Annotated in this window: 53 protein-coding genes (1 of these 53 cut by a window edge); 35 read left to right on the top strand and 18 right to left on the bottom strand. The window is 72.5% G+C overall.

The genetic code is table 11. The annotated features are described in order from the left end of the window. On the top strand, positions 1-404 hold the 3' portion of the coding sequence (locus ACIDOF_RS35820) for a heat shock protein transcriptional repressor HspR (protein ID WP_409010427.1). The gene continues 40 nt to the left of window position 1, outside the view; only the last 404 of its 444 coding nucleotides appear in the window; its start codon lies beyond the left edge, outside the window; its stop codon occupies positions 402-404. Positions 405-652: 248 nt separating this feature from the next. Here ACIDOF_RS35820 and ACIDOF_RS35815 read toward each other — a convergent pair whose 3' ends face one another. Beyond that, positions 653-1,636: a helix-turn-helix transcriptional regulator gene (locus ACIDOF_RS35815; protein ID WP_409010426.1), complete on the bottom strand. Its 984-nt coding sequence runs from the start codon at positions 1,634-1,636 to the stop codon at positions 653-655. A 129-nt stretch (positions 1,637-1,765) separates the two neighbouring features. Here ACIDOF_RS35815 and ACIDOF_RS35810 point away from each other — a divergent pair, with 129 nt between their 5' ends. Together ACIDOF_RS35810 and ACIDOF_RS35805 are read left to right on the top strand one after the other, a co-directional pair. Beyond that, on the top strand, positions 1,766-1,969 hold the full coding sequence (locus tag ACIDOF_RS35810) for a hypothetical protein (RefSeq protein ID WP_409010425.1): 204 nt from the start codon (positions 1,766-1,768) through the stop codon (positions 1,967-1,969). A 3-nt stretch (positions 1,970-1,972) separates the two neighbouring features. Then, the gene (locus ACIDOF_RS35805) at positions 1,973-2,293 is read left to right on the top strand and encodes a (2Fe-2S)-binding protein (protein ID WP_409010424.1); all 321 of its coding nucleotides are present in this window, start codon (positions 1,973-1,975) and stop codon (positions 2,291-2,293) included. Between the two features lie 250 nt (positions 2,294-2,543). Here ACIDOF_RS35805 and ACIDOF_RS35800 read toward each other — a convergent pair whose 3' ends face one another. Further along, positions 2,544-2,963 (bottom strand): pyridoxamine 5'-phosphate oxidase family protein, encoded by a 420-nt coding sequence (locus tag ACIDOF_RS35800; protein ID WP_409010423.1) that lies wholly within the window; start codon positions 2,961-2,963, stop codon positions 2,544-2,546. A 110-nt stretch (positions 2,964-3,073) separates the two neighbouring features. Between ACIDOF_RS35800 and clpB the strand changes: the two genes are divergently transcribed. Further along, positions 3,074-5,665, top strand: a complete 2,592-nt coding sequence (gene clpB / locus ACIDOF_RS35795) for an ATP-dependent chaperone ClpB (RefSeq protein ID WP_409010422.1) — start codon at positions 3,074-3,076, stop codon at positions 5,663-5,665. Between the two features lie 169 nt (positions 5,666-5,834). Further along, positions 5,835-6,383 (top strand): YbjN domain-containing protein, encoded by a 549-nt coding sequence (locus tag ACIDOF_RS35790; RefSeq protein WP_409010421.1) that lies wholly within the window; start codon positions 5,835-5,837, stop codon positions 6,381-6,383. Positions 6,384-6,392: 9 nt separating this feature from the next. Here ACIDOF_RS35790 and ACIDOF_RS35785 read toward each other — a convergent pair whose 3' ends face one another. Further along, positions 6,393-7,451, bottom strand: coding sequence for a hypothetical protein (locus ACIDOF_RS35785; RefSeq protein WP_409010437.1), 1,059 nt, complete (start codon positions 7,449-7,451; stop codon positions 6,393-6,395). 233 nt (positions 7,452-7,684) lie between these two features. After that, complete coding sequence (locus ACIDOF_RS35780; protein ID WP_409010420.1) at positions 7,685-8,866, bottom strand: pyridoxal phosphate-dependent aminotransferase; 1,182 nt, start codon at positions 8,864-8,866, stop codon at positions 7,685-7,687. Positions 8,867-9,012: 146 nt separating this feature from the next. Here ACIDOF_RS35780 and ACIDOF_RS35775 point away from each other — a divergent pair, with 146 nt between their 5' ends. The 19 genes from ACIDOF_RS35775 to ACIDOF_RS35685 all read left to right on the top strand — a co-directional run bounded on the left by ACIDOF_RS35775 (position 9,013) and on the right by ACIDOF_RS35685 (position 28,726). Next, on the top strand, positions 9,013-9,255 hold the full coding sequence (locus ACIDOF_RS35775; protein ID WP_409010419.1) for a hypothetical protein: 243 nt from the start codon (positions 9,013-9,015) through the stop codon (positions 9,253-9,255). Between the two features lie 381 nt (positions 9,256-9,636). Further along, on the top strand, positions 9,637-10,167 hold the full coding sequence (locus ACIDOF_RS35770) for a DUF2617 family protein (RefSeq protein ID WP_409010418.1): 531 nt from the start codon (positions 9,637-9,639) through the stop codon (positions 10,165-10,167). A gap of 377 nt (positions 10,168-10,544) precedes the next feature. After that, positions 10,545-12,158 carry a polyamine aminopropyltransferase gene (locus ACIDOF_RS35765; protein WP_409010417.1) on the top strand — a complete coding sequence of 538 codons (1,614 nt, stop codon included), beginning with the start codon at positions 10,545-10,547 and terminating at the stop codon, positions 12,156-12,158. A gap of 84 nt (positions 12,159-12,242) precedes the next feature. Then, complete coding sequence (locus tag ACIDOF_RS35760; protein WP_409010416.1) at positions 12,243-13,139, top strand: SRPBCC domain-containing protein; 897 nt, start codon at positions 12,243-12,245, stop codon at positions 13,137-13,139. A gap of 32 nt (positions 13,140-13,171) precedes the next feature. Beyond that, complete coding sequence (locus ACIDOF_RS35755) at positions 13,172-13,966, top strand: aldose 1-epimerase (protein WP_409010415.1); 795 nt, start codon at positions 13,172-13,174, stop codon at positions 13,964-13,966. 158 nt (positions 13,967-14,124) lie between these two features. Further along, entirely contained in the window at positions 14,125-14,673 is a 549-nt protein-coding gene (gene pyrE, locus ACIDOF_RS35750; protein ID WP_409010414.1) for an orotate phosphoribosyltransferase, read from the top strand. Positions 14,674-14,852: 179 nt separating this feature from the next. Next, positions 14,853-15,875, top strand: a complete 1,023-nt coding sequence (gene fbaA / locus ACIDOF_RS35745) for a class II fructose-bisphosphate aldolase (RefSeq protein ID WP_409010413.1) — start codon at positions 14,853-14,855, stop codon at positions 15,873-15,875. Between the two features lie 155 nt (positions 15,876-16,030). Beyond that, positions 16,031-16,444, top strand: coding sequence for a DUF3151 domain-containing protein (locus ACIDOF_RS35740; RefSeq protein WP_409010412.1), 414 nt, complete (start codon positions 16,031-16,033; stop codon positions 16,442-16,444). 159 nt (positions 16,445-16,603) lie between these two features. Next, positions 16,604-17,449, top strand: coding sequence for a tryptophan 2,3-dioxygenase family protein (locus tag ACIDOF_RS35735; protein WP_409010411.1), 846 nt, complete (start codon positions 16,604-16,606; stop codon positions 17,447-17,449). Continuing rightward, the gene (gene kynU, locus ACIDOF_RS35730) at positions 17,442-18,764 is read left to right on the top strand and encodes a kynureninase (protein ID WP_409010410.1); all 1,323 of its coding nucleotides are present in this window, start codon (positions 17,442-17,444) and stop codon (positions 18,762-18,764) included. Before ACIDOF_RS35735 ends, kynU begins: the two co-directional genes overlap by 8 nt. Positions 18,765-18,919: 155 nt before the next feature. After that, positions 18,920-19,777, top strand: coding sequence for an alpha/beta hydrolase family protein (locus ACIDOF_RS35725; protein WP_409010409.1), 858 nt, complete (start codon positions 18,920-18,922; stop codon positions 19,775-19,777). Positions 19,778-20,078: 301 nt separating this feature from the next. Continuing rightward, a complete protein-coding gene (locus ACIDOF_RS35720) occupies positions 20,079-21,029 on the top strand; it encodes an alpha/beta hydrolase (RefSeq protein WP_409010408.1) in 951 nt (316 codons plus the stop codon). Continuing rightward, entirely contained in the window at positions 21,022-22,431 is a 1,410-nt protein-coding gene (locus ACIDOF_RS35715) for an acyltransferase family protein (RefSeq protein ID WP_409010407.1), read from the top strand. The genes ACIDOF_RS35720 and ACIDOF_RS35715 overlap by 8 nt, the downstream gene beginning before the upstream one ends. After that, a complete protein-coding gene (locus tag ACIDOF_RS35710) occupies positions 22,419-23,714 on the top strand; it encodes a sensor histidine kinase (RefSeq protein WP_409010406.1) in 1,296 nt (431 codons plus the stop codon). Before ACIDOF_RS35715 ends, ACIDOF_RS35710 begins: the two co-directional genes overlap by 13 nt. 10 nt (positions 23,715-23,724) lie before the next feature. After that, the gene (locus ACIDOF_RS35705; RefSeq protein WP_409010405.1) at positions 23,725-24,411 is read left to right on the top strand and encodes a response regulator; all 687 of its coding nucleotides are present in this window, start codon (positions 23,725-23,727) and stop codon (positions 24,409-24,411) included. A 184-nt stretch (positions 24,412-24,595) separates the two neighbouring features. Continuing rightward, a complete protein-coding gene (locus ACIDOF_RS35700) occupies positions 24,596-25,798 on the top strand; it encodes a cytochrome P450 (RefSeq protein ID WP_409010404.1) in 1,203 nt (400 codons plus the stop codon). Positions 25,799-25,941: 143 nt separating this feature from the next. Next, positions 25,942-26,547 carry a Uma2 family endonuclease gene (locus ACIDOF_RS35695; protein ID WP_409010403.1) on the top strand — a complete coding sequence of 202 codons (606 nt, stop codon included), beginning with the start codon at positions 25,942-25,944 and terminating at the stop codon, positions 26,545-26,547. A 164-nt stretch (positions 26,548-26,711) separates the two neighbouring features. Next, complete coding sequence (locus tag ACIDOF_RS35690; RefSeq protein WP_409010402.1) at positions 26,712-28,034, top strand: sensor histidine kinase; 1,323 nt, start codon at positions 26,712-26,714, stop codon at positions 28,032-28,034. Further along, on the top strand, positions 28,031-28,726 hold the full coding sequence (locus ACIDOF_RS35685) for a response regulator (RefSeq protein WP_409010401.1): 696 nt from the start codon (positions 28,031-28,033) through the stop codon (positions 28,724-28,726). The genes ACIDOF_RS35690 and ACIDOF_RS35685 overlap by 4 nt, the downstream gene beginning before the upstream one ends. A gap of 287 nt (positions 28,727-29,013) precedes the next feature. Here ACIDOF_RS35685 and ACIDOF_RS35680 read toward each other — a convergent pair whose 3' ends face one another. Continuing rightward, complete coding sequence (locus ACIDOF_RS35680; RefSeq protein WP_409010400.1) at positions 29,014-30,681, bottom strand: ABC transporter permease; 1,668 nt, start codon at positions 30,679-30,681, stop codon at positions 29,014-29,016. After that, entirely contained in the window at positions 30,678-31,691 is a 1,014-nt protein-coding gene (locus ACIDOF_RS35675) for an ATP-binding cassette domain-containing protein (RefSeq protein ID WP_409010399.1), read from the bottom strand. Before ACIDOF_RS35675 ends, ACIDOF_RS35680 begins: the two co-directional genes overlap by 4 nt. A 102-nt stretch (positions 31,692-31,793) precedes the next feature. Here ACIDOF_RS35675 and ACIDOF_RS35670 point away from each other — a divergent pair, with 102 nt between their 5' ends. Beyond that, positions 31,794-32,318, top strand: a complete 525-nt coding sequence (locus tag ACIDOF_RS35670; RefSeq protein ID WP_409010398.1) for a GbsR/MarR family transcriptional regulator — start codon at positions 31,794-31,796, stop codon at positions 32,316-32,318. Between the two features lie 37 nt (positions 32,319-32,355). Here ACIDOF_RS35670 and ACIDOF_RS35665 read toward each other — a convergent pair whose 3' ends face one another. After that, the gene (locus tag ACIDOF_RS35665; protein WP_409010397.1) at positions 32,356-33,354 is read right to left on the bottom strand and encodes a diacylglycerol kinase family protein; all 999 of its coding nucleotides are present in this window, start codon (positions 33,352-33,354) and stop codon (positions 32,356-32,358) included. Positions 33,355-33,560: 206 nt separating this feature from the next. On the opposite strand from ACIDOF_RS35665, the gene ACIDOF_RS35660 reads away from it, so the two are divergent. Then, positions 33,561-34,844: an adenylosuccinate synthase gene (locus ACIDOF_RS35660; RefSeq protein ID WP_409010396.1), complete on the top strand. Its 1,284-nt coding sequence runs from the start codon at positions 33,561-33,563 to the stop codon at positions 34,842-34,844. Between the two features lie 125 nt (positions 34,845-34,969). After that, the gene (locus ACIDOF_RS35655; protein WP_409010395.1) at positions 34,970-35,557 is read left to right on the top strand and encodes a Uma2 family endonuclease; all 588 of its coding nucleotides are present in this window, start codon (positions 34,970-34,972) and stop codon (positions 35,555-35,557) included. On the opposite strand, the gene ACIDOF_RS35650 is transcribed toward ACIDOF_RS35655, so the two are convergent. The 5 genes from ACIDOF_RS35650 to ACIDOF_RS35630 all read right to left on the bottom strand — a co-directional run bounded on the left by ACIDOF_RS35650 (position 35,554) and on the right by ACIDOF_RS35630 (position 40,797). Then, positions 35,554-35,865 (bottom strand): hypothetical protein, encoded by a 312-nt coding sequence (locus ACIDOF_RS35650; protein ID WP_409010394.1) that lies wholly within the window; start codon positions 35,863-35,865, stop codon positions 35,554-35,556. The two genes, ACIDOF_RS35655 and ACIDOF_RS35650, sit on opposite strands and share 4 nt — an antisense overlap. A gap of 34 nt (positions 35,866-35,899) precedes the next feature. Next, entirely contained in the window at positions 35,900-37,423 is a 1,524-nt protein-coding gene (locus ACIDOF_RS35645) for a PstS family phosphate ABC transporter substrate-binding protein (protein ID WP_409010393.1), read from the bottom strand. A 177-nt stretch (positions 37,424-37,600) separates the two neighbouring features. Beyond that, positions 37,601-39,505, bottom strand: coding sequence for a protein kinase domain-containing protein (locus ACIDOF_RS35640; RefSeq protein ID WP_409010392.1), 1,905 nt, complete (start codon positions 39,503-39,505; stop codon positions 37,601-37,603). Between the two features lie 219 nt (positions 39,506-39,724). Continuing rightward, positions 39,725-40,174: a MarR family winged helix-turn-helix transcriptional regulator gene (locus tag ACIDOF_RS35635; protein WP_409010391.1), complete on the bottom strand. Its 450-nt coding sequence runs from the start codon at positions 40,172-40,174 to the stop codon at positions 39,725-39,727. Further along, complete coding sequence (locus tag ACIDOF_RS35630) at positions 40,171-40,797, bottom strand: type 1 glutamine amidotransferase family protein (protein WP_409010390.1); 627 nt, start codon at positions 40,795-40,797, stop codon at positions 40,171-40,173. Before ACIDOF_RS35630 ends, ACIDOF_RS35635 begins: the two co-directional genes overlap by 4 nt. 156 nt (positions 40,798-40,953) lie before the next feature. Between ACIDOF_RS35630 and ACIDOF_RS35625 the strand changes: the two genes are divergently transcribed. Then, the gene (locus ACIDOF_RS35625; RefSeq protein WP_409010389.1) at positions 40,954-42,324 is read left to right on the top strand and encodes an aspartate aminotransferase family protein; all 1,371 of its coding nucleotides are present in this window, start codon (positions 40,954-40,956) and stop codon (positions 42,322-42,324) included. A gap of 89 nt (positions 42,325-42,413) precedes the next feature. On the opposite strand, the gene ACIDOF_RS35620 is transcribed toward ACIDOF_RS35625, so the two are convergent. From ACIDOF_RS35620 to ACIDOF_RS35600, 5 genes are all read right to left on the bottom strand, one after another. Next, on the bottom strand, positions 42,414-43,064 hold the full coding sequence (locus ACIDOF_RS35620) for a hypothetical protein (protein ID WP_409010388.1): 651 nt from the start codon (positions 43,062-43,064) through the stop codon (positions 42,414-42,416). 116 nt (positions 43,065-43,180) lie between these two features. Further along, entirely contained in the window at positions 43,181-45,640 is a 2,460-nt protein-coding gene (locus tag ACIDOF_RS35615) for a glycosyltransferase (RefSeq protein WP_409010387.1), read from the bottom strand. After that, positions 45,637-46,299 carry a GntR family transcriptional regulator gene (locus ACIDOF_RS35610; protein ID WP_409010386.1) on the bottom strand — a complete coding sequence of 221 codons (663 nt, stop codon included), beginning with the start codon at positions 46,297-46,299 and terminating at the stop codon, positions 45,637-45,639. Before ACIDOF_RS35610 ends, ACIDOF_RS35615 begins: the two co-directional genes overlap by 4 nt. Before the next feature lie 106 nt (positions 46,300-46,405). Then, positions 46,406-46,771 (bottom strand): ArsR/SmtB family transcription factor, encoded by a 366-nt coding sequence (locus ACIDOF_RS35605; RefSeq protein ID WP_409010385.1) that lies wholly within the window; start codon positions 46,769-46,771, stop codon positions 46,406-46,408. A gap of 435 nt (positions 46,772-47,206) precedes the next feature. Further along, on the bottom strand, positions 47,207-47,983 hold the full coding sequence (locus tag ACIDOF_RS35600) for an SLATT domain-containing protein (protein WP_409010384.1): 777 nt from the start codon (positions 47,981-47,983) through the stop codon (positions 47,207-47,209). 302 nt (positions 47,984-48,285) lie between these two features. On the opposite strand from ACIDOF_RS35600, the gene ACIDOF_RS35595 reads away from it, so the two are divergent. The 7 genes from ACIDOF_RS35595 (at position 48,286) to ACIDOF_RS35565 (ending at position 55,225) form a co-directional block, all read left to right on the top strand. Next, the gene (locus ACIDOF_RS35595) at positions 48,286-48,633 is read left to right on the top strand and encodes a YbaB/EbfC family nucleoid-associated protein (RefSeq protein ID WP_409010383.1); all 348 of its coding nucleotides are present in this window, start codon (positions 48,286-48,288) and stop codon (positions 48,631-48,633) included. A 125-nt stretch (positions 48,634-48,758) separates the two neighbouring features. Next, positions 48,759-49,358, top strand: a complete 600-nt coding sequence (gene recR / locus ACIDOF_RS35590) for a recombination mediator RecR (RefSeq protein ID WP_409010382.1) — start codon at positions 48,759-48,761, stop codon at positions 49,356-49,358. Then, complete coding sequence (locus ACIDOF_RS35585) at positions 49,351-50,097, top strand: DUF5063 domain-containing protein (RefSeq protein WP_409010381.1); 747 nt, start codon at positions 49,351-49,353, stop codon at positions 50,095-50,097. Before recR ends, ACIDOF_RS35585 begins: the two co-directional genes overlap by 8 nt. Before the next feature lie 284 nt (positions 50,098-50,381). Beyond that, the gene (locus tag ACIDOF_RS35580; protein WP_409010380.1) at positions 50,382-51,668 is read left to right on the top strand and encodes an aspartate kinase; all 1,287 of its coding nucleotides are present in this window, start codon (positions 50,382-50,384) and stop codon (positions 51,666-51,668) included. Continuing rightward, the gene (locus tag ACIDOF_RS35575) at positions 51,668-52,747 is read left to right on the top strand and encodes an aspartate-semialdehyde dehydrogenase (RefSeq protein WP_409010379.1); all 1,080 of its coding nucleotides are present in this window, start codon (positions 51,668-51,670) and stop codon (positions 52,745-52,747) included. Before ACIDOF_RS35580 ends, ACIDOF_RS35575 begins: the two co-directional genes overlap by 1 nt. Positions 52,748-53,219: 472 nt before the next feature. Continuing rightward, positions 53,220-53,834: a SigE family RNA polymerase sigma factor gene (locus ACIDOF_RS35570; RefSeq protein ID WP_409010436.1), complete on the top strand. Its 615-nt coding sequence runs from the start codon at positions 53,220-53,222 to the stop codon at positions 53,832-53,834. Next, a complete protein-coding gene (locus ACIDOF_RS35565; RefSeq protein ID WP_409010378.1) occupies positions 53,831-55,225 on the top strand; it encodes a hypothetical protein in 1,395 nt (464 codons plus the stop codon). The genes ACIDOF_RS35570 and ACIDOF_RS35565 overlap by 4 nt, the downstream gene beginning before the upstream one ends. A 154-nt stretch (positions 55,226-55,379) precedes the next feature. Here the strand turns inward: ACIDOF_RS35565 and ACIDOF_RS35560 are convergent, their stop codons facing one another. Continuing rightward, on the bottom strand, positions 55,380-56,285 hold the full coding sequence (locus tag ACIDOF_RS35560; RefSeq protein WP_409010377.1) for an SURF1 family protein: 906 nt from the start codon (positions 56,283-56,285) through the stop codon (positions 55,380-55,382). Between the last annotated feature and the right edge of the window lie 365 nt (positions 56,286-56,650).

Here is a 56,650-nt window from a genome sequence, read left to right as displayed (position 1 = left end):
AGACGCCGGTGTACGTCATCTCGGTGGCGGCCCAGCTCTCCGGACTCCACCCGCAGACCCTGCGGCAGTACGACCGTCTCGGCCTGGTCTCCCCGGACCGCACGGCCGGGCGCGGCCGCCGCTACTCCGCCCGCGACATCGAACTGCTGCGCACCGTCCAGCAGTTGTCGCAGGAGGAGGGCATCAACCTCGCCGGGATCAAGCGCATCATCGAGCTGGAGAACCAGGTCGCGGCGCTGCAGTCCCGGGTCGCCGAGCTGTCGGCGGCGGTCGAGGGCGCGGCGGCGGCGATGCAGCAGCGCGAGGCCCAGGTGCACGCGTCGTACCGCCGGGACCTGGTGCCGTACCAGGAGGCGCACCCGACCAGTGCCCTGGTGGTGTGGCGGCCCAAGCGCCCCGAGTAGTACGCCGGTTCGGCAACGCAGCAGGCCCGCTCCCTTGTGGGGGAGCGGGCCTGCTGCGTTGGGGGGTGTGGGGTGGGGTCGGGTCAATGGGGGGTGTGTGCGTGGACGCGCCCCGGCCGGAGGGGACCCGGCCGGGACACTGAGGTTCGCCCTTCAACCATGCGGTACGAGCGCGGCGCCGGGAAGCCTCAGCTTGTTGCGGGGGCAGGGAGTTGAGGGGCCCCAAAAGGGGCGTTAGGGGTGCGGGGTCATGCCGGTTCCTCGTCCAGAAGGCCCGACTTGGCGATGAGATAGCCGAGTTGGGCCCGGCTGCCGCTGCCGAGGGTCGCGGCCAGCTTGGCGATGTGGGCGCGGCAGGTGCGGACGTTCATGCCGAGCCGGCGGGCGATCGCCTCGTCGACGTACCCCTCGACGAGCAGCCGGGCGATGGACCGCTGCACGCCGGTGACGCCGTCGGTCTTGTGGTCGTACGGCACTTCCTCGTTGATCGGCACGGCCAGCTGCCAGAACTGGTCGAAGACGCCGACCAGGTACTCCACGAGCCCGGGGTGGCGCAGCTCCAGGGCGATGCGGCGGTCGCTGCGGGCGGGGATGAAGGCGACCTCGCGGTCGACGATGATCAGCCGGTCGATGATCTCCTCGAGCGTCCGCACCTCCACCTCGGGGCCGACCTGTTCGAGGTAGTGCAGGGTCAACTCGGTGTGGCGCGCGGTGTGTTGGTACAGCGTGCGCATCTGGATGCCGCGGTTCAGGAGGGGTTGTACGCGGTCCAGGGCGTCGGTGAGCTCCTTGGGGGAGCGGCCGCCGCCGGGCTGGACGGTGAGGAGTTCCTTGGTGCAGTCGGCGACCACCCGGTCCAGGGTCGCGTTGATCAGGCTGAGGCCTTCGAGCACGGTGATGGCATGCGTCGTGGGCGGGTCCATCGCGCTGATGGCCATGAATGGCTCAAAAGCGTCGGCCAGGGCCACCGTCAACCGCCGGCGTTCCTGTATCTCTCGCTCGACGGGTTGCAGCAACTGCGCGAGGGCCGCGGAAGGGGGCACCGGACGCAGCCAGGAGGCGTCGTCGGGGTCGGGGTGCAGCAGCGCCAGATCGATCAGACACGGGGCCGCGTCCAGCTCTGACCGGGCTATTCGGCCCGTGCGCAGGGCACTCGCGTACAGCCGCGACCCCGCCTCGCACAGTTCTGTGTGCGAATGAGGGTGGTCCGTTCGGTCCGCTTCTTTCCCCATATGTACACCCCCAGGCTCCTGCATATCAGGAACATGATGCCTGGCCGCGGTGGTGCTGTGGGCGGGGTCTGGTCCATCGTCGTTGCTGCGGGGGCAGGAAGCGACATCTTCAAGTGAGGTTGCTCGGTAATGGCCAAGAGACTCATACGCACAGTGGTTGCTGTTGCCTTCATCGCCGCCGCGGCGGTCGGGGTTCTGGCGTCGGCCGAGGACACCGGCGCGTCGGCGTCCACGGCCGGGTCTGTGATCGCCGCCGACCCGGGGTGGGGCCTCCAGTCCGCCAACGACCCTGGCTGGGGCCTCCAGTCCGCCAACGACCCTGGTTGGGGCTGACGCATGACCGTCCCTGAAGACACCCGCTTCCGCCGCGAGATGGCATCGGCCTATCGCTCCGGGTGGCACTTCATCGACCTCGTCACGGCCCTTCCGGGTCCCGGCGATTCGTTGATGGTCACTCTCTTCGGCGAGCCGATCCTGGTGGTGCGGGACGACGAGGACGACGACGTGCGCGCCTTCCGGTGCCTGCGCAAGCCCCGAGGGGCCCCGCAGCCGGTGCGGTGCGCGATCCGGTACGGAATGATCTTCGTCAACCTCGACCAGCGCGATCACGAGCTCGTCGAACCGGAATCCATCCCCGCCACCCCCCGCAGTGCCTGACGCGATTCCCCCGTCGTCAAAGATCGCCCAGGCGCTTCCCCCCGCAGCGGCGTCACCGTGAACCTGGATCACGGTGGCGCCGCTGTGTGTTGTGTACGCGGGGGGCTTCTGTGGTCCGTCCCGTGCCGTCGGCGCAGGCGCGGGCGCAGGCGCGGGTGCAGGCGCGGGCGCCGGTCGGTGCGCGTCGGCATGCGGCTGCCGCGCCGTCGTGGTTGCTCGCGCAGTTCCCCGCGCCCCTTTCGGGGCGCCGTCAGTTCCCTTGCAGCGCTCTGCTGCCCAGCGCCTTCGTCAGCGTGATCTCGATCAGCACCCGGTTCGGGTTGGGTGAGGGCGTCCGCCCGTACCGCTCCGCGTAGCGGCGTTCCGCGTCGGATATCGCCTCGGGCTCCGTGCGGACGTGGGCGCGGCCTTCGAGCGTGGCCCAGAGACGGCCCGCGTACTGGCAGACCGAGACCGGGGCGCCGTCCGCGCCGGCCGCCAGGATGTTGCCGACCTTCTTGCTGGACTTGCTGCTGATGACCCGCGCGACCCCCGCCTCCGGGTCGTACGTGACGCCCACCGGGACGGAGTGCGGAGTGCCGTCGGGGCGCAGAGTCGTCAAGGTGCACACGTGCCGTTCGCGCCAGAAGCTGAGATAGGCGGGGCCGGGGGTACGGGGATCTATGGCCATGGGCCGAAATCTAGCCGCAGCCCAGCCTTGAGTGGAATAGACTCAACTTTATGCACGTTGACCCAGTCAGTGTGCTGGAGTGGTTGTGACACCGAGGAGGTAGCGCGCACGTGGACGCCGAGCTGACGAACCGGAGCCGGGAAGCGATCAATGCGGCGACGAGCCGGGCCGTGTCCGAGGGACACCCGGATCTGACGCCCGCGCATCTGCTGCTCGCCCTGCTCGAGGGCCGGGACAACGAGAACATCACCGACCTGCTCGCGGCCGTGGACGCCGACCAGGCCGCCGTGCGCTCGGGGGCCGAACGCGTCCTCGCCGGGCTGCCCAGCGTGACCGGGTCCACCGTGGCGCCGCCGCAGCCCAACCGGGACATGCTCGCCGTGATCGCGGACGCCGCGCAGCGCGCCAAGGACCTCGGCGACGACTACCTCTCGACCGAGCATCTGCTCATCGGCCTCGCCGCGAAGGGCGGCCAGGCCGCGGACGTACTGAAGGAACAAGGTGCGAGTGACAAGAAGCTGCTGTCCGCGTTCGGCGAGGCTCGGGGAGGCCGCCGCGTGACCACCCCCGACCCCGAGGGTCAGTACAAGGCCCTGGAGAAGTTCGGCACCGACTTCACCGCCGCCGCCCGCGAGGGCAAGCTCGACCCGGTCATCGGCCGGGACCAGGAGATCCGCCGCGTCGTGCAGGTCCTGTCGCGGCGTACGAAGAACAACCCGGTGCTCATCGGCGAGCCCGGCGTCGGCAAGACCGCCGTCGTCGAGGGCCTCGCCCAGCGCATCGTGAAGGGCGACGTGCCCGAGTCGCTGCGCGACAAGCGCCTCGTCTCCCTGGACCTCGGCGCGATGGTGGCCGGCGCCAAGTACCGCGGCGAGTTCGAGGAGCGCCTGAAGACCGTCCTCTCCGAGATCAAGGAGAGCGACGGCCAGATCATCACGTTCATCGACGAGCTGCACACCGTGGTCGGCGCGGGCGCCGGCGGTGACTCCGCGATGGACGCGGGCAACATGCTCAAGCCGATGCTCGCGCGCGGCGAACTGCGCATGGTCGGCGCCACCACCCTGGACGAGTACCGCGAGCGGATCGAGAAGGACCCCGCCCTGGAGCGCCGCTTCCAGCAGGTCCTGGTCGCCGAGCCGTCCGTCGAGGACACCATCGCGATCCTGCGCGGACTCAAGGGCCGGTACGAGGCCCACCACAAGGTGCAGATCGCGGACAGCGCGCTCGTCGCCGCCGCCTCCCTCTCCGACCGGTACATCACGTCCCGCTTCCTGCCCGACAAGGCCATCGACCTGGTCGACGAGGCCGCGTCCCGGCTCCGGATGGAGATCGACTCCTCCCCGGTCGAGATCGACGAACTCCAGCGCGCCGTCGACCGGTTGCGGATGGAGGAGCTGGCGATCGGCAAGGAGACCGACGCCGCGAGCAAGGAGCGCCTCGACAAGCTGCGCCGCGACCTCGCCGACAAGGAGGAGGAGCTGCGCGGCCTGACCGCACGCTGGGAGAAGGAGAAGACCTCCCTCAACCGCGTCGGCGAACTCAAGGAGAAGCTCGACGAGCTGCGCGGCCAGGCCGAACGCGCCCAGCGCGACGGCGACTTCGACACCGCCTCCAAGCTGCTCTACGGCGAGATCCCGGCCGTGGAGCGGGAGTTGGAGGAGGCCAGCGAGGCCGAGGCCGAGCAGGAGGCCGCGAAGGACACGATGGTGAAGGAGGAGGTCGGCCCGGACGACATCGCGGACGTGGTCGGCTCCTGGACCGGCATCCCCGCCGGGCGCCTCCTGGAGGGCGAGACGCAGAAGCTCCTTCGCATGGAGGACGAGCTCGGCAAGCGCCTCATCGGCCAGACCGAGGCCGTACGCGCGGTCTCCGACGCCGTGCGCCGCACCCGCGCGGGCATCGCCGACCCGGACCGCCCCACCGGCTCGTTCCTGTTCCTCGGCCCGACCGGCGTGGGCAAGACCGAACTCGCCAAGGCCCTCGCCGACTTCCTCTTCGACGACGAGCGGGCCATGGTCCGCATCGACATGTCGGAGTACGGCGAGAAGCACTCCGTGGCCCGCCTGGTCGGCGCCCCGCCCGGCTACGTCGGGTACGAGGAGGGCGGCCAGCTCACCGAGGCCGTGCGTCGGCGCCCGTACAGCGTGGTGCTGCTCGACGAGGTGGAGAAGGCGCACCCGGAGGTCTTCGACATCCTCCTCCAGGTCCTCGACGACGGCCGCCTCACCGACGGCCAGGGCCGGACGGTGGACTTCCGCAACACCATCCTGATCCTGACGTCCAACCTCGGCAGCCAGTACCTCGTCGAGCCCCTCACGTCCGAGGAGGAGAAGAAGCAGCAGGTCCTGGAGGTCGTCCGGGCCTCCTTCAAGCCGGAGTTCCTCAACCGGCTCGACGACCTGGTGGTGTTCTCCGCCCTGGACAAGGCCGAGCTCGGCCGGATCGCCCAGCTGCAGATCGACCGCCTCGCGAAGCGCCTCGCCGAGCGCCGGCTCAACCTGGAGGTCACGCCCGAGGCCCTGGCCTGGCTGGCGGACGAGGGCAACGACCCGGCGTACGGTGCCCGCCCGCTGCGCCGCCTCGTGCAGACCGCGATCGGCGACCGGCTCGCCCGGGAGATCCTCGCCGGCGAGGTCAGGGACGGCGACACGGTCCGCGTGGACCGGGTCGGGGACGAGCTGCTCGTGGGGCCCGCGCAGTAAGGGCCCGTGCAGTAAGGGCCCGCGCAGCAACGGGCTCGGTGCAGGCGGCTCGGAGTAAGGGGCGCGGACCCCGAAGTTCGGCTCGTGGCGGATCGCCGCCGCCAGGGGTTGCGGCGACCGCCCTTCGATGGTGGAGGATGGGCGGAATCCGTACGAAGGGAAATACACGGTGAGCATCGACCCGTCCTCGATTCCGAACTTCGGGGGCCAGCCGGAACCGCAGGCCGCAGGACCGGCGGGCCCCGTCGTCCCCGATCAGGACCTGGTGAAGCAGCTCCTGGACCAGATGGAGCTCAAGCACGTCGTCGACGACGAGGGCGACCTCGCGGCGCCGTGGGAGAACTTCCGCACGTACTTCATGTTCCGCGGCGAGGGCGACCAGCAGGTCTTCTCGGTGCGGACGTTCTACGACCGGCCGCACCCGGTCGAGTCCAAGGCGCAGATCCTCGACGCCGTGGACGACTGGAACCGCCGCACCCTGTGGCCCAAGGTCTACACCCACACCCACGAGGAGGAGGGCGGCCCGACCACCGTCCGCATCGTGGGCGAGGCGCAGATGCTGATCGGCACCGGCGTCAGCCTGGAGCACTTCGTGTCCTCGACGGTCAGCTGGGTGCGGGCCGCGATCGAGTTCGAGCGCTGGCTGGTCGACCACCTCGGCCTGGTCGAGGACGTCGACTCGGCGGAGAAGCCGGAGGACGGCGACCAGTCCGAGTAGTCCTCGGCGTCACAACGGCATACGGGCCAGCGTCACCAGATACGTCCCGTACGCCAGGGAGAGCCCGGCCAGGGCCGCCACCACCAGCGTGGCGTGCACCGGCCGGGCTCTCGCCGTACGGGCCAGGGCCCCGGCCAGCGGCAGCAGCAGCGGGAACGCCGGCAGCAGGAACCGCGGCTTCGACTCGAAGAACCCGGAGCCGCCGACCGCGATCAGGAGCAGCACCCCGCTGTGCACGAGCAGCGGCAGCGGCGCCCGCTCCGTGACGAGCAGCGCGTACAGGAGCACCGCCGCGCCGACGACGAACAGCGTCACCGCGAACACCAGCCGGTCCCCGTCGAGCAGCAGATGCCGGACGAACGCCAGGTTGCCCGCGCCGAAGTCGAAGCGCGAGCCCCAGCCGTCCTGCACCGCGAAGTACCCGCCGAGCAGATCGCCCCGGCGCGCCCCCACCCACAGCACGTACGAGACCCAGCCGAGCGGCGCGAGCGCGAGCCCCGCCCAGACCGCTCCCGACGCCTTCCCGCGCCGCCGCCACAGCTCGCAGGCCGCGGCCGCGCCCACCGCTGCCGCCACCGCGAAGCCGTTCGGCCGGGACAGTCCGGCGAGCGCGGCGAGCGAACCGGCCCACAGCCAGCGGCCGGTGAGGACCGCGTACAGGGACCAGGCGGCGAAGGCGGTGAGGACCGGCTCCGTGTACGCCATCGACAGCACCACCGAGTGCGGCAGCAGCCCCCACAGCAGCACCAGGAACGCGGCCGTCGTCCGGCCGTGCAGCCGCAGCCCGATCGCGTGGATCCCGCACGCGGCGACCGCGGCGGCGGCCCAGGACACCAGCAGGCCCGCGGCGCCGCCGGTCAGCGGGAACACCTCGGTCAGCGCCCGCACCAGCCCCGGGTAGAGCGGGAAGAACGCCAGGTCGCTCTGGACGACGTCGGGCCCGAAGTGCAGCGTGCGGCCGTACCCGTGCGCGGCGATGCCCGTGTACCACTGCGAGTCCCAGGAGCGGCCGAGCAGGTGGAACAGGTCCTGGTCGGTGCGGCGCGCCACCACGGCCACGGCGACCATGGCGGCGAGGCGGGCGCAGGCGAACAGGGCGAGCGCGCCGACGACGGCGGGCAGCCGCTCCAGGAACCGGCCCCGGGTGCGGGCGAGCGGCACGGCGGCGACGGACGGCACGGCAGAGGCAAGACGCGGCTGACTCACAACCGGAACCCTGCGTGCCGGTACGCGACTCCGCGAGCGGGGAGCGCCCGAGCGTGGGCGTGGCGGACCGCGACCGGCTCCCGGCCTGGCCCCTCCTACCAGCGCTGCAGCCGCGCCGCCGCCTCCCGGAGCACGCTCTCCTTCTTGCAGAACGCGAACCGCACCTGGCTGCGCCCCGCGTCCGGGTCGTCGTAGAAGACGGAGTTGGGGATGGCGACGACGCCGCAGCGCTCCGGCAGCGAGCGGCAGAACGCGAGGCCGTCCTTCTCGCCGAGCGCGGCGATGTCCGTGGTGATGAAGTACGTGCCCTGCGGGCGGAACACCTCGAAGCCCGTCTCCGCCAGCCCGTCGGCGAGGATGTCCCGCCGCCCGCGCAGGTCGTCCACGAACCCGGTGTAGTACGCGTCCGGCAGCCGCAGCGCCTCCGCGACCGCGTACTGGAACGGGCCCGCCGACACGTACGTCAGGAACTGCTTGGCCGTGCGGACCGCGGAGAGCAGCGGGGCGGACGCGGTGACCCAGCCGACCTTCCAGCCCGTGAACGAGAACGTCTTGCCGGACGAGGAGATCGAGACCGTGCGCTCGCGCATGCCCGGGAGGGAGATGAGGGGGATGTGCTCGCCGTCGAAGACCAGGTGCTCGTACACCTCGTCGGTGACGACGATCAGGTCCCTCTCGACGGCCAGTTCGGCGATGGCGGTGAGCTCGTCGCGGGTCAGGACCATGCCGGTCGGGTTGTGCGGGGAGTTGAGGAGGAGCAGGCGGGTGCGGTCGGTGACGGCGTCGCGCAGTGCGTCGAGGTCGGGCCGGAAGTCGGGGGCGCGGAGGGTGAGCGGGACCCGCTTGCCGCCGGCCATGGCGATGCTCGCGGCGTACGAGTCGTAGTACGGCTCGAAGGCGATGACCTCGTCGCCGGGTTCGAGGAGCGCCAGCATCGTGGCGGCGATGGCCTCGGTGGCGCCCGCGGTGACCAGCACCTCGGTGTCGGGGTCGAAGGCGAGCCCGTAGAAGCGCTGCTGGTGCTCGGCGATCGCGGTGCGCAGCTCGGGGATGCCGGGGCCCGGCGGGTACTGGTTGCCGCGGCCGTCGCGCAGCGCCCGCACCGCCGCCTCCCTGACCTCCTGCGGGCCGTCGGTGTCGGGGAAGCCCTGACCGAGGTTGATCGCGCCGGTCCGCACGGCGAGCGCGGACATCTCGGCGAAGATCGTCGTGCCGAACTCGGCCAGGCGGCGGTTGAGCAGCGGGCGGGGCGCGGGCGCAGAGGTCATGGCCGCCATCCTGCGCCGAACCTCTGGAGTTCCTCAACTCTGCTTTGACGATCCGCGGCACCGGGGATCTGCCCTGCACACAAGGACACGGAAGCGTCCGGCGCGCTTCGGGGGAACGATTCGCGCTTCGGGGGAACGAAAGGAGGGAGAGGATCATGACGGTCTTCTTCATCGTGGTGTTCGTTGCGGTGGTCATCGGGTTCGTGGTCGCGGGCAACAACTCGGGCCGGCGCGGCTCCGGTCGGCGGAACAACGGCGGCTGGTGGGCCGGCGGCGCGGGCGGCAGCACCGGCTCGTCGTGCAGCTCCGGCTCGTCCTGCGGCAGCTCCTCCTCGTGCGGAGGCGGCGGCGGTGGTGGCGGCGGCTGCGGCGGCGGTGGCGGCGGCGGGGGCTGCTGAGACCGGCACCCGGCACCCGGTGCCCGGTACCTGTTCCGGTGCCGGGTGCCCCGTACCGAGACCTCGGCGCCCGGCGCGGGCAACTGCCGCCGGGCGCCTTGTCGTTGGCACGCGCGGGCGCCCCCGCGGGCACGCCGTTCGCAGGCCTGGTCGAAGGCCAGAACAGTTGAACAGTGAGACCACCCGAGGGGATGGAAACCCTACGAAGTTGGGTAAAAACGCTGTGGGCGCGCTGCCGTTCATGATTCCCTCTTACTCATCCACGCAGCCCTCGGCCGACTCGTGGGCAGTAAGCCGGCGAACCCCTTCTCCGTGCGCCCCTCCGGTGCATCACGCAGGACGCCCCGGCTCGACATCCACGCATGCCCCGGAGCCCACCCCATGCTCACGACCCTGCAGACCTCCTACACCGACACGCGCGCCGACGACCTCGCCTGGGCCCTGGGCCGCGAACCGCTGCCCGCGCTCGCCGCGCTCGACCTGGAACTCCAGGACGTAAAAGTGCAGTTGAGGCTCCTGGGCGCCTCGCACCAAGTGATCCTCGAACAGGGCGACAACAGCTGCTCGGAGACCGTCGCCTGCATCGCCGGCAGCAGCACCCCGCTGCCCCTCGGCGTCGCGAAGCGCGTGGGCAACTGGGAGTACGAGTTCGCGGCCCGCGTCGAGACCATGTCCAGCGGCTGCTTCGCGGGCCGCGCCCAGGAGTTGCTCGCCCTGGTCTCCGACCACCCCAACGGCCTCGCGGGCGTCTTCCCCGGCAGCCCGCACGCCTTCACCGCACTCCTGGTCCGGCGCCAGGAGGGCCAGGTGCACTGGCGCACGTGGCACGCCTACCCGCAGGAGGGCCAACTCGTCGCCACCCGCACGCGCGTGGGGGCCCGCCTTCCGGCGCCGGAGCCGATCCCGGTCTGACACCCGGCCCGTCGAGCTGTGCTGCACCGCCCACCTGGCTCCGGTGGGCGGTGTTTTGTGCGTGCAGAGGCGGGGGCGGTGGGGTTTTTGGGCGTGCAGGGGCGGGGCGGTGGGGTTTTTGGGGCGTGCAGCGGCAGGGGCGGTGCTGGTTTCCGCGCGCCCCCGCCAACCCCCTTCCCCTCGCGCGCCGTTGGGGACGCCGTGCGCGCCCGGCCCGCGTGTGCGAAACCCCGGACGGTGTCCGCCCCTGCGCCCGCGCGCGCTACCGCACAACCGCCGATGCACCGGCGACGCACCGCCGTACGCCCGCCGGGTGCCGCGGTTTGCACACGTGTGGGTGACAGAGTGCGCACGGGCGGTGACGTAGCGTTCCCATCGTGATCGAGTCGCCGCTGTCCGTGCCGCCCGGAGCCCCGCCGTCCGCGGGCCCGAAGGACACGGCGGTGCTGCCCGTCTCCCCGCGCGCGGGGCGCCTCCTCGTCCTCGTCGCGGTCTTCGTCAGCGCCGCCTGCGGATTGGTGTACGAGCTCGAACTCGTCGCCCTCGCCTCGTACTTGATCGGCGACTCCGTCACCCAGGCGTCCGTCGTGCTCTCCGTGATGGTCTTCGCGATGGGCGTCGGCTCGCTGCTCGCCAAACGGCTGCGCTGCCGTGCCGCCGCCGCGTTCGGCGCCGTCGAGGCGGCCCTCGCCCTGGTCGGCGGCTGCAGCGCGATGGTGCTGTACGCGGGCTTCGTGTGGGGCGCGGGCACGCGCGTGCTGCTCGTCGCGTTCTGCCTCGCCATCGGCGTGCTCATCGGCGCCGAAGTACCGCTCCTGATGACCCTCATCCAGCGCATCCGCCGGCAGGACGCGGGCGGCGCCGTGGCCGACCTCTTCGCCGCGGACTACGTGGGCGCGCTGGTCGGCGGCCTCGCCTTCCCGTTCCTGCTGCTGCCGCTGCTCGGCCAGTTGACAGGCGCCCTCATCACCGGCGCCGTCAACGCCCTCGCCGGCGGCGCCCTCGTCCTGTGGCTGTTCCGGCGGGACCTGAGCGCCCGCACCCGCCGCCGCCTGCTCGCCGCCAACCTCGCCGTCCTTGTGCTGCTCGCCGCCCTCGCCGCGGGCGTCGGCGACTTCGAACGCGCCGCGCGGCGCACGATGTACGGGGCGGACGTCCGCGTGGCCCTCCAGAGCGACGTGCAGGAAATCGTCCTCACCGGCGGGACCGGCACGTCCGGGGCCCCGCTGAGCCTGTACCTCGACGGGCGGCTGCGGGCCGGCGGCCGCGACGCACCCCGGTACCAGGAGGCCCTGGTGCACCCCGCGATGCGCGGCCCGCACGCGCGCGTGCTGATCCTCGGCGGCGGGGACGGCCTCGCCGCCCGCGAGGTGCTGCGCCACCCCGGCGTGGAACGCGTCGACCTGGTGGAGGTCGACCCGGAACTCGTCCGCCTGGCCCGCACGGACCCCGGCCTCAGCGCCCTCAACGCGCGCGCGTACGACGACCCGAGGCTGCACGCCGTCCAGGGCGACGCCTTCCAGTGGCTCCGCGAGATCCGTACGGGCGGCGACTTCCGGCCGTACGACGTGGTGATCGCCGATCTGCCCGAGCCCGGCGCAACCGAGACCGCCAAGCTCCACTCGCAGGAGTTCTTCGGCCTCGCCGGGCGCGTCCTCGGCCCCGGCGGACGGCTCGCCGTGCGCGCGGGGGAGGCAGGCAGGCCGCGCGTGTTCTGGACGGTCGACGCGAGCGTGCGCGCCGCCGGCCTGCGCACCGCGCCGTACGCCGTCGGGACCGGCCGGGGAGGCGGACCGTCGGGGCGGGCGTTCCTGCTCGCCGCGCGCACCGAGCCCCGGCTCGGCCTCGACCCGCACCCCGCCCGCCGCTCCCTCACCCCGGCCCAGCTCGGCGCAGGCACCCGCGCCCTCGCGCGCACGCGCGTGCCGGGACTGCCCCCGTCCACCCTCGTGCACCCCAGATACGCGGAGACGGCGAGCCCGAGCGGCTGACGTGCCGAATGTGTGGATACGCGGGTGCGGGGCCGACGGGCGTGGGTAGGCTCGGCTGACATGGAGCATGAGGTGTTCGTTCCCGTGGAGACAGAGCCCCTGCGGCAGGCGCTCGGTGACGCGGCCCGCGTCGCCCGCGGCATCCAGGGGCTCCAGCGCGACGCCAACGAAGGGGCGGAGCCCGTGTCGGGCCGCCTCAAAGTGCGGATCGCGGGGCACACGATCACCTATCGCGGCACCCTCCGGATCACCGAGGACACCTCGTCCGCCACCCCGTCCTTCACGGTCACCGGCGAGGCGACGGAGGTACGCGGCGCGGGGGCGGTCGAACTCTCCCTCGCCGTAAGCCTGTTGAGCGTCGACGACGGCACCCGGCTGGTGTACTCCGGCACCGGCAAGGGCGACGGCCGGGTCGCGGAGCTGGAGCAGTCCGCGGTCGAGGCCGCCGTACGACGCCTCCTGAGCCGGTTCTCGGAGCGGCTGGCGGGGTCGGTGCGGGCGACGGACGCCGAGCCCGAGCACGCCTCCGAGTCCGAGCACGCCGCCGAGCCCGAACGGCCCGAGGCCGAGGCCGAGTCCAGGGCCGAGCCCGAGGCCGACGCCGAGGCCGAGCCGTCCGGCACCCCCGAGCCCCAGACCGCCGAGCAACCCCAGACCGCCCCCGAGGACATCGCCCCCTCCGAGGACCCCGCCCCCGCCGACGACATCGCCCCCGAGAACGCCGCCCTCGACCCCTTCCACCAGGACGCCGGGGACGAGTCGTTCATCGCGCCGCCCGCCGAGGCCGCACACGCGCGGCGCACGATGATCGGCCGCAGCGCGGAGGAGGTCGACCACGCACCGCCCCGCGGCCGGTACGCGCCCGTGCCCGCCCCGCAGGCCTCCACCGCGAGCGACACCCTGCGCTGGGCCGCGCCCGCCGCTGCCTTGGTCGTCGCCTCCGCGATCGTCGTGGGCCGGGCACTGCGGCGCCGCCGGTAGCGAGGACCAGGACAGGGCCTAGGGTCGGGTTCGTGAAGACTCAGGACACGACGACCCTCGTCGCGGGCGAAGCGGAACTGACGGTCGACAGCGGCAACGGCTGCCGCATCGCGAGCCTCCGCATCGGCGGCACGGAACTGCTCAGGCAGGGCGACCACTTCGGCTCGTTCCCCATGGCCCCGTGGTGCGGCCGCACCGAGAACGGCCGGTTCCGCAACGGCGGCCAGCTGCACCAGCTCCCCGTCAACAACCCCCCGCACGCCATCCACGGCACCGTCCGCGACCAGCCCTGGCGCCGGGCACGCGGCGGCGACGACCGCACGGCGGTGTTCACGTACGACCTGATCGAGCCGTGGCCGTACGGCGGGCGGCTCACGCAGGTCTTCGAGCTGGCGGAGAACGCGCTGACGGTGCGGATGGGCCTGGAGACGTACGGCGACTCGTACCCGGCGCAGCTCGGCTGGCACCCCTGGTTCCTGCGCAACCTCGGCGGCGAGGACGTGACGATCGACTTCGACGCGGCCTGGCAGGAGGAGCGCGGCGCCGACCACCTCCCCACCGGCAAGCGCATCGACCCGCAGCCCGGCCCCTGGGACGACTGCTTCGGCATGCCGGACGGCGTCAGCACCACGCTGACCTGGCCGGGCCGGCTGGAACTGAAGGTCACGAGCCCCGCGGAATGGGTCGTGATCTACGACGAGCAGCCCGAGGCGGTCTGCGTCGAGCCCCAGACCGGCCCGCCCAACGGCCTCAACACCCACCCCCGCCTGGTCACCCCGATCGAACCGCTGGAAGCGGAGATGCGCTGGGAGTGGCGAGTGCTCTAGCCGTGCCCCGAGGGGGCGCGGGGCTGTGACATCAGCGGCTCCGCCGCGGGGCGCGACCAGCCGCGACGGCGGGGATGCCGAAGGAAGGACCGGGGGTTCCGGGGGCGGAGCCCCCGCGGCGGTACGGGCACCCCCGCGCCCCACTTAAGCTGACAACCATGAGTGACGTACGCGGCGAGCTGCTGCAGCAGATCAAGGACAAGGCCGTGGTGCACGGCAAGGTGACGCTCTCCTCGGGCATCGAGGCCGACTACTACGTGGACCTGCGCCGCATCACCCTCGACGGCGAGGCCGCCCCCCTCGTCGGGCAGGTGCTGCTCGACCTCACCGCCGAGCTGGACTTCGACGCCGTCGGCGGCCTCACCATGGGCGCCGACCCGGTCGCCGCGTCGATGCTGCACGCCGCCGCCGCGCGCGGAAAGCGCCTGGACGCGTTCGTCGTCCGCAAGGCCGCCAAGGCGCACGGCCTGCAGCGCCGCGTCGAGGGCCCGGACATCAAGGGCCGCCGCGTCCTCGTCGTCGAGGACACCTCGACCACCGGCGGCTCCCCGCTGACCGCCGTCGAGGCCGTCCGCGAGGCCGGCGCCGAGGTCGTGGGCGTCGCGACGATCGTGGACCGCGCCACCGGCGCCGCCGAGAAGATCACCGAGGGCGCGGGCGTCCCGTACCTCTTCGCGTACTCCAAGGACGAGCTCGGCCTCGACTGAGCGCGTCACCGGGCGGGCGCCGGGGCGTGCGCCGGGACGTGTACCGGGCGGTCGGGTGGAGGTGTCCGGCGAGTCTGGTTTGATGGGGGCGACGATGACGTCGCCCCCTCAATGAACCTCCGTGAGGGGCCCTCCGGTCAGGGCCACACTTACACCCGCACATCACAAGGAGCGGCCAGATGCCCATCGCAACCCCCGAGGTCTACAACGAGATGCTCGACCGGGCGAAGGCAGGCAAGTTCGCCTACCCCGCCATCAACGTGACCTCCTCCCAGACCCTGCACGCCGCGCTGCGCGGTTTCGCGGAGGCCGAGAGCGACGGCATCATCCAGATCTCCACGGGCGGTGCGGAGTTCCTGGGCGGGCAGTACAACAAGGACATGGTCACCGGCGCCGTCGCGCTCGCCGAGTACGCGCACATCGTCGCCAAGAAGTACGACGTCACCGTCGCGCTGCACACCGACCACTGCCCGAAGGACAAGCTCGACGGGTACGTGCGCCCGCTGCTCGACATCTCCGCCGAGCGCGTCGCCAAGGGCGAGAACCCGCTGTTCCAGTCGCACATGTGGGACGGCTCCGCCGAGACCCTCGCCGACAACCTGGCCATCGGCCAGGAGCTCCTGGAGAAGGCCCGCGCCGCGAAGATCATCCTCGAGGTGGAGATCACGCCCACCGGCGGCGAGGAGGACGGCGTCACCCACGAGATCAACGACGAGCTGTACACGACCGTCGACGACGCGCTGCGCACCGCCGAGGCCCTCGGCCTGGGCGAGAAGGGCCGGTACCTCCTTGCCGCGTCCTTCGGCAACGTCCACGGCGTCTACAAGCCGGGCAACGTCGTCCTGCGCCCCGAGCTCCTCAAGGAGCTGCAGCAGGGCGTCGGCGAGAAGTACGGCAAGACCTCGCCGTTCGACTTCGTCTTCCACGGCGGCTCCGGCTCCACGGCCGAGGAGATCACCACGGCCCTGGAGAACGGCGTCGTGAAGATGAACCTCGACACCGACACCCAGTACGCCTTCACGCGTCCCGTCGCGGACCACATGTTCAAGAACTACGACGGCGTCCTGAAGGTCGACGGCGAGGTCGGCAACAAGAAGACGTACGACCCGCGCACGTGGGGCAAGCTCGCCGAGGCCGGCATGGCCAAGCGCGTCGGCGAGGCCTGCGTGGCGCTGCGCTCGGCCGGCACGAAGCTGAAGTAAGGCCGCAGCAGGCTGTTCCGAAGGGCCCGGCTCCCGCAGGGGAGGCGGGCCCTTCGCCGTACCGGAATCAAGGTTTTCCACAGGGCTCGCCGTACCGGGATCCGGGTTGTCCACAGGCTCGGCGCGGGGGTGGGCGGACAAGGCAGACTTGGGGCATGTCCATTCACGAGAACCTGCTCGGGGGCCCGCCCCCGACCCACCTGCCCGACGACCCCGAGCCCCGCGAACTCCTCGCTGGCGGTACGGCAGCCGCCGACGTGGCCGCCAAGTACCCGGCGTCCTCGCTGGCCTGGGCCCGTCTCGCCGACGAGGCCTTCGAGCGCGGCAGCACCGTCGAGTCGTACGCCTACGCGCGTACGGGATACCACCGCGGCCTCGACGCGCTCCGTCGCGCCGGCTGGAAGGGCCACGGCCCGGTGCCGTGGGAGCACGAGCCGAACCGCGGCTTCCTGCGCGCCCTGCACGCCCTCGCGCGCGCGGCCCAGGCGATCGGCGAGCAGGAGGAGTACGAGCGGTGCTCCACGTTCCTGCGGGAGTCCTCGGAGACCGCGGCCGAGACCCTGGGCTGACGCCGGGGCGCAGGCGCTCTGACCTGCCCGGTCGTCGTGACCGGGCAGGTCTTGCCGGACCGGGGCAGGATTGCGGAGGATGCCGGTGGGGACCGGGGCCCCCGTGCCGGCATCGGCAGGGGCGGACCGCTACCCGGAGCAGGCACCAAGGAGACAGCGATGTCCCACGAGGCGGAAACGACGGCCGGGGAGACCCCCGAGGCCCCGCATCTCGACTTCGCAGGCACCACGCCGTACGAGGACTACGTACAGGCGGACGTCCTCACCCATCTGCAGCACCCGCTCTCCGACGACCCCGGGGAGATGGTCTTCCTCGTCACGACGCAGGTCATGGAGCTGTGGTTCACCGTGATCGTGCACGAGTGGGAGACCGCCGCGGCGGCCCTGCGCCAGGACGACCTGGGCACCGCGGTGGCCGCGCTGAAGCGCAGCGTCCGTGAGCTGGAGGCGCTCAACGCCTCCTGGAAGCCGCTGGGACAGCTCACCCCGGCACAGTTCAACTCGTATCGAAGCGCGCTCGGCGACGGCTCCGGATTCCAGTCGGCGATGTACCGGCGGATGGAGTTCCTCCTCGCCGAGAAGTCCGCGTCCATGCTCGTCCCGCACCGCGGCGCCCCGCGCGTGCACGCCGAGCTGGAGAAGGCACTGCACGAACCGAGCCTGTACGACGAGGTCGTCCGGCTCCTCGCCCGCCGGGGGTACGACATCCCGGAGGCCGTCCTCGACCGCGACGTCGCGCAGCGGTACGAGCCGTCGCCCGACGTCGAGGCGGTGTGGACCGCCGTGTACGCGGGGGACCAGGACAGCGAACTGGTGCGCCTGGGCGAGGCGTTGACGGACGTCGGCGAGCTGGTGTGGCGCTGGCGCAACGACCACCTGGTGGCGACTCGCCGCGCGATGGGCTCCAAGGCCGGTACGGGCGGCTCCGCCGGAGTGGCCTGGCTGGAGAAGCGGGCCCGCAAGAACGTGTTCCCCGAGCTCTGGACGGCGCGCAGTCATGTCTGAGAACCCGAACCAGAACTTGAACCCGAACCAGGACCAGGACTTGAACCCGAACCAGGACCAGGACTTGAACCCGGCCTCGGCTCTGGCTCCGGAGCTCGAGGAGCGGGCCGCCGCCCTCGACTCCGCCGACGAACTGGGCAAGCTGCGCGAGCAGTTCGTCCTGGACGCCGGGTCCGATCCTGCGGCTGACGCCGCGGGGGTGTACCTCGACGGCAACTCGCTCGGCGCGCTGCCGCGTTCCGTGCCCGGCCGGGTCGCGGACGTCGTGGAGCGCGAGTGGGGGCAGCTCCGCATCCGCTCCTGGACCGAGTCCGGCTGGTGGACGGCGCCCGAGCGGATCGGCGACCGGATCGCGCCGATCGTGGGCGCGGCGGCCGGGCAGATCGTGGTCGGCGACTCCACAAGTGTCAACGTCTTCAAGGCGGTTGTGGGCGCCGTGCGGCTGACCGGAGGGCCGGAGGCGGGCCGGGACGAGATCCTGGTGGACGAGTCGACGTTCCCCACGGACGGGTACATCGCGGAGTCCGCCGCCCGCATGACCGGCTGCACGCTGCGCGCCATGGCCCCCGCGGCCATGCCGGGCGCGCTCGGTCCGCGTACGGCCGCCGTCCTCGTCAACCACGTCGACTACCGCACCGGGCGGCTGCACGACCTGCCCGGCATCACCGCCGCCGTGCGCGGCGCGGGCGCGATCGCCGTCTGGGACCTGTGCCACAGCGCGGGCGCGCTGCCCGTGGGCCTCGACGAGCACGGCGTGGACCTGGCGGTGGGCTGCACGTACAAGTTCCTCAACGGCGGCCCGGGTTCGCCCGCGTACCTGTACGTGGCCGAGCGCCACCAGGGCGCGTTCGACTCGCCGCTGCCCGGCTGGAACTCGCACGCCGAGCCGTTCGGCATGCGCCCCGCGTACGCGCCCGCGGACGGCGCGCTCCGCGGCCGCGTCGGCACGCCGGACATCCTGTCGATGCTGGCCCTGGAGGAGTCCCTGAAGGTGTGGGACGGCGTCTCGGTCGACGCGGTGCGGGAGAAGTCCCTGGCGCTCACGGACTTCTTCCTGGAGTGCGTCGCGGCGCACGTCCCGGCCGGCAGCGTCACCTCGGTCACCCCTGAGGAGCACGCCGAGCGCGGCAGCCAGGTCGCACTTCGGTGTGACGGCGCGGCCGCCGTGATGGACGAGCTGATCGCCCGCGGCGTCGTCGGCGACTTCCGCGCCCCGGACGTCCTCCGCTTCGGCTTCACCCCGCTGTACGTGGGCTTCGCCGAGGTCGAGCGGGCGGCCCGGGTTCTCGGGGAGGTGCTGCGCAGCCGGTCGTAGGGGACCTCGCGCTCCCTGTCCCGGCGAGGGCGGGCCAGGTGTTCCGGTGCGGGCGGGTCTGGGGAAGGATCGGCCCCGGACCCGCCCCTCACCGACCTCGCCTGCCCCACCCGCCGCACCTGCCCCACCTGCCCTCCCGGAAAGGCCCCACCTCCATGTCGGACGACGCCGAAGAAGAGTCGGCCTTCTCGCACCCCGCCGTCGCCCCCGACGCCACCGCGTCCTACGGCGAACACCCCGACCAGGTCGTCGACTTCTACGCCCCGCGCGGCGGCGACGGCCGGCGCGCGCCGCTCGTCGTCGTCCTGCACGGCGGCGCCTGGCGTGCCCCGTACGACCGGCAGCATGTGACGCCGTTCGCGGACTTCCTGGCCCGGCGCGGCTTCGCCGTCGCCAACGTCGAGTACCGGCGCGGAAGTCCCGTACCGCATCAGGGAGTCGAGGCTCCGGTGGCGGGCCGCTGGCCCGAGACGTTCGACGACGTGGCGGCCGCGGTGGACGCGCTCCCCGAGCTCGTGCCGCTGCACCTGCCGCAGGCCGACCTGCGGCGCACCGTCCTCACCGGGCACTCCGCGGGCGGGCACCTCGCGCTGTGGGCGGCCGCGCGGCACGTGCTGCCCGCCGACGCGCCGTGGCGCCTGCCGCGCCCCACCCCGCTGCGCGGCGTCGTCGCGCTCGCCCCGATCGTCGGCTTCCAGCGGGCCGCCGAGCTCGACGTGTGCGGCGGTGCGCCCGTCCAACTCCTGGGCGGCGACGGCAAGTTCGCCGACCGCATCCCGCTCGCCGACCCGGCCGCTCTGCTTCCCACCGGCATCGCGACGACGCTGGTGCAGGGCCGCACGGACACGACGGTCCCGTACGAACTGGCCGAGGAGTACGCGGACGCCGCCGCGAAGGCCGGCGAACTCGTCGGCTGCACGCTCCTGGAGGACGTCGGCCACTTCCCGCTGATCGACCCGGCGGCGGACGCGTGCGCGGTGGTGGCGGAGGAGATCGCCCAACTGGCGTTCTGAAGGCGGGGGTTGGGGGCGGGGTCCGGCTGCCGTAGGGGGCGCGGTTTCCGTCGTCCTGCGGGAGGTCCCGCAATCGCGCCCTACGGGGGGCCCGTAATCCGTCTTCCTGCGGGAGGTCCCGCAATCGCGCCCTACGAGAGGTCCCGTAATCCGTCGTCCTGCGGGGGCCGTAATCCGACTCATACCTGAGAGCTACGTGGTGGATGCCCCCGTGAGCGGGACGCAGTTCACAAGGGCGCAGGCCTAACTTCCTTGTCAGGCACCGCAATCGGGCGGGCCGCGGAACGGGAGGGGGCCGGTCGTGAGGAGCGGACGGTGGTGGCGGGCCTGGCTCGCCGCGTTGCTCACCGCGTGCGTGGTGGTGCCGCTCTCGGGAGCCGTACGACCGGGGATCCCCGCGCCCGCGCCCGCCCGCATCGAGGCGAAGACCCCGCTGCCCGTGCGGTACGCGGCGCATCGGGCGAACGCCGCCGAGGCCGCGCGCACGGCGCGGGCGGCGGGCGCCGAGCGGCGCGCGGCCGCCCTGCGCGCCCTGTCCGGCCACGCCTTCCTGGAGTTCGACGCCCGCGGCCCGGGCCGCACCGCCGAGGTCCTCGGCGACCTGCGCACCGCCGACCGCGTCGCGATCCTGGTCCCCGGCTCCGACACCGGCATCGACACGTACGCCCGCTTCCGCCGCGGCGCCCTCGCCCTGCGGGACGAGCTGGGCCCCGGCGCGGCGGTGATCGCCTGGCTCGGGTACGAGACGCCGGGCACCGTCAGCCCGGAGGCCCTCACGTCCGACCGCGCCCACACCGGCGCGGCCCGACTCCGCGCATTCCTCGACCGGTTGAGCGCTTACGGCCTGCGCGCCCGCACCCCTGTCACCCTGCTCTGCCACTCCTACGGCTCGGTGGTGTGCGCCCGCGCCGCCCACGGCCTCGGCCCGCACGGCACGCCCGCGGTCACCGACATCGCCCTGTACGGCAGCCCCGGCACCGGGTTCGCCCGGGCCGCCGAGCTGCGCACCCGCGCCCGCGTCTGGGCCGGTCGCGCCGCCCACGACTGGATCGGGGACGTCCCACACGCACGCGTCCAACTCCCCGGCACGACCGTCGGGTTCGGCCCCGACCCGGTGTCCGCGGCGTTCGGCGCCCGTCGCTTCGCCGCGGGGGACGGCGACCACAGCGGCTACCTGAAGCCGGGCTCGACCGCCCTCGCCAGCCTGGCCCGCATCGTGCGCGGGCAGCACCCGGAGGTGCCGCATGCCTGACAGCCTCGTCCGCCGCGTGTCCGCCGCCACCCCCGCCGACCGGGACCGAGCCCTCGACGCCCTGCGGGCCCTCGCCATCCTCGGCGTGGTCCTCGGCCACTGGCTGGTGACGGCCCTGGTCGGCGAGGGCGGCACGCTGCACGGCGCGAGCCCGCTGAGCGACCTGCCGTGGCTCGCGCCGGTCTCCTGGCTCTTCCAGACCCTCGCCGTGTTCTTCCTGGTCAGCGGGTACGTGACGGCGAAGGGGTGGGCGAGCGCGTCGGCCCCGGCGGCGGGGACGGAGGGCAGGAGTGGCCCCGTCGGCGCGGGCGGGCGCGCGTACCGGGCGTGGCTGCGGGCCCGGCTCGCGCGGCTGTTCCGGCCGGTCGCGGCGCTGCTCGCGCTGTGGGCCGTCGCGACGCTCGGGCTGCTGGCGACGGGCGCGGACCTGGGCACGGTCCGCACACTCCTCAAGCTCGTGCTCTCCCCGCTCTGGTTCCTCCTCGTCCTCGCCGCCCTGACGGCCCTCACCCCGCTGGTGGCCCGGCTGCACCCGCTGTGGCCGCTGGCGGCCGTCATCCACGTCGACCTCGTGCGCTTCGGCCTCGGCGGACCGGACTGGCTCGGCTGGATCAACCTCGCCGCGGGCTGGCTCGTGCCGTACTGCCTGGGCGCGGGGTGGGCTCGCGGGGCGAGCTTGGGCGATACGGGGCCGAGGGGTGCGGGCCCGGGCGGTGCGCGCTCGGGCGGTGCGGGCTTGGGCGGTGCGGGCTTGGGCGGTGCGGCGGAGGTCGTCGGAGGTCGGGCCCCGTACGGCCGTGGGGCAGAGGGCCGTCGCCGGATCAGCTGGCGTACGGCCGGGGTCGGTGGGCGTACGGCCGGGGTCGGTGGCCGGGCGACCGGGTGGACGTTGCTGCTCGGCGGCACCGTCGCGACCGCGGGGCTCGTCGTCCTGGCCGGCTACCCCGCGTCGATGGTCGGCGTGCCGGGCGCCGAGGTGTCCAACCTCAACCCGCCCACCCTGGCCGCCGTCACCTTCGGCCTCGCCCAGTGCGGCGCGGCGCTGCTGCTGCACGGACCGCTGACCCGAGCGATGCGCCGCCCGCTGCTGTGGACCGGCGTGGCCCTGGCCAACCTGTCCGCGCTGACGGTCTTCCTCTGGCACCAGACGGCCCTGCTCGTCGTCACCGCCCTCGGACTCCTCACAGGCCGGCCCCTGCCGGGGCTGCACACGGCGCCCGACGACCCGGCCTGGATCCTGCACCGGCTCGCCTGGCTCCCGTTGTTCGCGGCGGTGCTCGCCGTCTGCTGGGCGGCGTTCCGCGGCGCGGAGCACGGGCGTCGCCGCAGCCGCGGCGGCACCACGGTCGTCCGGGTCCACCGTCCCGCCCCCCGAAGGAGTGAAACCCCATGCCTAAGGTGACCGCTGTGACGACGGTCGGACCGCTCCTGCGCCTCCTGAGCCTCCTGCGCCGAGGCCTGCGGGCCCTGGGGCAGGACCTGTTGACGCTCGCGCCCGACCCGCTGCTCGCCCCGTCCCGCCCCAGCTGGGCCCGCGCCCTGCTGTACGTGCCGTTCGTGTACGCCGCCGGTGCCCTCGGCGCCGCCGCGCTCTCCAACCTGTCGAGCATCTACGAGATGCACCCGGTCGGCTCCCGCCTGGTCCAGGCCCTGGTGCTGCTGCAGGCGGCCGCGCTCGTCCTCGTCGTGTCCCGGCCGGTCGCCGCGTGGTGGCTGGTCACCGGCGCCGCCGTCGCCCAGGCCCTCTCCGTGACGGGGGTGCGGGACGACACGTTCTGGCCGTGGCCGGTGTGGGGCCTCGTCCTCGAAGTGCTCGTCCTGATCCTGGTGTCGCTCCGCGCCCGCACGCGCGCGACGCTCACGATGCTGGCCCTCACGGTCGGCGTCACCCTCCTCCTGCCGTACGTACGGACCCCGCCGGGCGCCGAGCGGCAGGCGGACGCCATGGCCGTCGCCGTGTTCCTGCTCGCCGTGTTCTTCAGCGCTCCGCTGCGCGGACTGCGCCAGGCCCGCAGCCGGCTCGTCGAGCAGACCTCGCTCACCGCGGAGGAACGCGCCCGGCGCACGGTCCTGGAGGAGCGCAGCCGCATCGCCCGCGAACTGCACGACGTGGTGGCCCACCACATGTCGGTGATCTCCATACAGGCCCAGGTCGCCCCGCACCTGGTCGAGAACCCCTCCGACGAACTCAGGGAGAACCTCGAAGGGATCAGGAACAACGCCCTGGAGGCGCTCACCGAACTCCGCCGCGTCCTCGGCGTCCTGCGCTCCGAACACGGCGAACAGGCCCCCGAGACCCCGCAGCCCACCCTCGACCGGCTGGACGGCCTGATAGCCAACGCCCGCGCGGCCGGCCTCGCCATAACCGCACAACTCGCGGGCACGGAACGCCCGTTGCCGCCGGGCGTGGAACTCTCCGCGTTCCGGATCGTGCAGGAGGCGCTGAGCAACGCGATGCGCCACGCTCCCGCCGCCGATGTGCGCGTCGAGCTGGAACGCACGCGCCAGTGCCTTCGTATACACATAAGCAACGGCCGCCCCGCACGGCCCGTCGCGCCCTCGCCGGGGGCGGGCCACGGACTGCTGGGGATGCGGGAGCGGGCCGCGATGCTCGGCGGGGAACTGACGGCGGGACCGACGCCGACGGGTGGGTACGAAGTGACGGCGCTGCTGCCGTTGAACTAGGGGGAAACGCATGACGATCCGAGTGCTGATCGCCGACGACCAGCAGATGGTCCGGCAGGGCTTCACCGTGCTGCTCGACGCCGAACCGGACATCGAGGTGATCGGCCACGCCGTCGACGGCCGGGACGCGGTCGCCAAGGTCGCCGAACTGGGACCGGACGGCCCGGACGTGGTCCTGATGGACATCCGCATGCCGGAGATGAGCGGCATCGAGGCGACCCGCCGCCTCACCCAGACCACCGAGGACACGGCGGACACGGGGGTGAAGGTCCTGGTCCTGACGACCTTCAACCTCGACGAGTACGTCTACGACGCGCTGCTCGCGGGCGCCTCCGGCTTCCTCCTCAAGGACGCGTCGGCCGGCCAACTCGCCGAGGCGGTCCGGGTGGTGGCGGCCGGGGACGCCCTGCTCGCACCGGGCGTCACACGCCGACTGATCACGGAGTTCGCCCGCCTGGGCGCCCCACGCGCGCCCACGATGGAACGCCTCGGTGTCCTCACGGAACGCGAGACGGAGGTCCTGGCCCTGATCGCCCAGGGCCTGTCGAACGCGGAGATCGCCGAGCAGCTCGTCGTCGCCGAACAGACGGTGAAGACCCACGTGGGCCGCATCCTCGTCAAACTCGACCTCCGCGACCGCACCCAGGCAGCGATCTTCGCGTACGAGTCGGGGCTGGTCCGGCCGGTGGGGTACTAGCGGATGCGCAGGCAGCTGACCTGGCAGGCGAGACTGCTGATCGTGTTGCTCACGCTGTGCGTGGTGGGGATCGTGGGGGTGGTGGCCCGGGCAGCCGTGGCCGTCCTCTTCTGAGATCTGGGGGGCGGGGGCATGGACTCCGGACCTCTGGCGCAGGCCGCCTTCTCACGGTGAGACTCGGGGCATGGACGACGAGCGACTGCTGGGCGCCGACCCCGGCGACCCGTACCCGACATACGCCGCGCTGCGCGCGCAGGGGCGGGTGCTCTGGTACGAGGAGTCGGGGCAGTGGCTGATCCCGCACCACCGGGACGTGACCGCGCTGCTGCGGGACCGGCGGCTGGGGCGCACGTATCTGCACCGGTTCACGCACGAGGAGTTCGGCCGTACGCCGCCGCCCGCCGCGCACGAACCGTTCCACGTGCTGAACGACAACGGGCTGCTCGACCTGGAGGCGCCCCGGCACACGCGGATCAGACGGCTGGTGTCGAAGGCGTTCACGCCGCGCAGGGTGGCGGAACTGCGGCCGTACATCGAGGAGTTGGCGGGAGAGCTGGTCGCCGGGCTAGTCGCGGACGGCGGCGGGGACCTGGTGGCGCGGGTCGCGGAGCCGCTGCCGGTCGCGGTGATCGCGCAGATGCTGGGCGTACCGGAGCAGGACCGGCACCTGCTGCGGCCGTGGTCGGCGGCGATCTGCGGGATGTACGAGCTGAACCCGTCGGAGGAGACAGCGCGGGCGGCGGTGCGGGCGTCGGTCGAATTCACGGAGTACTTGCGAGAGTTGATCGCGGAGCGGCGCAAGAACCTGGGCGAGGACCTGATCTCGGGCCTGATCGCCGTGCACGACGAGGACGGCGGGCGGCTCACGGAGCAGGAGATGATCTCCACGGCGGTGCTGCTCCTGAACGCCGGCCACGAGGCGACGGTGAACTCGACGGGCAACGGCTGGTGGGCGCTGTTCCGGCACCCCGAACAGCTCGCGGCGCTCCGTGCCGGGGACGTGCCGCTGTCCACAGCTGTGGAGGAACTGCTGCGCTACGACTCGCCGTTGCACCTCTTCGAGCGGTGGGTCCTGGAGGACATCGAGGTCGACGACGTGGAGATCCCGCGCGGCTCGGAGGTCGCCCTCCTCTTCGGCTCGGCCAACCGCGACCCGGCGGCGTTCCAGGACCCGGACCGCCTCGACCTGTCCCGCACGGACAACCCACACGTCAGCCTCGGCGGCGGCATCCACTACTGCCTCGGCGCCCCCCTGGCCCGCCTCGAACTCGCGGCTTCGTACTCCCAGTTGCTCCACCAGGCCCCGAACCTGCGCCTGACGGCCGAGCCGCAGTGGAAGGAGGGGCTGGTGATCAGGGGGGTGCGGGAGTTGGTGGTGGAGGTGTGAGCAGGGGTGCGATGGCGCATGGGCGGGGCGGCGGAGGCGCGCTGCGGCTATGCGCTCATTCGTTCGAGTGAGGTGATCGCGGAACTGTCGCCTCCGGCATGTGGGCCTCGGCAGGCTGGCTCGTGCCTGGGAAGGAGGGCGCCATGACGGTCATGGCAGAGCGCGCGACTCAGAGGTCCCCGGTGTCGCTGGAGGGGTTCGAGCGGCTTGCGGACTTCGCCGCCAAGGACTCGGACAACACCGTCAAGTTGGAGTTCATCGGCGGACGGATCGGAGTCAAGCGCGCCCCGGACGGAGACCACACGACCATCGTGACCTGGCTGATGCGGCAGTGCATGCAGCACAGGCCGGAGCTGGACCTGTACGCGGAGCAGGGTCTGAGGGTCGAGGCTTACCGCAGAGGGCGGGCCCGCCCCGATGCCACGCTCGTCCCCGAGGCCCATTTCGCAGGGGACGGCGAGTGGGCCGACACCGAAGGCGTCCTCATGACGGTGGAGGTCACCTCGTTCGACGCGGACGCCGACCGCCGGGACCGGAAGGAGAAACCCTCCGCGTACGCGGCGGCAGGCATTCCGGTGTACCTGCTGATCGACCGCGAAGTGGGCACCTTGATCGTCCACAGCAGCACGGACGCCGAGGCCGGCCGGTATCAGGACATCCACATCGTGAAATTCGGCGACCGGCTGCACCTGCCCACCCCCGTGGACGTCGAGTTCGGCACGGAGAAGCTACGGGACTTCGTGCGCTGACACGGTCCGTCGCGTCGTCCTTGAGCCATCGCTCGGACCCGTACGAGGAGTGACTCCCGGCTGAGGACTGAGGGGGCGTAGTCCTTGAGGGGGACTGTCGGAGATCCGTAGTGAGGGTGACGACCCGGGAGCGGGGCGCGCCTAGCGTTTGGGGGGTGAAGCCGATGACCAAGCCATTGCCGACCGAGGCCGGACTGCTGCGCGCCGCGCGGCAGGCGTTCCGTGCCGATCTGCTGAGCGGAGCGTTCGCGTTCCGCCCGATGGAGCCGCTCGCCGTGGAGGGCGACGGGGCCACCCGGCTGCTGCGGGTGATCCCCAAGTCCCGTCGCAGCTCCGCCCGTTGGCTGCCGCACGCCGGGATCGTGCTGGTGGCGGCGTTCATCTTCCTCTCCGGGGCGTGGCTGCCGAACCGGGACCTCGCGGAGGGCGTCGTCACCGCGCTGTTCGCGGTGGCGCCGGTGCTGATGACGCTGTTCCGGCCCGTCGCCGCGTTCTGGCTGTCGTTCGCGACGACCGTGGTCATGGTGCCGCTCTCCCTCGACCCGATCTTCCCGTGGACGGTGCCCGGGTTCCTGGCCCACCTCTTCGTGATCGCCTTCGTGACGTTCCGTACCAGGCCGCGTGTGGCCCTGGAGCTGTGGGCGGTCACGGTCGCCTTCGCGGTCGTGCTCGGGCTGTTGATCGGCGAGTCCGCGCCGGCGGCCGTGATGACGGTGGCCTCCGGGCTGACCCTCGCCGTCGCGGCCTCCGTGCGCGGCTGGTCGTCCGCGCGGCGCGAGGTCGTCGCCAAGGAACGCGAGGTCGAGGAGAAGGAGGAGGTGACGCTCGCGGAGCGGTCGAAGCGGACCCTGCTGGAGGAGCGCACCACCATCGCCCGCGAGCTGCACGACGTGGTCGCCCACCACATGTCCGTCGTCGCCATCCAGGCGGAAGCCGCCCCGTACCGGGTGGAGAACCCGCCGCCCGAGCTGGCCCAGGCCTTCGCCACGATCAGGGAGAACGCGGTCGCGGCGCTCACCGAACTCCGCCGCGTCCTCGGCGTCGTACGCGCGGAGAACTACGAGGCGCCGGACGCGCCGCAGCCGACGCTCGGCGACCTCGGCGCGCTCGTCGACAACGTCCGCGAGGCCGGGCTGAGCGTGCGGCAGTCCGTCACGGGGGCGGTGCGTCCTCTGCCGCCGGGCGTGGAGCTGTCGGCGTACCGCATCGTGCAGGAGGCCCTCAGCAACGCCCTGCGGCACGCACCCGGCGCCGCCGCCGAGGTGGAGATCGCGTACGTCCTCGGCGGCCTCGGCCTGCGCATAGTCAACGGCCCGCCGACCGGCCTGGCCAAGGCCTCACCCGGCGCCGGGCACGGGCTGACCGGCATGCGGGAGCGGGTCGCGATGCTCGACGGCGAGATGACGGCCGGGGCGAGCGCGGACGGTGGGTACGAGGTGGAGGTGTTCCTGCCCGTGCGGGGCGGCGACGAGGAGCGGGCCGCATGAACGACGAGCGGAGCGACGCGCGGCACGGCGAGCCGGGCGACATCCGGGTGCTGATCGCGGACGACCAGATGATGGTCCGCGAGGGGTTCTCCGTGCTGCTCGGCGCGATGCCGGGGATCGAGGTCGTGGGGGAGGCGGTCAACGGGCGGGAGGCGGTGGCGAAGACGGTCGAACTCCGGCCGGACATCGTCCTGATGGACATCCGGATGCCGGAGCTGAACGGCATCGAGGCGACACGCGAGATAGTCGCCGCCGAGACGGGGACGCGGGTGCTGGTCCTGACGACGTTCGACCTCGACGAGTACGTCTACGAGGCGCTGCGCGCCGGTGCCTCCGGGTTCCTCCTCAAGGACGCCTCGGCCCGCCAACTCGCCGACGGCATACGGGTGGTGGCCTCGGGGGAGGCGCTGCTCGCGCCGACGGTGACGCGACGCCTGATCTCCGAGTTCGCGAGGCTCGGCTCGGTGAAGGCGCCGGCGGTCACCCAGGTCGGGGATCTGACGGAGCGGGAGACGGAGGTGCTGGTCCTGATCGCCCAGGGGCGGTCCAACGCGGAGATAGCGCTCCAGTTGGTGGTGGCCGAGTCGACGATCAAGACGCACGTCAGCAGGATCCTGGTGAAGCTGGGCCTGCGGGACCGGACGCAGGCGGCGGTGTTCGCCTACGAGGCGCGGCTGGTGACGCCTTCGTAGGCTCGCTGACCCGTCCGGGCGAGGTGGGCGCCGGTGGGGAGAGTCACGTGCGCTGAACCGCGCACCCTCGGGACCGCACCGCGCGAGGTGCGGTGCCCCCGACTCCGTTACAGGCCGGGGGCACCGCACGATCGAAGGGCTCGCCGCGCCACACGGCCGAAGGGGCCGGCTCGGGCCGCCCGACCGAAGAGGCTCGCCCGCACCGCACGTTCGAAGGGGCCGGCTCGGGCCGCCCGACCGAAGGGGCTCGCCCGCCCCCGCGCCCGCTCCCGTGGCGTCCAGGGGCGCTACTTCGTCTCCAGGTCCCTGCGCCGGAAGCCTGCCAGGCCTAGCCAGTTCAGGGCCGCCGCCAGCACCGTCAGGACCAGCAGCGGGGTCCACTCCATGTCCGCGGCCGGCAACTGCGGCACATGGCCGAACGGCGACAGGTTCGCCATCCAGGAGGGGAACTGGAACAGCTCGCCCAGGTAGCCGACCACGAAGGCGTAGACAGGGACGATCCACGTCGCCGCGACGGCCCGCGGGAACCAGCCGAAGAACACCACGGCCACGCCGACGGTCACCCACAGCGCGGGTGCGTAGGCGAGGGCGGCCCCCGTGAGCTTCAGCACCAGGGCGCCCTCACCGGTCGAGCCCGCACCCGCCAGACCGATGCCAAGACCGGCCAGGGCGAGAAGTGCCGTACCGCCGAGCATCGCCACCGCGAGGTGGCTGCCGACCCAGCGGTCCCGGGAGAGCCCCGTGGCGAGCAGCGGCTCGGCTCGGCCGGCGCTCTCCTCGGAGCGGGGACGCAGAGCGGCCATGACCACGTAGACGGAGGCCACGACAGTGAGCACCACCATCACCATCGACGCGAACGACTCGGCGATCGTGCCACCGCCGACCCGCTGCAACGCCTCCTGGATCTGGTCGATGTTCTTCAGCATGTCCTCGGCGTCCCCGAGGATCGAGCCGTACATCGCACCCATCAGGAACAGACCCGCACCGAAGCCGATGAGCATCCCGCGGTGCAGCCGTAGCGCGAACCCGAACGGGCGGGTCAGCGCAGCTGAGGCCGAGGGGCGGCCGAGACGCGAGGCGCGCAGGCCCGCGCCCACGTCCCGCCGTGTCGAGAGCACGAACCCGGCACCGCCGCAGACCACGGCGAGCGCCAGGCAGAGCAGCAGCGGCCACCAGTGGTCGTCGACGTATGCGTACGTCCGCTGGACCCAGCCGATCGGCGAGAGCCAGGACAGCGCGCCGTTGTCGCCCGCGTCGCCGGCCGCGCGCAGCACGTAGGCGAGGCCGATGACAGCCAGGGCCATGCCGGTCGCGCCGCGCGTGTGCGGCGTGATCTGCACGGTGACGGCGGCGACCCCGGCGAACGCGATGCCGGCCGCGGCGTGCGCGAAGCCGTACAGCAGCGAGCCGGGGGTGTCGATGCCGGTGACGCCCATGCCGGACAGACCGAGAGCGAGGAGCAGCGCGAGTGCGACGTTGGCGAGCACCGCCACCGACAGCGCAGCCGCGAGCTGTGCGTGCCGGCCGACCACCGTGGAACGGAGCAGCTCGGCGCGGCCGGTCTCCTCCTCGGCGCGCGTGTGCCGGGTGATGACCAGGACGCTCATCAGGCCGACGAGGACGGCCATGAAGCCGAGCATCTGGTGGCTCAGCATGGCGCCGAACCCGTAGTCGTCGAGGTAGTGGCGCGGGCCGGTCATGGCGAGCCCGGCGGGGCTGTCCATGGTCTGCACGACCGAGGCCCGCTGCTCGGAACTGGCGTACAGCGTCTCGAAGTTGGCCGCCGTGGCGAGCGTGCCGACGAACAGCGCGAGGATCCACACCGGGAGCCGCACGCGGTCGCGGCGCAACGCGAAGCGGATCAGGGTGCGGGTGCCGGCCAGCGCGTTGCCGCCGATGAAGGCGGGCCCGGGGGCAGGCGCCTTCGTGGCGACCGTGTGGGTGGCGGTTCTCATCGCACGTCTTCCTTCTTCGCCGTACGCCCACGGCCGCGGCTGCGCCCACGGCCCGCACTGCTGCCATGGCCGTCGGAGTCGGAAATCCTGCCGTTGTTGCCGCCGTTGCCGTGGCCGTTCTGGGCGAGCTCGTCGCCGTAGTGGCGCAACATGAGCTCTTCGAGCGTCGGAGGGTGGCTGACCAGGGACCGGATTCCGAAGCCGGTCAACTGCTTGAGCGCGGCGTCGAGTTGGGCGCCGTCCACGGCGAAGCGGACGCGCGTCCCGTCCGTGGTGAGATCGTGCACGCCGGTCAGGATGTCGAGCCCGTCGGCGGGGCGCTCGGTCTCGACCTCGACGGTGGTGCGGGTCAGGTGCCGCATCTCGCTGAGCGTGCCCGACTGCACGGTCCTGCCCAGCCGGATGATGCTCACCCGGTCACAGAGCTTCTCGACCTGCGCCAGGATGTGGCTGGACAGCAGCACGGTCTTGCCGGCCGCCTTGGCCTCGCCGATGACGTCCTGGAAGACGACTTCCATGAGGGGGTCGAGCCCGGCCGTCGGCTCGTCGAGGAGCAGCAGCTCGGCGTCGGAGGCGAGGGCCGCGACGATGGCGACCTTCTGCCGGTTTCCCTTCGAGTACGCCCGGCCCTTCTTCGTCGGATCGAGGTCGAAGCGGTCGATCAGCGCATCCCGCCGCGCCTTGTCCAGCCCTCCGCGCAGCCGGGAGAGCAGGTCGATGGCCTCGCCGCCGGTGAGGTTCGGCCACAGCTCCACGTCGCCGGGCACGTAGGCGATGCGCCGGTGCAGTGCGACCGCGTCGTTCCACGGGTCCCGGCCGAGGAGTTGGGCCGCGCCGGAGTCGGCGCGGAGCAGGCCGAGCAGTACGCGGATGGTGGTGGACTTCCCGGCGCCGTTGGGGCCGAGGAAGCCATGGACCTCACCGGTCTCGACGTCCAGGTCGAGGCCGTCGAGCGCGTGTGTCCGTCCGAAGGACTTGTGGAGTCCGGAGACGGTGATTGCCTTCGTCATGATTTTGAACGTACGGTAGTTTCACAAATTTGTGAAGTTAAGGAAGCGTATAAACTCGACGGACGCGAGAGCACCGCGCTGAGCAGGGGAGATGATCGGGCGATGGGCCAGCAGGCCGGCACGGGACGGGCCGACAAGAAGGGTGCCGCCACGGCACGGAACGAAGAGGCCGTCGCGCGCTTCGTGGAGAACTTCGCGGCCGCGTTCGTGGAGGCGGGCGTCCAGCGCATGCCGGCCCGTGTGTTCGCCGCGCTCCTCGCGTCCGACTCCGGCGCCATGTCGTCGGCGGAGCTCGGCCGGCAGCTCCAGGTCAGCCCGGCCGCGGTCTCCGGCGCGGTGCGCTACCTCACGCAGCAGCACATGGTCTCCCGCGAGCGCGAGCCCGGCACCCGCCGCGACCGGTACCGCGTGCACAACAACCAGTGGTACGAGGCGCTCGCCAACCGCGACCAGATCATGAAGCGCTGGGAGGAGGCGCTGCGCGAGGGCGTGAACAGCCTCGGCGCCGATACGCCCGCGGGCCGCCGGATGGCGGAGACGCAGGCTTTCTTCGAGTTCGTCGGCGAGGAGCTGCCCCTGATGCTTGACCGCTGGCGCGCCCGCCGCGAGGAGCTGTTCGGAGAGTGACGGGTCGGCGGGGCCCGCCGCCCCGCCGACGCCCGCCTCACCCCGGCAGCGTCAACGCCCATGCCTCCGGCCGTACCGTCCATGTCCGTGCCCTGACCGGGCCGGACGTCACGGCGTCCGCGCGGTAGCGGAAGTCCGGGCCGGAGACCGTGACCGTGCGCGCGTGCGCCCGTACCGGGGACTCCGCGCCCGTGGCCCACACCTCGACCCGCGCGAGACCGCCGCGCAGCGGCCGCACCGAGACCCCGACGACCGGCTGGTCCAGGTCGACGAGCGTCACCCCGTCCGCCTCCACCCGCAGCCGCGCGGGCCCCGGCGTCGCGCGCACCGAGGGCGAGGGCCGTACGAGCGTCCGCATCAGCGACTGGCACGTACGCAGCAACGCCCCCGGACCGGAACCCGAGCCGGAACCCGAGCCGGAACCCGAGCCGGAACCCGAGCCGGAACCCGAGCCGTCGGACGAGTCCGGACCCGGCGCCGCACCGGACCCCGCGCCGGACCCGGCTCGGCCTCCCGACCTCGACCCCGCCCGGGACCCCGCCTCCGCCCCGTTCGCCGCCACCGCCGCCGGGATCGCCAGGCGGCCGAGCACCACCCCGTCGCTGTCGTCGACGAGCAGGTCGAGGCGGCGGGGCGAGCCGTCGAGGACCGTGCGGGCGGCGGCCACCGCGCCCGTCGGCACGCCGAGCGCGTGCGCGAGACCCGTCGCCGTGCCGACCGGGACCAGGGAGAGGGTCGCGGCGGACAGTTCGCGCTCGCGGTGCAGGGCGCTCACCGCGCGTAGCAGCGCGCGGTCGTCGCCGACCACCACCGGCCTGCGGGAACCGCGCCGGGTCAGGGCACGGGCGAACTCCTCCGGGCCGTCCGGCAGGCACACCTTCGGCGGGCCGCCGGACGCGCCCGCGCACAGCACGTCCTTCGCGATCCGGACCGACTCCCCGTCGACCGCGCGGGCCGTCGGATCGATCACCACCAGGAGCGGATGGGCCGGGTTCAGCGGCTGCGCGCTGTGCCCGGCGGGCTCTGGAGCCGACACCTCGGTCCTTCCTCGGGTAGCATCTTTGTGCAAGAGCCCCTTGCGCTATTGCGCCAGGGGCTTCGTCTATTCCGGGGCACCGGTCCGACGGGTGCGGCCAACGAGGGTCGCGGTGTGCGCGTACGACAACGTTCGTCGAGCGTTCGTGACGCGTTCGTGCACGCCCCTGACCTTGGACATGCCCCGCCCGGAAGGGGTGTACGCCTGTGCCCGCACTTGTGCTGCTCGGTGCTCAGTGGGGTGACGAGGGCAAGGGAAAGGCCACCGACCTGCTCGGTGGCTCCGTTGACTATGTGGTGCGCTACCAGGGCGGCAACAACGCCGGCCACACGGTTGTCGTAGGCGACCAGAAGTACGCGCTCCACCTCCTCCCCTCCGGAATCCTCTCGCCGGGGTGTACGCCCGTCATCGGCAATGGTGTCGTCGTCGACCCGGCGGTGCTGCTCTCCGAGCTGAGCGGCCTGAACGAGCGCGGCGTCGACACCTCCAAGCTCCTGATCAGCGGCAACGCCCACCTGATCACGCCGTACAACGTCACCGTCGACAAGGTGACGGAGCGCTTCCTCGGCAAGCGCAAGATCGGCACCACGGGCCGCGGCATCGGCCCGACGTACGCGGACAAGATCAACCGCGTCGGCATCCGCGTCCAGGACCTCTACGACGAGTCGATCCTGACGCAGAAGGTCGAGGCGGCCCTCGACACGAAGAACCAGCTGCTCACCAAGGTCTTCAACCGTCGCGCGATCGAGACGGACAAGATCGTCGAGGAGATGCTGACCTTCGCGGACCAGCTCAAGCCGTACGTCGCGGACACCACGCTGATCCTCAACAACGCCATCGACGAGGGCAAGGTCGTCCTCTTCGAGGGCGGCCAGGGCACGCTGCTCGACGTGGACCACGGCACGTACCCCTTCGTCACGTCCTCCAACCCGACCTCGGGCGGCGCGTGCACGGGAGCGGGCGTCGGGCCCACGAAGATCAACCGGGTCATCGGCATCCTGAAGGCGTACACGACCCGTGTCGGCGCCGGACCGTTCCCGACCGAGCTGTTCGACCAGGACGGCGAGGACCTGCGCCGGATCGGCGGCGAGCGCGGTGTCACCACCGGCCGTGACCGCCGCTGCGGCTGGTTCGACGCGGTCATCGCCCGCTACGCGACCCGGGTCAACGGCCTCACGGACTTCTTCCTCACCAAGCTCGACGTCCTCACCGGCTGGGAGCAGATCCCGGTCTGCGTCGCGTACGAGATCGACGGCAAGCGTGTCGAGGAACTCCCGTACAGCCAGACCGACTTCCACCACGCGAAGCCGGTGTACGAGTACCTGCCGGGCTGGTCCGAGGACATCACCAAGGCCAAGTCCTTCTCGGACCTGCCGAAGAACGCGCAGGCGTACGTGAAGGCGCTGGAGGAGATGTCCGGGGCGCCGATCTCCGCGATCGGCGTGGGTCCGGGCCGGGACGAGACGATCGAGATCAACTCTTTCCTCTGAGCTGATTGAACCGTACTCGGTTCGAGCGATTCGCACATTCACTCGAAGGGGTGGACTGCTTCTGAAGCGGTCCGCCCCTTCGTCGTGCTCGGCGACACTGGCATGCGGACGGAAGGGAGGGCAGCATGACGGTCATGGCAGAGCGCACGTCTCAGATGTCGGTGGAGGACTTCGAGGAACTCGCCTCCGCTGCACCCGAGACCGTCACGTTGGAGTTCGTCAACGGTCGGCTCGAGGTGAAGCCTGTGACGGACAGCAAGCATGCGGCCCTGGTGGCGTGGCTGATCAGGCAGTGCATGCAGGCTCGCCCCGAGCTGGACCTGGTCGCGAACCAGGGGCTGCGGGTCGAGCGATATCGCAAGGGCCGCGCCATCCCGGACGGGACGCTGGCCCCGGTCGACCACTTCGTGGACCAGGAGGGTGACTGGGCGGACCCCGAGGGCGCGCTGATGGTCGTCGAGGTCACGTCGTACGACGCCGACACCGACAGCCGCGATCGCCACGAGAAGCCCGCCGCGTACGCGGCCGCAGGCATTCCGGTCTATCTGCTGGTCGACCGGGACCGGCAGGCGCTCGCTGTCCACACCCGCCCGAACACCGACCACGGCCAGTACCTGCACGTGGACATCGTGCCGTTCGGCGAGAAGACGACCCTGCCCGAGCCGGTCGGTATCGCGCTGGACACGGAACCCCTGAAGAAGTACGTGCGCTAAGGGAGTTGAGCGGGGGACGGGGAGCCGGTGGTCCCCGGATCGGACGGCTCGGGTGACTTCGATGCGTCAGGGGCGGGGCCGAAGTCGTACGTCGGGTAGTCCTCCACGGGCGGGCTCCACGGCGTTTCCTTCGGCGGTTCGAAGGGGCCGGACCTGGTCTCCATCATCAGCATCATGACGCCCGCGAAGAGCACACTGCCGATGGCGAGCGCCAGGCCGACCGGATTGTTGAGGTTGTAGACGTACCGGTTGGTTCCCCAACGGCTCTTCTTGAACACCGGCTCGTGATCGCCGTCCCCCTGAGTCATGGGCGGCAGCCTAGGCGGTCACTGAGAACGCCCGTCAGCCGCAGGCACGCAGGCCCTCCGGGGACGCGCAGGGGACATGGCCGTGCGTGCGGATCACGTCCTGACCGCTGCCCCGCAACGTGTAGTTGAGAAAGCTGGAGACAAGAGAGTCCGCGGGCGGACGCCCGTACGTATAGGCGTGCTCGATCTCCCGGAAGGGATACGCGGAGTCCGCCACGTCCTCGATCGTCGGCGCGTGCCCGTCCAGGCTGAGCCGGTGCAGGCCCTTCGGCACGGAGGTGGAGCGCAGCTCGGCGTACCCGACCGCGCCCGGGACGTCCGCGACGGACGCCAGCAACTGCTCCGTGCTGTCGGCCTCGCAGCGCACGATGCGCGCCTTCGGATCGTCCTTGCGGCGGCAGTCCGCGGACGACGGCGCGTCCTCGAAACCGCGCAGGATCCGCCGCTGGAACACCGCACGCGTACCGGAGTTGGAGTTCCGGCTGACCAGGACCACCGGCAGGTCCGGCAGGGAGCGGTCGAGCTCGCGCCAGGTGCGGGCCTCGCCGCGGTAGAGCCTGCGCAGATCGTCGAGGGACAGGTTCTTCAGCGGCACCCGGTCGTTGAGGACCATCGCGAACGACGACACGGCGACCCGGTTCTCCCGCAGCCGCGGATGCCCGCTCGGCTTGGGCCCGTCCGAGAACGCGACGACGGCCGGCGAGGCGGACGACTTCGCTCCGGCCTCGTCCAGCTCGTTGATGCCGGGCGCGCTGCCGTGCGCGTCGACGGTGATGTCCGAACCCGGGCAGTCCTTCTCGTACTTGTCGGCCAGCTCCTCCGCGACCGGCTTGAACGCGGTGGAACCGACGACCGTCAACGTGCCCTTGGCGCAGCCCATCGGCGGCCGGTCGCCGCCCACCACGATCAGCGTGGACAGCGCCAGGACGCACAGCGTGAGCAGCCCCGTCAGCAGCCGCGCGGCCGGGCTGAGCAGCGGCGGGGTGTCGTCGGGCGTCGTACTGCGGTTGGGCTGGACCTCGCCGTCGCGGATGCCGCCCGTGATGCTGACGTCGTCGCCGACATGGCCGCCGGTGAGCAGCACGAGCAGCTTGAAGTGCTCGCCCGGGTTGAGCGGCACCCGCGGGATGCGGAGGGTGGAGCCGCTGTGCACCATGCCGAGCGCGGGCCGGAAGTGCTCCATCAGATGGCCGGAGTCGCCGGGCTGCGTCACCGCTATGCCGCGGATCGTGCGGCCGCTGAACTCGGCGGTGAGGCCGTGCAGTTCACGCCCCGTGTAGTCGTCGCCCGCGATGGACTGCGCGCCGTCGTTCTCGACACGGAGCAGCACCAGCGTCGCGTCGGTCATCGACGGGTCCTCGTCGAACAGGCCGAGGCGCACGTTCCCGCGCCCCGGGCCCTCGTCGCTGCCGATGGGCGTGTCCATCTGCACGCGGTAGCCGATGCGTTTGCGCCGCGGCACCCGGCGCTCGTACCAGAGGGCGGCCATCGACGCGAGGACGCCGAGGAGGGCGGTGCCGACGGCGATCACGTTCTCCGCGCTGAGCCAGTCATCCACGGGGGCACGCTATGGCCGGAATCGTTGCTTCGTTCGACCAACTCCCCTGGTTTCGCCTGCTGTTCACTGCCCGGACGCCCGCTCGCCCCGCCACCGCCCTGGCCGGAACGCGTGGTTCAGCTGCGGGCACGGGACGTTCAGTGCCGGAACGCGTGGTTCAGTGCCGGAACGCGTGGTTCAGCGGACGCGTTCGTACGTCAGCGGAGTGCCGCCGCTGCCGAGGAGTTCGCGGACCAGGGTGCCGTCGCCGGTCAGCGTCAGCTCGCTCGCCGGGCCCGGGCGGCAGTCGGCCGGATCGCCGCGCGTGACCGTGGACGGGCCGAGGTTCAGGGTGGTGGCGTCGGCCGAGCGCAGCCGCGCCGTCCAGGTGCAGTCGTGGCGCGGCCCCGAGCCCTCCAGACGCATGACCTGCTCGCCGCGCGTGCCCCGAGTGAGCGTGAGCGTACGGGAGTTGGTGCCGTCGTCCGCCTCGAAGCTCGCCCGCCAGGTCCCGAGCCAGACCTCCGGAACCGCACCCTCCGGGGACGCGCTCTCGTGCTGGTCCGTGCGGCCGGGGCCCTCGCCCCGCATCATCGCGTACACCGAGCCGCCCGCGCCGATCGCCACGGCCACGGCCACGGCGATCAGGAACGCAGTGGTCCGTTTGTTGCGCTGCTGGGGCGGGGGCTCCTGGAGGTGGTGCCGGGCCTGCTCCTGCTCCTGCTCGGCGAGGCGCGCGTACCAGGCGTCGGTGCCGAACGGCGGCTCGGCGCCGGGCCGCAGGTCGTCGGGCGCGGGGCCGGTCCCGGGCAGCGCGGCGGAGGCGCCGCCGGTCGCCGGGTGCCCGAAGCCGACGGGGTACGGCGCACCGGGGGAGGCCTGCGCGTGCGGAGGGTCGTCGTCGGTGAGGGCGGGGAGCTCGTCGAGGGCGGGCTCGTCGGCGGGGGTGGGGGGAGGAGTGGTGCTGCTGAGGAGAGTGGGTTCGGGGCTCGACCTCTCCTCGCGTAAGGACGGCCCCGCCCCGTTCCCGCGTATCGGTGCGGTCGGCGCCGACGGCACCGTTGCCGTGCCTCCGTCGTCGGCAGGCGTGCGCGGCTCCGGCACGCGCCCCTCCACGCCGCCCGCGCCGCCCGCACTCCCCGCGCCGCCCGCACTCCCCGCGCCGTACGGACCCGTCCCGCCCCGCGGCTCCTCCGCGTTCAGCAACCGCACCGCGTGGCGGCCGAGTTGGGCGATCAGGGTGCCGGGGAGCCAGGGCTCGCGGGCGTGGCCGTCGGTCACCGTGGCGTGGGCGCCGGTGTGCCGCAGGAGGGCGTCGAGGGAGGGCCGGTCCTCCGGGGCCTTCGCGAGGCAGGAGCGGATCAGCTCGCGCAGCGCGTTCGGCAGCGCCCGCAGGTCCGGCTCCTCCTGCGCGATCCGGAACATCAACGCGTGCGCCCCGCTGTTCTCCGCCCCGAACGGCAGCCTTCCGGTCGCCGCGTACGCGAGGACCGAGCCGAGGCAGAACACGTCGCACGCCGGCGTGATCCGGTCGCCGCGCACCTGCTCGGGCGCCATGAAGCCGGGCGAGCCGACGAGCGCGCCGGTGCGCGTGAGCCCGCCCTCGGTGACCGTCTCCAGGGCGCGGGCGATGCCGAAGTCGATGACGCGCGGCCCGTCGATGGTGACCAGGACGTTGGACGGCTTCAGGTCGCGGTGCACCACCCCGGCGGCGTGGATGTCCCGCAGCGCGTGCGCGAGCCCGGCCGCCAGGATGCGTACGGAGCGCTCGGGCAGCGGGCCGTGCTCGCGGGCCACCACGGTGTGCAGCGAGGGCCCGGCGACATAGCCGGTGGCGAGCCAGGGCCGCGCGGCCTCGGTGTCGGCGTCGAGGACGGGCGCGGTCCACGGCCCGGCGACCTGCCGTGCCGTCTCGACCTCCTGCCGGAAGCGGCTGCGGAACTCCTCCTGCTCGGCGAGTTCCTGCCGCACCAGCTTCACGGCGACGGTGCGCCCCGAGGCCGCGCGGGCGAGGAACACCTGCCCCATGCCGCCCGAACCGAGCCGCCCGAGCAGCCGGTACGCGCCGATCGTGCGCGGATCCGAAGCGCCAAGCTCGTCCATGGCCCGTGCCCTCCCCGTACCGGTTACACCGGCTCGCCGCAGCCCGACACGTCCGAGGATAAGTTGACGTGGCCTCCGGCGGGGCGCCGCTGCACAGCCACCGCTCTTACGGTTCCGGCGGCACGCTCCTGCGGTTCCGTCCCACGGTTCGGGCCGCGCTCCTGCGGTTCCGTCCCACGGTTCGGGCCGCGCTCCTGCGGTCCGTCGTACCGTTCCGCCTCACGTCTCCGGTGGCGGCTCCAGTTTCCGCAGCGCCTCGGACAGCCGCTCCAACACCCGTACGGTCTCGGCGAGTTCGGCCTCGCCGAGTTCCGCGGCGAGCTCGGCGGCCAGGCGGGCGTGGCCGGGGCGGATGCGGTCGACGGCGGCGCGGCCCTGCTCGGTGGGCGTGACGAGCTTGGCCCTGCGGTGGGCCGGGTTGGGCTCGTACCGCGCGAGGCCGTCGGCGACGAGCCGGTCGGCGACGCGCTGCACGCTCTGCCGGGTGATGCCCATGCGGCGGGCGATCCCGGCCACCGGAAGCGGCTCCGCGAGGACCGCGCCGAGCACCTGCCACCAGGCGGCGGTGAGTCCGGCGGGCTTCGCCAACTGCTCGGACACGGCGAGGAATTGACCGTTCAGCCGGAAGACCCCGAGGGCGGTCCGGCTGAGCGCCTCGGTCTCCTTCACCGCTCCTCGCCCGCCTCCGCCGCGGCCAGCACCTCGTACGCCGCCGCGTCGGAGTGCCGGAACAGCCGGTACCAGGCGTCGAGTTGCTCGCCCTCGTACACCCCGAGCCGGCCGAGGATCTCGCGCGCGAAGCCCTCCGGGTCGGTGCTGTTGGCGGTGATCAGGTTCCCGTCGGTGACGGCGGTGGCGTCGGCGACGTAGTGCTGGGCGCCTCGGTAGCCGGTGGCCTGGAGGTAGTACGAGACGTTGCTGGTGTGCCGACGGTCGTCGAGCAGGCCCTCGCGGGCGAGTCCGGCGGTGGCGCCGCAGATCGCGGCGACGGGCACCCCGGCGTCGAGGAACGCGCGCGCGGTGCGGGCGAACGGCGCGAGCTCCTCGCCTTCGTCCCACAGGTCGCCGCCGGTGAGGATCAGCAGCGCGCTGTCCTCGGGGCGTACGTCGGCGAGGGCGAGGTCGGGCGTGATGCGCAGGCCGCCGATCGTGGTGACCGGGTCGAGGCTCGGTCCCACGTACCGGATCTCGTACCCGCCGCGGGCCAGCCAGGCCGTGGCGTGACCGGACTCCCAGTCGGCGTACGAGTCGTAGACGGCGACGTGCACGGGTCTGCGGGGAGAAGTAGTCATGACAGCAGTCTGTCAACACGACAGGGTGCTGTCAACGGCCTCGGGGTGGGTCGGGGCTTCACACGCGACCCGGTCGACAACCTGTCGGGCCCGCCCCGCGCGCACCGAACACGACGCCGATGGTTCGTCCGCATCCCGGACATTTACTCTCGGCGCATGACCCCTCATGTCACCCCTCAGGCCGACCCCGCGAAGGGCGCCGCAGTCAAGGCCGCCGACCGGGCGCACGTGTTCCACTCCTGGTCCGCGCAGGAGCTGATCGACCCGCTCGCCGTCGCCGGTGCGGAGGGCGCGTACTTCTGGGACTACGACGGCAACCGCTACCTCGACTTCACCAGCGGCCTCGTCTACACCAACATCGGGTACCAGCACCCGAAGGTCGTGGCCGCCGTGCAGGAGCAGGCCGGGCGGATGACGACGTTCGCGCCCGCCTTCGCCGTCGACGTGCGCTCCGAGGCCGCCCGCCTCATCGCGCAGCGCACGCCCGGCGACCTCGACAAGATCTTCTTCACCAACGGCGGCGCGGAAGCCGTCGAGAACGCCGTCCGCATGGCCCGGCTGCACACCGGCCGCCCGAAGATCATGAGCGCCTACCGCTCGTACCACGGCGCCACCGCCGCCGCGATCAACCTGACCGGCGACCCGCGCCGCTGGGCCTCCGACAACGGCACGGCGGGCGTCGTGCACTTCTGGGCGCCGTTCCTGTACCGCTCGCCGTTCTACGCCGAGACCGAGGCGGAGGAGTGCGCGCGGGCGCTGCAGCACCTGGAAGACACCATCGCGTTCGAGAACCCGAACTCGATCGCCGCGATCGTCCTGGAGACCGTCCCCGGCACGGCCGGCATCATGACCCCGCCGCCCGGCTACCTGGCCGGCGTCCGCGAGATCTGCGACCGGTACGGCATCGTCTTCGTCCTCGACGAGGTCATGGCCGGCTTCGGCCGCACCGGCGCCTGGTTCGCGGCGGACCACTACGACGTGGTGCCCGACCTGCTGACCTTCGCCAAGGGCGTCAACTCCGGGTACGTGCCGCTCGGCGGCGTCGCGATCTCCGGCGCCATCGCGGAGACCTTCGCGAAGAAGCCGTACCCCGGCGGGCTCACGTACTCCGGTCACCCGCTGGCCTGTGCTGCCGCCGTCGCGACCCTGGAGGTCATGGAGGAGGAGCGGATCGTCGAGCGCGCGGCCCGCATCGGCGAGGACGTCCTCGGCCCCGGCCTGCGCGAGCTGGCCGAACGGCACCCGTCGGTCGGCGAGGTCCGCGGCCTCGGCGTCTTCTGGGCCCTCGACCTGGTCCGCGACCCGGAGACCCGCGAGCCGCTCGTGCCGTACAACGCGACGGGCGAGGCCAACGCCCCGATGGCGGCGTTCGCGGCGGCCTGCAAGAAGTCGGGCCTGTGGCCGTTCGTCAACATGAACCGCACGCACGCGGTGCCGGCCTGCAACGTCACGGAGGCCGAGGCCAAGGAGGGCCTCGCGATCCTGGACGAGGCGCTGTCGGTGGCGGACGGGTTCGTGGTGGCGTAACGCCGGACGGCCCGGGGGGCTCTGCCCCCCCCGGGCCCCCGGCCCCCGGTTCGTCGTTCGGCTGCGGCGCCCCCAGGGGGTGCGGCCGGCTAGCTGAACACGATCATCGACCCCTGCCCCAGGCTCCGCGTCACCGCCGCGTGCAGCCCGAGCCACACGTGCCGCTCGCGCGCGAACGGGTCGTCCCCGTACGCGACGGGCGCCGCCGGCTCCTCCAGTTCCGTCGGGGCCGCGGGCGGGGCGGGCGCCGCGGGCGGGTTGGCGGGGTCGATGCCGATCGCCGGCGCCACGTACTCCAGCTCCCGCAGCAGTGCCTGCGCCGACCCCAACGGCCCGCCCCCGGCGAGGAGTTCGTCGTTGCTGAGCGGCGCCGCGAAGTCCACGGGCACGTACGCCCCGGCGTGGTCGTAGTGCCACACCAGGTGGGACTCCTTGGCCGTGGCCTCGAACATCTCCAGGAGCTGTTCGTAGTCCCCGCCCAGCTCGTCGACCGGCGTCACCTCGAGGCCGCAGAGCTTCAGCAGATACGCGCGGCGCAGGAAGTGCAGCGCGTCGTAGTCGAACCCGGCGACCGGCGCGACGTCCCCGGAGAGCCCCGGCATGTACGCGAAGACCGGCACCGGCGGCAGCCCGGCCTCGCCGAGCGCCTTGTCGTAGAGGGCGAGTTCTTCCGCGAACGGGTTGTCGGGGCTGTGGCACAGCACATCGACGAGGGGGACGAGCCACAGGTCACAGGCCAAGAGAACTCCTCGGTTCGACTGCGGGCGGTCGTGCAGGAAGCGTAGTGCCCTTCTTCCCCGCCGGACCGGTCCTCACCGGGCGGGGGCCGGTTCTCACCGGGCCGTCACGTGCGGCCTCACCGGGCCGTCACGGGCGGCAGGTCCCACACCCACACGCCGCCCACCAACTCCCCGTCCCGCCCGAGGAGTTGCCGCACCGTCGCCCGCAGCGCCGCCGCCCCCGGCTGGGGCGCGAGGACCAGGGCGCCCGCCTTCCAGTACGCGAGGTCCGCCGCCGCCTGCCGCCGCCACGCCTCACCGAGCCGGGGCGCACGGCCCGAGTAGCGGACGTCGCGCAGCAGGTTCGAGGTGTGCCGGGGCGCGGCGCCGTAGATGCCGGTGCGCTCCTCGCCCCAGGGCCCGTTGAAGTACCCGCCGGGCACCTTGAAGCCGAGGCCGGCGGCGGTCTGCCAGTGCAGCGCCTCCGCGTTGCCCGGGTCCGGCAGCGGCACCGGCACGAGGCTCTCGCCGCGCGCGGTGTCGACGTACCGCCGCCACGTCCCGTCGGCGATGAACGGCGGTACGGCGACCCGCTCGACCGTCGACAGCGGCATCGGCACGATCGGGACGAGCGCGGCGGCGACCGCGGCCGACCCCAGCGCACGGTGCGAGGGCCGGGCGGCGAGCAGCCGGTCCACGGCGAGCGCGACCAGCATGCCGAGCGCGGGCGCGCACACCATGGCGACCCGCGACTCGATCACCGACTCGAAGAGCGGCGCGTGCGCCAACGGCCGCCACGGGCCCGGCAGCACCACATCCGTCAGCGGAACGCGGAACTCCGGCCCGAGCGACAGAACCGCCGCCGCGAGCGCGGTGAACGCCAGGGCCCGTACGACCGGGCGCCGCCAGAGCCCGATGGTGATCGCGAGCGCCAGGGCCGTCAGCGGCCAGCCGTAGAAGGCGTTCTGCTCGGTGATGTTGAGGGCGAGCTGCTCCGACGTCTCCCGGCTCCCGGCCAGCGAGCGCTCGGCGAACGACAGGAGCGCGAGCGGACTGTTGCCCGTCCCCTCGCCGTGCAGCACCGAGCTGTAGCTGCGCGGCCCGAAGAACTGCCAGTACAGCGGGTATGCGACCAGCAGCAGCGCCACCCACGCCCCGACCGCGAGCCCCTTGCCGAGCGGCCGCCACACCTCCCGTGCCACAGCGGGCCGCTGCACCGCGTATGCCACGGCGAACAGCAGCATCCCGACGGCCGCGAGCAGCAGCGGCTCCTCCCCGAGGAAGATCTGGTACGCCGCGAACAGGCCGAGCACGACCCCGTCCCGTACGACCCGTGCGTCCGGCGCGCACAGCCGCAGCGCGCGGTCGACGATCAGCGGGATCATGAACAGGACCACGAAGTTGGGGTGCGCGTTGGCGTGGCTGACCATCGGCGGCGCGAACGCGGCGAGCAGCCCCCCGACGACCGCCGCGCACCGCCCGGCGCCGAGCCGTCTGCGGATCAGCCAGTACCAGGCGAGGCCGGTCGCGGCGAGGCCGAGCGTCATCACGAGGGCGAGCGAGACGGCGGGCCCGAAGGCGGCGGTGACGGGCGTGAACGGCACGGACAGGCCGAGCATCACCGTGTTGGCCATCAGGTTCACGCCGTCGGGGAAGCCCTGGAGATCGCTGAACAGCGGGTTCCGCAGCTGCAGCACGTTGTCGGCGGTGACGGCGAAGAACCACTCCCACTGGTTCTGGTCCTGCAGCGAGTCCGGCAGATAGCGGGCCGACGGGTCGGGCCAGCGCCCCCGGTGCAGCAGGACCGAGGCGAGCAGGAACACGGCCAGTACGGCGAGTTGGGCCGGGCGGACCGTACGCGCCTTGAGCACCGCCAGCTCGCCGAGGACCCGCGGATAGTCGAGGGGCCGGACCTTCGAGCCCTCCTGGTGCGCCCAGCGCACCGGCACCTCGGAGATCCGCAGGCCCCGGCGGCGCAGGTACTGCAGCACCTCGACGTCGATGGCCCAGCCGTCGGTGCGCGCGGCGGCGAACGCGGCGCGGGCCTGCTCGCCGTCGAACAGCTTGAAGCCGCACTGGGTGTCGCGGACGCCGGGCACCGCGACCGCGCGTATCAGGAAGTTGCCGCCCCGGCCGAGGAGTTCGCGCAGCCGGCTCTGGTGCGCCTCGATGGTCGCGCCGGGCGTCGCCCGCGAGCCCACGGCGGCCGCACCGCCCTCGGCGAGCGCCTTCTCCAGGCGCTCCAACTCCTCGATGGGCGTGGCCAGATCGGCGTCGGTGACGAGGACGAGCCGCCCGCGCGTGTGCGCGACGCCCTGCCGCAGCGCGTACCCCTTGCCGCGGTTGCGGTCGTACCCCACGACCTGGACGCGGACGTCGGCGGCGGCCGCCTCCTCGGCGATCCGGCGGGTGCGGTCGGCGGAGCCGTCGTCCACGACGACGATCTCCCAGCTCTCCCACGGCCCGTCCGCGAGATGCCGCCGCACGGCGTCGAGCGTGGGCCGCAGCCGCAGCTCCTCGTTGTACGCGGGCACGACGACGGAGAGCTCGGTCGGCCGCGGTACGGTCCCGCCGCCCGGGGCGGCCGGCCCGCTCACGGGGCGAGGTTCTCGACCAGGGCCAGCGAGTGCTCGTTGTAGGCGGCCACCAGGGCGTACGCGGCGCCCGCGTCCCGCCGCGCGACCGCCTCGACGAGCTCGATGTGGCCCTTCCACAGCTTCCCGCGCAGATCCGGCGCCCGGCGCAGATGCGGCACGACGAACACCCAGGACTGCACGCGCAGCCGGTGCAGGAAGTCGCTGAGGTACGGGTTGCCGAACAGCGCGCCCAGCTCCCGCCAGAACCGCAGGTCGTAGCCGATCAGTACGTTGAGGTCGCCGGCGGCGGCCGCCCGCTGGGCCTCCTCGGCGCGGCGCCGCACGGAGCCCAACTGCTCGCAGAGCCCTTCGGTGCCGCGGTCGGCGATGCCCTTGAAGATCGCCTCGGCGATGAGGCTGCGGGCCTCGACCATGCCGCGGTAGTCGGCGGCGGAGAACTCGTGCACCTTGAACCCGCGGTGCTGCACGGAGTCGAGCAGCCCCTGCGCGGACAGGTCGACGAGCGCCTCGCGGACGGGGGTGGCGGAGACGCCGTACTGGTCGGCGATCTCCTTCACGCTGAACTCCTGGCCGGGCGCGAGCCGTCCGGCCAGCACCTCGTCGCGCAGGGCGTCGGCGATCTGCTGGCGCAGGGTGCTGCGGGTCACCGCGGTGCGCATGGTCGTGGGGGTCCCTCTCAAAACGGAGCGCCGTCGGAGCAGGCCACCTTACGCGCCCCCGCGCGAGGCCTTGCTCCGCCCGGGACGGCGACCCCCGGGGGTGGGCCTACGGACGGACGGACCGGCGCTCGGCTTCGGCGCGGCCCCGCACCCGCGCCGGCTTCGCCTCCCCCTCCGCCTCCGCGACGGCCTCGGCGACCTGGACGGCGTCCTCCAGGAGCGTGCGTACTTGGTCACCGGCGGCGCGGTAGTAGACGCGGGTGCCGTCCCGGCGCGACACGACGAGCCCGGCGGTACGCAGCCGCGCGAGGTGCTGCGAGACGGCGGCGACATGGGCCCCGGTCAGCTCGGCCAACTCCCCGACGGATCGCTCCCTCTGCGCCACGGCCCACAGCACGGTGAACCGGGTCGGCTCGGCGACAGCCTTGAGCACTCCGACGACACCGTCCCGCTCCACCCCATGCAAACCCACGCAAACACCTTACGGCCCACCCGCGACCCCACCGGCTGCCTCACCCCGCCGGGTACGACGGGGCTCCCCCGCCGGGTACGACGGGGTTCCGCCTGCCGGGTACGACGGGGCTTCACCCGCCGGGTACGACGGGGCTCCCCCCGCCCATGTCTCTCCTCCGCCAGGCCCACGTCTTCTCGGGGCGCTGTCCCTGGGCGCACGTCCCCCTTCCTCAGGCGCGTACGCGACGCCTTCCGCGCCCGTGTCCGCCGGCCGAAGCCCCCCATGGGCCACCAACCCGATCCAGCCAGTCCGGCGGTTGAGGACGAGCGCGCCGGCACGATGTCCGGCGCCGCAGGCTTTCGGGAAGGGGCGGGGTGGGGGAGCGGTGGAGCCCGCCAGGGCGACGGGGCATGGGGGCAACGGCCCCGGTTCCCCGCCCGTACCGACCTGCCCCTACCGCGCCTCCGGCGGTCGCTGCCGGGGCATGTTCGGGCGGGCCGTGCCCGGGGGCAGGGGGAAGCGGCCCACCGCGGGGGGCTCCGGGCGCGGGCCCGGGGAGGCCGAGGACTGCAGGCCCAGCGGCGCCGGCCCGGACCGGAACTCCACCATCCAGTCCGCCGTCTCCGACCGCACGAGATCCGTGATGTCCTCGGAGAACCTCCGCAGCACCCCGAGGCACCGCTCCGCCGCCTCGCTGGCCGTGCCCTCCGTGGGCCCGAGCACCTCCCGCACGCTCTCCGACGCCCAGTCGAACTGCAGCACCTGCAGCCGCCGCTGCACCGCCTGCGCCGTCGCCATGTCCCTTATCCAGCCGGAGGTGAGCCCGAAGTACCGGTCGCACCCCACGCACGCCACCGCGAGCAGCAGCGCCAGATAGCCCCACGGCGCCGACCCGTCCAGCGCCGACGTCACGTCGAGCAGCGGCAGCGCCGCCCCGGCCACCGCGCCGAGCGCCGCCCCGAGCCGCAGCAGCCGCGCCCCGCGCCGCTTCCAGGTGCGGTCGGCCAGGTACCAGTCGGCGGTGTGCAGGGCGCCCGCCTCCACCCACCGGTACAGCTCGTCCAGGCGCTCCGCGGGCTCCCCCCAGTCGCCGAGCGGGAACGGCCGCCCCGTGAGATCCTCTCCGCCCCGCACTGCGGCAGCCCGCTCCGTGCCGGGCCGCTCGCCTTCGCCCGTGCCGTGCGCACCGCCGCCCCTCGGCACCTCGGGCTGCATCTCCGGCTGGCTCACCCGGCACTCCCTCGACAACTGCGGTTTGCGGAACGTGCCGCCCCTGTTGGGACGGGTGTGGCTGATGTGCAGCACCCTTATTACCGCCCAATGGGTGGCCGTGAGCCCTTTTTCGTGGGTTTTCCGCCTGGAAGTGGTCCTTGATCAGGTATAGGGCCCTGGTCCGCGGCCCTTCGCCTCACTCGAAAGAGTGCTGGGGCGTTCCGTCCCCCGAGCACGTAGGCTCGTGCCAGGCGGAAAAGCCGCCGAGCAGCACCCGTACGGACGTACCGTCCCGACCAGTCGAGAACCAGGAGCTGATCGTGATTCCCGGTGGTGGCCAGCCCAACATGCAGCAGCTGCTGCAGCAGGCCCAGAAGATGCAGCAGGACCTCGCCAAGGCGCAGGAGGAGCTGGCGCAGACGGAGGTCGACGGGCAGGCGGGCGGCGGCCTGGTGAAGGCCACCGTCAACGGCTCCGGCGAGCTGCGCGGCCTGGTCATCGACCCCAAGGCGGTGGACCCGGAGGACACGGAGACGCTGGCCGACCTGATCCTCGCCGCCGTGCAGGCGGCCAACGAGAACGCGCAGGCGCTGCAGCAGCAGAAGCTCGGCCCGCTGGCGCAGGGTCTCGGCGGCGCCGGCGGCGGCATCCCCGGCCTGCCGTTCTAGTGGCGGCGGCCGGTCCGTCACGGAAGGGTGACCCCGGGAACTCCTCTATCTGAGCCCCTCGTTCACCAACTACCGTACGTACCGAGCCACAACAGGCAGACAGCAGGAACAAGGAAGGCAGTCCGTTGTACGAAGGCGTGGTCCAGGACCTCATCGACGAGTTGGGCAGGCTGCCCGGCGTCGGTCCCAAGAGCGCGCAGCGGATCGCCTTCCACGTCCTGCAGGCCGAGCCGGCCGATGTGCGCCGGCTCGCGCACGCCCTCCTGGAAGTCAAGGAGAAGGTCCGCTTCTGCAGCGTCTGCGGGAACGTCGCGCAGGAAGAGCAGTGCGGCGTCTGCCGCGACCAGCGGCGCGACCCGGCGATCATCTGCGTCGTCGAGGAGCCCAAGGACGTCGTGGCGATCGAGCGCACCCGCGAGTTCCGTGGCCGCTATCACGTCCTCGGCGGCGCGATCAGCCCGATCGAGGGCGTGGGCCCGGACGACCTGCGGATAAGGGAACTCCTCGCCAGGCTCGCCGACGGCACCGTCACCGAGCTGATCCTGGCCACGGACCCCAACCTGGAAGGCGAGGCCACGGCGACGTACCTCGCCCGCATGATCAAGCCGATGGGCCTCAAGGTCACCCGGCTGGCCAGCGGACTTCCCGTCGGGGGAGACCTTGAATACGCGGACGAGGTCACCCTGGGCCGCGCCTTCGAAGGGAGACGACTGCTCGATGTCTGACGCCACGCAGCTCAAGAACGGTGCGCAGGGGTCCGGTGCGCAGGGATCCGGTGTGCCGGAGAGCGGTCCCGCCGCCCCCGCCGTGCCTGCGTCGCCGGATCCGTCCGACTTCGCGGTGCAGATCGCCGACCAGGTCGAGAGCTTCATCCTCACGGTGACCGAGGTCGCCAAGGGCGACGAGCCGGATTCGGCCGTGCCGTACCTCCTCCTGGAGGTCTCCCAACTCCTGCTCGCCGGCGGCCGTTTGGGCGCCCACGAGGACATCGTCCCGGACGAGCGGTACGAACCGGACCTCGGCCCCGAGCAGGCCGTCGAGGAGGCGGACGAGCTGCGCGAGCGCCTCGCCGCCCTGCTCGACCCGGTCGACGTCTACTCCGAGGTCTTCGATCCGTACGAACCGCGCAAGGCCCCCGTCGCCTGCCGGATCTCGGACGACCTCGCGGACGTCGTCACCGACCTGCGCCACGGCCTCGCCCACTACCGCGCGGGGCGCACGGTGGAGGCGCTGTGGTGGTGGCAGTTCTCGTACTTCTCCAACTGGGGCTCGACCGCCTCCGGCTCGCTGCGCGCCCTCCAGTCCCTGGTGGCGCACGTCCGCCTCGACCAGCCGCTGCAGGAGCTGGACGGCCTGGACACCGACCAGGACCTGGGCGAGGAGGACGAGCTGGCGGAGGAGGCCGGCAAGGTCATGGCGGAGGAGATCGCGGGCCCGCTCGGCCTGCGCCGTCAGGGCAAGTGACGCCCGCCGGGCGCGGGGTGCGCGCGGCGCCGTATCGCGGCTGAACGCGCGCTCGGACGGTTCTCGTCGTTGACTGGATCTGCCGGTCCGTTCTGTGACCCGCCCCACTTTCCGGAGTGTCTCGGGCCGCAGCGGGCATGTGCCGTTCTGGAGCGGCCGGGGTGACAGGGGCCCTGGATGATCACTTCGTGAGCGGGACATCTCACGATGCGATACGTACGGGGCGATAACCGGCCGCTCGTTAAACTGAGCCGACCGCACCAAGAATTGAGCGAGGAGCGCACGTGAGCCTTGTCGTGCAGAAGTACGGAGGCTCCTCCGTAGCCGATGCCGAAGGCATCAAGCGGGTCGCCAAGCGCATCGTCGAGGCCAAGAAGAACGGCAACCAGGTGGTTGCCGTGGTCTCCGCGATGGGCGACACGACGGACGAGCTGATCGATCTCGCCGAGCAGGTTTCGCCGATCCCTGCCGGGCGCGAGCTCGACATGCTGCTGACCGCAGGAGAGCGGATCTCCATGGCCCTGCTGGCCATGGCGATCAAAAACCTGGGCCACGAGGCCCAGTCGTTCACCGGCAGCCAGGCAGGTGTCATCACCGACTCGGTTCACAACAAAGCGCGCATCATCGATGTCACGCCGGGCCGGATCCGCACCTCCGTCGACGAGGGCAACATCGCCATCGTCGCCGGCTTCCAGGGCGTCAGCCAGGACAGCAAGGACATCACCACGCTCGGCCGCGGTGGCAGTGACACCACGGCGGTGGCCCTCGCGGCCGCCCTCGACGCCGACGTGTGCGAGATCTACACCGACGTCGACGGCGTCTTCACCGCCGACCCGCGGGTCGTGAAGAAGGCCCGCAAGATCGACTGGATCTCCTTCGAGGACATGCTGGAGCTCGCGGCCTCCGGCTCCAAGGTGCTGCTCCACCGCTGTGTGGAGTACGCCCGTCGCTACAACATCCCGATCCACGTACGGTCGTCCTTCTCGGGGCTGCCGGGCACCTGGGTCAGCAACGAACGACCGCAACAGTCTGCACAGGGAGCCGAGCAGGTGGAGCACGCCATCATCTCCGGAGTCGCCCACGACGTCTCCGAGGCCAAGGTCACCGTCGTCGGCGTCCCGGACAAGCCGGGCGAGGCGGCCTCGATCTTCCGGGCCGTCGCGGACGCCGAGATCAACATCGACATGGTCGTGCAGAACGTCTCTGCCGCCTCCACCGGCCTGACCGACATCTCCTTCACGCTGCCGAAGGCCGAGGGCAAGAAGGCCACCGCCGCCCTGGAGAAGATCAAGCCGACGGTCGGGTACGACTCGCTGCGCTACGACGACCAGATCGCCAAGATCTCCCTGGTCGGCGCCGGCATGAAGACCAACCCGGGCGTCACCGCCCAGTTCTTCGAGGCGCTCAGCGACGCGGGCGTGAACATCGAGCTGATCTCGACCTCCGAGATCCGCATCTCGGTCGTCACCCGCGCCGACGACGTCAAGGAGGCCGTGCAGGCCGTGCACTCCTCCTTCGGCCTCGACAGCGACTCCGAAGAGGCCGTGGTCTACGGAGGCACCGGCCGCTGATGACCCCTGCGCCGACGGCCCCGGACGCCCACGACCGACCCACTCTCGCGGTCGTCGGGGCGACCGGGGCCGTCGGCTCGGTCATGCTCTCGATCCTGTCCCAGCACGCCGACATCTGGGGCGAGATCCGCCTGATCGCCTCCGCCCGCTCGGCCGGCCGCAAGCTGACCGTGCGCGGCGAGGAGGTCGAGGTCGTCGCGCTCACCGAGGAGGCCTTCGAGGGCGTCGACATCGCGATGTTCGACGTACCCGACGACGTCTCCGCCCAGTGGGCGCCCATCGCCGCCGCCAAGGGCGCGGTGGTCGTGGACAATTCCGCCGCCTTTCGGATGGACCCGGACGTCCCGCTGGTCGTCCCCGAGGTCAATCCGCACGCCGCCCGGGTGCGGCCGCGCGGCATCGTCGCCAACCCGAACTGCACGACGCTCTCGATGATCGTCGCGATGGGCGCGCTGCACGCCGAGTTCGGGCTGCGCGAGCTCGTGGTCTCCTCGTACCAGGCGGTGAGCGGGGCCGGGCTCGCCGGGGTGGAGGCGCTGCGCGGGCAGCTGAACCTGGTCGCCGGCACCGACCTCGGCACCAAGCCGGGCGACGTCCGCCGTGCCGTCGGCGACGACACCGGGCCCTTCCGCGAGCCGATCGCGCTCAACGTGATCCCGTGGGCCGGCTCGCTGCAGGACGACGGCTGGTCGTCCGAGGAGCTCAAGGTCCGTAACGAGTCCCGGAAGATCCTGGACCTCCCCGATCTGCGGGTGAGCGTCACCTGCGTCCGCGTACCGGTCCTCACGACCCACTCGCTGACCGTCCACGCCCGCTTCGAGAACGAGGTGACCGTGGACCGCGCCCACGAGATCCTCTCCACGGCCCCCGGTGTCGTGCTCTTCGACAACCCCGCGGCCGGTGAATTCCCCACCCCCGCGGACGTGGTGGGCACCGACCCCACCTGGGTCGGCCGGGTGCGCCGAGCCCTGGACGATCCGACGGCGCTCGAACTCTTCGTCTGCGGCGACAACTTGCGCAAGGGCGCAGCCCTGAACACGGCTCAGATCGCCGAGCTGATCGCAGCCGAGCTGTCGTAAATCTGTCGTAATTCGCCCCATTTTGCCGGTTTTGAGCAAGGCTTGGGCGGGTGATTCGCCGTCGTTCTGCCTTTCTGCGGCCTTTGGCCCCACCCTCGGAGCGATCGAATCCGGTCGGAATTCGTTGTGCGAACTGTGTAAGTTGTGTGCCTAACTTGCTGGTCCAGGCCGCTTGAACTGGACCACTGCCTCGTACGAAGATTCGCTCCCCGCCCGCCGCGAGTTCCGTGGGATTTCCCGCAACCGCGCACGGTCGGGGAGCGTCTTTGCGGTCAGCCTTCCAGGGGCACCGCATCAACGGGGCATATCGGGGCGTAGGGGAAGAGCTGGTACGCATGACGGCATGGGGTGGACCGCCAATCGCGCGGTACGAGACGCCTGTGGCGCCCACGGCGAACACATGGCGTGGTGCGTACAACCCTGACGGGGGGAAGCGTGTCCAACAAGCGTGGCAGAGGTACTCGAATTCCCCATGGCCCGCGGCGCAGCCGTGCGGCCGCAGCGCGGCGGCATGCCGGTGATCGCCCCCATGCCCGCGGCGCGGCCCACCAGGGTGCCCGGCCAGCGCGAGGGCGCTGACGAAGCCATGGCCTCCGGCACCACCGTCGACCACCTCACCGAGACCTACCGCGCGCACTACCGCTCGCTCCTCGGTCTCGCGGCCCTGCTCCTCGACGACACCGCGTCCTGCGAGGACGTCGTCCAGGAGGCGTTCATCCGCGTCCACTCCGCCCGCAAGCGGGTCCGCGACCCGGAGAAGACGCTGGCCTACCTGCGCCAGACCGTCGTCAACCTCTCCCGCTCCGCACTGCGCCGCCGCATCCTCGGCCTCAAGCTGCTCTCGAAGCCGATGCCGGACATGGCGAGCGCGGAGGAGGGCGCGTACGACCAGCTGGAGCGCGACGCCCTGATCAAGGCGATGCGCGGCCTGCAGCGCCGCCAGCGCGAGGTGCTGGTGCTGCGCTACTTCGCGGACATGACCGAGGCCCAGGTCGCCGAGACCCTCGGCATCTCGCTCGGCTCCGTCAAGGCGTACGGCTCGCGCGGCATAGCGGCCCTGCGCGTCGCCATGGAGGCGCCGGCATGAGCAGCAAGTTCGACCGACAGCACGATGGGCGTGACGACGGGCTGTACGAGGCTCCGACTGGCGGCGCCCACGAGGGCCCGTCCGACGGTGCGCACGAGGGCCCGTACGGTGGGGCTCGGCCTGGCGGCCGGGACGGCGGGGCTCGGCCTGGCGGCCGGGACGGCGGCGGGGCGGAACGGTCCGGCACGGCCGGTGGCGGGGCGGAACGGTCCGGCCAGGACAGCGGCAACCAAGCTCAGTACGAACGGCACGGCGGGAACGAAGCGGTGAACAGCGGCCCCAGCACCCACGGCGACGAGGGCGCACACGATGCCCCGGACACTTCCGGCGAGGGCGAGGCAGCGGGGCGCGAGACTTCGGCCGCACCCTCGGCTACTTCGGCCGCACCCTCGGCTTCCGGTGGCCCCGGCGGAGGGCTCGACGCCGACGAGCTGGCCGTCCGCGACCTCCTCCAGGGCGCGGTCCGCGAACTCGAACCTTCCGACCACGCCCTCGACCACCTGCGCCGAGCCGTGCCCGCCCGCCGGGCCCGCAAGCGTCAGGCCGTCGTGGGCATGGCCGCCGCCGCGCTGTTCTTCGGCACCGCGGTCCCGGCCCTCGTGCACGTCACCAGCTCGCCGAACGGAGGCGACGACCACCCCTCGGCCGTCGGCCACAGCTCCGAGGTGCCGGGCGGCAACGACTCCGCCCGCGTCACCGGCGGCGGCGAGCAGGGCCGCGACAAGCCCACCGGCAAGGACGACGAGCGCGGCAAGGACAAGGACGACGAGGGCGGCAAGGGCAAGGACAAGGGCGGCACCGAGCCCGGCGGGGGATCGACCGCCGGCGCCGACCCGACGGCCACCGAGGCCGTGACCGCCACCACCTGCGACGCCGCCCAACTGGGCAGCGCCACCGCGACCGCCGAACCGCCGGACGCCGAGGGCAAGGTGTACGGCTCGTTCCGCGTCGCCAACACCTCCGACGCCGAGTGCACCGTCGGCGGCGCCGGCAGCGTCGTCTTCGCCACGCAGGGCGCGGCCGACCCGGCGAAGGTCAGCGTCGTGGACCACGCCGCCGGTGACGCGGCCACCCGCCTCCCCGACCCGGCCGCAGGCCCGACCTCCGTCGTCCTCAAGCCGGGCACGGCGTACGAGGTGCGCTTCGCCTGGGTCCCGTCCGAGGCCTGCCAGAGCCCCGGCGCCTCCCCCGACCCGACGCCGACCGGCGACGGCACCAGCGGCGGCACGGAGCAGAGCGGCACCCAGACCCAACTCGGCGCCGAGGAAGGCGCGTCCGACGGCGCCGTCACCATCACCCACACCGCCGAGCCGGGCGCCCCCAGCGCGGCCACGACGATCTCGGGCTGCGCCGGCACGATCTATCGGACCGGAGTCCTCGCGGCCTCCTGAGCCTTTGCGGCCTCCTGGGCCTTTGCAGCCCTCCTGAGCCCCCGTCCCTCCGGCCCTGTGCCGGGCGGGAAGGGCCCTCCGGCCCGGTGCCGGGCTGGCCGGGCGGGGCTGGACCCGGTCCTGTACCTGGTCCTGTACCTGGGGCCCGCGGTGGTCAGGCCTTGGCCTCTGCCTCTGCCTCGGGCTTGGCTTGGGTCTCGGCCTCGGTCTCGGTCTCGGCTGAGGCCTCGGCTGAGGCGGTCGTGGTGCTCGTAGTGCTCGTGGCACCGGTGCTCGTGGTGTCGGCACCGTCGTCGTCCGGGGGCGGCAGGAGCCCCAGCTCCGCGTCCTTCGCGAACTCCACCTCGCGCCGGAACAGCCGGAACCACATGAACAGCACGAACCCCGCGAAGATGAACCACTCCCCGGTGTACCCGAGGTTCTGGAACGCCTTCAGGTCCAGCCCACTGCCCTGCGGCGCACTCGGCGGCACGGCCGTCATCCCGTCCGCCGACCGCTCGACGGTGACCCAGGCGTCGTACACCTCGTACGGCACCAGGTTCACGAGCGACGCCGCGCTGATCATGCCCAGCTGCCCCTCGGGCAGGCCGCCCTCCTTGTGCACCCCGTCGGTCCCGGAGTTCTCCGAGGCCTGGAGCGCGCCGGTCACCGTGACCTCGCCGGACGGCAGCTTCGGCGCCTTCCCCCGCGCGGCCTCGCCGGGCAGCCACCCGCGCACCACGGGCAACGCCTTGCCCCCGTCCGTACGCAGCAGCCCCAGCACGTAGAACCCCTGCTTGCCGTCCAACTTCCGCTCGGGGACGAGCAGTTGCCGGTCCCAGCGGCCGGTCGCGGTGGCCCGCTCGCCGGAGGTCTCCTTGTCGACGGGCAACAGCTCGGTCAGCGGCCGCGCCGGCCCCTTGCCCGCCTCGTCGCTGCGCTTCTCTGCCGCTTGATGGCTCTCCACGCGGTCCTCGAACCGCCCGAGCTGCCAGGACCCCATGAACACGCAGAAGGGGATGGCCAGCACCAGGAAGAGGTTGATCCCCCACCACCGCGGAGTCAGCAGAAACCGATACACGCCTACCACGGTACGGTGCCCCCTCCAGCCCCCGGCCCCAGGGTGCCGGGAACGGGACTATCCGGGGCGGGAGGTGCGGGGGCGAGGCTCGAGGCCCGCGGCCGGTAACGGGGAGCGGGGTGTGAGGCCCGAAGCCGGTAGCGGGGAGCGGGGCGTGAGGCCCGAAGCCGGTAGCGGGGTGCGGGGCGCGAGGCCCGAGGCGGTGGCGCGGAACGGCGGCGCGAGGCCAGCGGGGAGCGCCCGAGCCCCGCCCGACTCGTGCGCGCCCCCCGAGCCGCACGCCCCGACCCGCCGACCCGCACGCCCCCGACCCGCCGGCCCCAACCGACCATGCCCCCCCCCACGCCCCCCACGCCCTCCTCAGG

Source organism: Streptomyces sp. Da 82-17 (genome assembly GCF_046098215.1).
Classification (GTDB): domain Bacteria; phylum Actinomycetota; class Actinomycetes; order Streptomycetales; family Streptomycetaceae; genus Streptomyces.
The sequence above is the reverse complement of the archived record's forward strand: the minus strand, read 5'-3'. Positions and strand labels throughout refer to the sequence as shown.

Bases quoted from the DNA above. Each gene is read 5' to 3' on its own strand.
- kynU (WP_409010410.1), top strand. From the start codon at position 17,442: ATGTCTGAGAACCCGAACCAGAACTTGAACCCGAACCAGGACCAGGAC.
- ACIDOF_RS35770 (WP_409010418.1), top strand. From the start codon at position 9,637: ATGCTCACGACCCTGCAGACCTCCTACACCGACACGCGCGCCGACGAC.
- ACIDOF_RS35655 (WP_409010395.1), top strand. From the start codon at position 34,970: ATGACGGTCATGGCAGAGCGCACGTCTCAGATGTCGGTGGAGGACTTC.
- ACIDOF_RS35675 (WP_409010399.1), bottom strand. From the start codon at position 31,691: ATGACGAAGGCAATCACCGTCTCCGGACTCCACAAGTCCTTCGGACGG.
- pyrE (WP_409010414.1), top strand. From the start codon at position 14,125: ATGAGTGACGTACGCGGCGAGCTGCTGCAGCAGATCAAGGACAAGGCC.
- ACIDOF_RS35630 (WP_409010390.1), bottom strand. From the start codon at position 40,797: ATGACTACTTCTCCCCGCAGACCCGTGCACGTCGCCGTCTACGACTCG.
- ACIDOF_RS35815 (WP_409010426.1), bottom strand. From the start codon at position 1,636: ATGGGGAAAGAAGCGGACCGAACGGACCACCCTCATTCGCACACAGAA.
- fbaA (WP_409010413.1), top strand. From the start codon at position 14,853: ATGCCCATCGCAACCCCCGAGGTCTACAACGAGATGCTCGACCGGGCG.
- ACIDOF_RS35685 (WP_409010401.1), top strand. From the start codon at position 28,031: ATGAACGACGAGCGGAGCGACGCGCGGCACGGCGAGCCGGGCGACATC.
- ACIDOF_RS35810 (WP_409010425.1), top strand. From the start codon at position 1,766: ATGGCCAAGAGACTCATACGCACAGTGGTTGCTGTTGCCTTCATCGCC.
- ACIDOF_RS35735 (WP_409010411.1), top strand. From the start codon at position 16,604: ATGTCCCACGAGGCGGAAACGACGGCCGGGGAGACCCCCGAGGCCCCG.
- ACIDOF_RS35680 (WP_409010400.1), bottom strand. From the start codon at position 30,681: ATGAGAACCGCCACCCACACGGTCGCCACGAAGGCGCCTGCCCCCGGG.
- ACIDOF_RS35710 (WP_409010406.1), top strand. From the start codon at position 22,419: ATGCCTAAGGTGACCGCTGTGACGACGGTCGGACCGCTCCTGCGCCTC.
- ACIDOF_RS35695 (WP_409010403.1), top strand. From the start codon at position 25,942: ATGACGGTCATGGCAGAGCGCGCGACTCAGAGGTCCCCGGTGTCGCTG.
- ACIDOF_RS35585 (WP_409010381.1), top strand. From the start codon at position 49,351: ATGTCTGACGCCACGCAGCTCAAGAACGGTGCGCAGGGGTCCGGTGCG.
- ACIDOF_RS35575 (WP_409010379.1), top strand. From the start codon at position 51,668: ATGACCCCTGCGCCGACGGCCCCGGACGCCCACGACCGACCCACTCTC.
- ACIDOF_RS35625 (WP_409010389.1), top strand. From the start codon at position 40,954: ATGACCCCTCATGTCACCCCTCAGGCCGACCCCGCGAAGGGCGCCGCA.
- ACIDOF_RS35690 (WP_409010402.1), top strand. From the start codon at position 26,712: ATGACCAAGCCATTGCCGACCGAGGCCGGACTGCTGCGCGCCGCGCGG.
- ACIDOF_RS35610 (WP_409010386.1), bottom strand. From the start codon at position 46,299: ATGCGCACCGCGGTGACCCGCAGCACCCTGCGCCAGCAGATCGCCGAC.
- ACIDOF_RS35650 (WP_409010394.1), bottom strand. From the start codon at position 35,865: ATGACTCAGGGGGACGGCGATCACGAGCCGGTGTTCAAGAAGAGCCGT.
- ACIDOF_RS35640 (WP_409010392.1), bottom strand. From the start codon at position 39,505: ATGGACGAGCTTGGCGCTTCGGATCCGCGCACGATCGGCGCGTACCGG.
- ACIDOF_RS35805 (WP_409010424.1), top strand. From the start codon at position 1,973: ATGACCGTCCCTGAAGACACCCGCTTCCGCCGCGAGATGGCATCGGCC.
- ACIDOF_RS35700 (WP_409010404.1), top strand. From the start codon at position 24,596: ATGGACGACGAGCGACTGCTGGGCGCCGACCCCGGCGACCCGTACCCG.
- ACIDOF_RS35780 (WP_409010420.1), bottom strand. From the start codon at position 8,866: ATGGCGGCCATGACCTCTGCGCCCGCGCCCCGCCCGCTGCTCAACCGC.
- ACIDOF_RS35785 (WP_409010437.1), bottom strand. From the start codon at position 7,451: ATGGTCGCCGTGGCCGTGGTGGCGCGCCGCACCGACCAGGACCTGTTC.
- ACIDOF_RS35800 (WP_409010423.1), bottom strand. From the start codon at position 2,963: ATGGCCATAGATCCCCGTACCCCCGGCCCCGCCTATCTCAGCTTCTGG.
- ACIDOF_RS35565 (WP_409010378.1), top strand. From the start codon at position 53,831: ATGAGCAGCAAGTTCGACCGACAGCACGATGGGCGTGACGACGGGCTG.
- ACIDOF_RS35715 (WP_409010407.1), top strand. From the start codon at position 21,022: ATGCCTGACAGCCTCGTCCGCCGCGTGTCCGCCGCCACCCCCGCCGAC.
- ACIDOF_RS35725 (WP_409010409.1), top strand. From the start codon at position 18,920: ATGTCGGACGACGCCGAAGAAGAGTCGGCCTTCTCGCACCCCGCCGTC.
- ACIDOF_RS35670 (WP_409010398.1), top strand. From the start codon at position 31,794: ATGGGCCAGCAGGCCGGCACGGGACGGGCCGACAAGAAGGGTGCCGCC.
- ACIDOF_RS35740 (WP_409010412.1), top strand. From the start codon at position 16,031: ATGTCCATTCACGAGAACCTGCTCGGGGGCCCGCCCCCGACCCACCTG.
- ACIDOF_RS35570 (WP_409010436.1), top strand. From the start codon at position 53,220: ATGGCCCGCGGCGCAGCCGTGCGGCCGCAGCGCGGCGGCATGCCGGTG.
- ACIDOF_RS35705 (WP_409010405.1), top strand. From the start codon at position 23,725: ATGACGATCCGAGTGCTGATCGCCGACGACCAGCAGATGGTCCGGCAG.
- ACIDOF_RS35775 (WP_409010419.1), top strand. From the start codon at position 9,013: ATGACGGTCTTCTTCATCGTGGTGTTCGTTGCGGTGGTCATCGGGTTC.